Here is a 51178-nt window from a genome sequence, read left to right on the forward strand (position 1 = left end):
GATGCCGCCGCCGACGGAGCCGCAGGGGCGGGCGCCGACGGCTTGGGGGCCGGTGCCGGGGCCGCGGCGGCCTCCGCGGGGACGGCCTCGCCCGCGGCCCCCAGGTACCCGATGGTGCCGCCGACGGGGACGTCCGCGCCGTCCTTGACGGTGATCGCCAGCAGGACTCCGTCCGCCGGGCTCTCCGCGTCCACCGTCAGCTTGTCCGTGGCGACGACGAAGAGGAGCTCCCCCTTCCTGACCGTGTCGCCGACCTTCTTCTTCCATTCCTTCACCGAGCCGCTGGTCATGGTGAGACCCAGCTTCGGCATCGTGATCGCAGTGGCCATGTCGAACCCCTTACAGGATCTTCCGGACGGCGTCGTAGATCGTGTCCGCGGTCACCTTGTAGGCCTGCTCCAGCGGGCGGGCGAAGGGGACGGGGGTGAACGGCGCGCCCACGCGGGCGATGGGAGCGTCCAGATACTCCAGCCCTTCCTCGCAGACCGTCGCGACGACCTCCGCCGCGAAGCCGCCCTGTTTGACGGCCTCCTGGGCGACGCAGAGCCGGCCCGTCTTGGCGACGGACTTCAACACCGCCTCCTTGTCCCAGGGCGAGATCGTGCGCAGGTCGATGAGCTCGACGCTGACGCCCTCGGCGGCCAGACGGTCCGCGGCCTTGGCCGCATGGTGCAGCATCATGGAGTAGGAGACGATCGTCACGTCCGTGCCCTCGCGGTCGATCCGGGCCTTGCCGATCTCCACCAGGTGCTCGCCCTCGGGCACGTCGCCCTTCATGGGGAAGAGCCCCTTGTGCTCGAAGTAGAGGACGGGGTTCTCGTCGCGGATGGCGGCCTTCAGAAGCCCCTTGGCGTCGGCGGGGTTGGAGGGGATGACGACCTTCAGGCCCGGGATGTGGGCGAACCACGCCTCGACGCTCTGCGAATGCTGCGCCGCCGCCTGGTTGATGATGCCGTCCGGCGCGCGCAGCACCAGCGGCACCGATTTCTGCGCGCCGAACATGTAGTAGACCTTCGCCATCTGGTTGAAGACCTCGTCCATGCACACGCCGATGAAGTCCGCGAAGTGCATGTCCGCCACCGGGCGCATCCCGGCAAGGGCCGCGCCCACCGCGGAGCCGATGATGGCGGTCTCGGAGATGGGGGTGTCGCGAACCCGGTCCGTCCCGAACTTCTCGGGAAGGCCGCGGAACTGGCCGAAGATGCCGCCCTGCCGGGCGATGTCCTCGCCCATGACGAACACGCGCTCGTCGCGGCTCATCTCCTCGTCCATGGCCTCCAGCGTCGCCTGGGAAAACGTGATGTTCTTCACAGTCATGGTATCCAGCACCTCGAATCAGGCATAAATTCCGGTCATCAGCTCGGAGGCGTCCGGTTCCGGGGACTCCTGAGCGAACTTGAGCGCGGCGGCGATCAGGCCGTCCACCTTATCCTCGATGGCCTTGAGCTCCTTGGCGGTGTAGACCTTCGCCGCCAGCACCTTCTTCTTGAAGGCCTCGATGGGGTCGCGCTCGTCGATGTTCTTCTGAACCTCCTCGCGCGTCCGATACTGCTCGGGGTCGCCGACGAAGTGGCCCTTCACGCGGTAGGTCTTGCACTCCAGGAACGCGGGGCCGTTCCCGGCCCGGACGTGCTCCACCAGCTTCTTCGCCGCCTCGTAGACGGAGAAGACGTCGTTGCCGTCCACGATGATGGCCGGCATGTCGTGGCCGTAGGCCCTGCGGGAGATGTCCGCCACGGAGGTCGCCGTCAGGTAGGGCGTGGTGGAGGCGTACTCGTTCATCTCGCAGACGAAGAGGAGCGGCAGCTTCCAGACCGAGGCGAAGTTGGCCGCCTCGTGGAACGTCCCGCGGTTGCTGGCGCCGTCGCCGAAGAACACGGCGGAGATGTCCTTGCGCTTCTGCATCTTCTGCGCCAGGGCCGCTCCGGCCGCCAGGTTGTACCCGCCGCCGACGACCCCGTTGGCCCCCAGCATCCCGACGCTGAAGTCGGCGATGTGCATGGAGCCGCCCTTGCCCTTGCAGCAGCCCGTGCTCTTGCCGTAGATCTCGGCCATCATCCGGTTCAGGTCCGCGCCCTTGGCCACCGTGTGCCCGTGGCCCCGGTGCGTGCTCTCGATATAGTCCTTGTCGGTCAGGTTCGCCATGACGCCCGTGGCGACGGCCTCCTCGCCGATATAGAGGTGGACGAACCCCGGGATGTTCCCGGCCAGGAAGTTCTCCTCCACCGTGCGTTCGAACTTGCGGATCTTGAGCATCGTCTCGTAGAAGAAATCGAGACGGCCCCTGTCGTAGTCCTTCAGGGGCACCTGCGCGGACATTCTGGTGATGTTCGGTGCATCCATCCTTGAACAACCTCCCCAAACTGAGTTTCAGAACACCTGAAACGCGTATCGAAAAAACGAAAAACGATCCGGATCCCGCTTGGATAACTGGATATCTATTCGATCGAGAAGACGGGCATGTCCGTCTCCTCGTCCACCGCCCGCGACAGGGCCACGCCGTCCAAGGCGTCGATCGCGACCTCGACCGTAACCGCCACCGGCCCGCCCAGGACATGTCCGCCGAAAACCCGGCCCTCGGGGTCGGTGAAGGCCGCGTGCAGGTGGACCACCGCCTCGCCGTCCTCCCTCATCTCCCCGATCGTCCCGGCGCCGCTCAGCAGCTCGACGGGGCCGTCCAGGACGATGGGGGCGCAATACCTCAGGCCCGACAGGGCTTTGGAATCGGGCACGGGGTAGACGTAGCGCATCCACCGCAGGCTGCCCAGAAGCGTGGTGATCGCACCCGACCGGATGCCCCGCTCCACGCAGAACGTCCGGATGCCCTCCATGAGGTCCGTCCCCGGCCTGAGCCGGAGGATGAACGTGCGCACCCGGGCCTCGCGGCCCTCGAAGGGAAGTCTCTCCACAACGCCACCCCTTTCCCGGGATCGTATCGTACGGATGCCGCCGGACGGCGGCCCCTCAGTATTTCAGGCTCTGCGCGGCCCCCTCGAACTGTTCCCGGACGAAGTCCTCGCCCTCCATGGGGTCGACGGCACTGAGCAGGCGCGACTTGCCGAAGTTGATGTGGGCGTGCACCGCCGTGAGGGCGGCGGCGACGTCCGCGGCCCGCACCGCCTCCATGATGGCGAGATGGCCCTGAAACGAGAGGCGCACGCTCTCGGCGTCCCGAAGGACCCTGAGCCCCACGCTCCTGAACCGCTCGGAGATGGATCGGACGACCGCGGAGATCAAGGAGTTTCCGTAGAGCCCGACGAAGTAGTTGTGAAAGGCGGCGTCGTGCACCAGGTACTCCTCCACGTCGCCCGAGAGGCTGCACGGCCTCTGGAGCTCGATGAGCGCCTCCGCCTCGGCCAGCTGCGCTTCGTCGAGCGGCAGGCATGCCGCCATGACGTACCCCTCCACCGCCGCACGCAACTCCAGAATCTCCCGCAGCGCCGTCGTGGTGAACCCCTGGAAACGGACGCCCTGCTTGGGATAGACCGTCACGAACCCCTCGTTCTGAAGCACCTGAAGGGCCTCGCGGACGGGCGTCCGGCTCATGGCGAGCGCGCGGGCGATCTCGTTCTCCGACAGCATCGCCCCGGGCAAAAACTTGCGGTTCAGGAACATCTCCTTGATCTTTTTGTAGGCCAGCTCTTTCTTCGAACCCGACTTCACGAAAGGCCTCCACAAAAATCAAAATTTGATATAATGTTAATGTGATTATACAGCTTCTTGTATACAAGACAAGATGTCCCCCCTCAGCAAGGGGAGCCCCTCCGATGGAGGAGGGCGGCGGCGCCCTCCCTCGGCGCGGTTTCTCGAAGCATCCCAGCAGCTTTGCATTCCATAATGGAACCTTTCCCGGCGCGGCCATCCGCACCGGGGTCAAATCAAGGAGGGTGTAAGCAGTGAAAAAGTTTGGGGTTCTCGCGATATCCGTTCTTCTGTGTCTGTCCCTTGCCGTTCCCGCCTCGGCGGCCTACAAGGCCGAGTACAAGCTGGACATCGTCCCCAGCATCACGACGGGATGGGGCATGGGGGCCCAGTATTTTGCGGACCTGGTCAAGGAGCGCAGCGAGGGGAAGATCAACATCAAGGTCTATCCCAACGCGCAGCTGACCACCGGCAAGCAGACCAACGCCTTCATGCTTCTGCGCAACGGCACCATCGATTTCGCCTGCCAGTCCACCATCAACTACTCCCCTCAGATCCCCGAGCTGAACCTCTTTGCCCTGCCGTTCTTCTTCGCGGCGCAGCCCGACCGCTACAAGGCGCTCGACGCCGTCACGAACGGCAAGGCCGGTGAGCTGGTCGCCAAGGCCATCGAGGCCAAGGGCGGAAAGTTCATCTGCTTCGGCGAGAACGGGTTCCGCGAGCTGACGAACAGCAAGCGCTCCATCGCGTCCCCCGAGGACCTGGACGGCCTGAAGATCCGCGTGGTCGGCAGCCCCCTGTTCCTGGACACCTTCAAGGCCCTCGGCGCCAACCCCGTGACCATGGTCTGGAGCGACACGATGTCCGCCATTCAGCAGGGCGTCGTGGACGGGCAGGAGAACCCCATCAACACCTTCTTCCCCGTCAAGATCCACGAGTACCACAAATTCGTGACCAACTGGCACTACGTTGCGGACCCCACGATGTTCGTCGCCAACCCCAAGGTCTGGGCCTCCTTCTCCCCCGAGGATCAGGAGCTCCTGACCAAGGCCGCCAAGGAGGCCGCAGCCTACCAGATCGCCCTGGCCCGCGTGGGGCTGGACGAGAAGGACGGCGGCAGGCACCTGGAGTTCCTGAAGAACATCGACCGCGTGCCGGAGATCACGGACTGGGCCGCGAAGCTGAGCGAGGTCGGCATGACCGCCACGGACCTGACGCCCGAGCAGATGAAGGTCTTCATGGACAAGACGCAGTCCGTCCGCGACGCCTGGCGCTCCAAGATCGGCGAGGAGCTCGTCAAGGCCGCGGAGGAGGACATGGCTGCGGCCGCAAAATAGCACACAGCGACGTACCCGTATAATTCCATTTCGAAATCATTCGTAGACGAGGCGGCTTTTGCGAGCCGTAGCGAAGACGTACAAAGAGGTACGTCGAGCAAGGCGAGTAAAAACAACGAAGTATACGAGTGACTTGGAATTGGAATAAGGGGAGAGGCCGCAGGGCCTCTCCCTTTTAACGCAAACCTCGACCTTTCAAGGGGGCTTTTTCGTGCTGAAAAAACTTTGCGACCATTTCGAGGAGCTGCTGGGGGCCCTCATCCTGTCGGTCATGCTGGTCGTGACCTTCGTCAACGTCGTCACCCGCTACCTCATCACCTATCCTCTGGCCTTCACGGAGGAGATCACCATCAGCATGTTCGTCTGGATCGTGCTTCTGGGGACCTCCATGGCCTTTCGCCGCAACGCGCACCTGGCGATGACCTTCTTCTACGACCTCATGCCGCGGGGGCTGAAAAAGTTCTGTTTCCTCCTCTCCACCGCCGCGTGCATCGCGTTCTTCGCCCTTCTGGGCTGGCTTGGGGCCCTTCAGGTGCTCGACGAATGGGCGCTCGGCGTCACCTCCGACGCCCTGGCCATCCCCGCCTGCATCTATTCCTCGGCGATCCCGATGTTCTCGGCTCTCATCATCGTCCGCATCCTGCAGTCCGCCCGGGTCACCCTGCGGGAAAAAACGTTCTGAGGAGGCCCACATGATCGACTCCATCTTCAAGGACCCCGTATTCTGGACCCTGGCGCTCTTCATCGTTCCCCTCATCGCCCGCATTCCCATCGCCGTCTCACTGGGCATGGCGACCATCTCGGTCGTCTGGTTCTGGGACATGGGCTATCAGATGCTCTCCTACAGCTTCTACGCGGGCATCGCCAAGGTACCCCTTCTGGCCATCCCCTTCTTCATCCTGGCGGGCATCATCATGGAGAAGGTCGGCATCGCCGCGCGCATCGTCAAGCTGATCAAGGAGCTGGTCGGCGACGTCACGGGCGGCCTGGCGATCGCCACGGTCATCGTCGCGGCATTCTGGGGCGCGGTCAGCGGCTCGGGCCCGGCCACCGTCGCGGCGCTCGGCCTGATCCTCATCCCCAGCATGGCCCAGGCGGGCTACGACAAGGCGTTCGCCACCGCGGTCGTCTCGGTCGCCTCGGGGCTCGCCATCATCATCCCGCCCAGCATCTCCTTCATCGTCTACGGGGACATCATGGAGCAGTCCGTGGGGACGCTCTTTGCGGCGGGCATCGTCCCGGGCGTCATCGTCGCCGGCTTCCTCTGCCTGGCCGTCTACCTCTACAGCCGGCTCCGCGGCTTCCGGGGCGAGCCCCGCGAGAGCCTGGGCGCGCTCCTCCGGGCGTTCTTCGACGCCTTCTGGGGGCTCCTGACCCCGGTCATCATCCTGGGCGGCATCTACGGGGGCGTCTTCACCCCCACCGAGGCCGCCGCCGTCGCCGTGTTCTACGGCCTCTTCGTCGGCCTGGTCGTCTACCGCACCCTCACCCTGCGCGTGCTCTACGAGATCCTCAGCGAGACCGTGGTCAGCACCGCCGTCGTCATGCTGGTGGTCGCCTGCGCCGGCCTCTACTCCTGGCTGGGCGCGACCGTGGGGATCATCGACAAGATCGCGGGCCTGCTGCTGGGCGTCTCCGACAACCCCACGGTGATCCTGCTGATGATCAACGTCATCCTGCTCTTCGCGGGGATGCTGCTGGACGCCAACTCCATCATGTACATCTTCCTGCCGATCCTGATCCCGATCATCCGGACGCTCGGCTGGGACCCCATCTGGTTCGGGGTCATGATGACCATCAACCTGGCGATCGGCCAGGTGACGCCACCCGTCGCGGTGAACCTGTTCGTCGGCGCCCGGATCAGCGGCCTGACCATGGAGCAGATCGCACGGCCCGCCATCGGCCTGATCGCCGCGGCCATCGCGGCTCTGGCCCTGCTGACGGCGTTCCCGATCCTGACGACGTTCCTGCCACGCCTGATGGGCCTGATGTAGGGGAACGGGGGCCTTTGCCGCTCCCACATCGAGACGGATCGGCGGCATTTCTCCGGAAAAGCGCCAAAGCATCGGGACGGCCCCTCAAGGCCGCCCCGATGCTTTATGTAAGTTTCGCAACGGCCGTCGCTTGGCTATGGCAGGAACGATGAGCTACAATATCGCTATAACGAGGAAATTCGCGCAATGGGTCTCTTGACAGGAGGAGGACGACATGAACACCAAAATTCCCGCCAGGCTCAAAAAGGAGCCCTTGCTCGAAGCGATATGGGAGATGCGCTTCTCCGGCAGCACGTCTCCGGTTGCCGACTTGCTTCCCGGAATACTTTTCAAATCGTTTTCCGGCAAATACGGAAGGGCGGGCAAACTGCCTGCCGCGGATATGCCTGCTCCCGTCGTTGAACAGGACCCCAATCTATGGTATCTCCCAAAAATGAGACTGGAAGGAGCCAATCAGTCCATCCAAATAGGAGATCGCGTCGTCTCCTTGAGTTGCCGTCGGCCTTATTCAGGATGGGCTCGGTTTTCCGCCGACATTCGAGAGCTTACCCAAGCACTGAAGGAAACCGGCTTGATCGAACGAATAGAAAGATTCTCTCTGAAATATATCGACTTGATCGACTTGAAAAAAAACGCCGATCTTCAACACCTTGATCTGAAATTGATGTTGGGGAAATACGACCTGGCGGCCAAACCCGTTCAATTGCGAACGGAGATCAGAGAAAACGATTTGATCCATCTTGTTCAGATCATCTCGCCCGCAGAGGTGGATTTTCCGGGAACGGAAGGACGGCTTAAAGGCGTTCTTGTGGACATTGACAGCATCAAAACCGTAACGGGCGGTGAATCATGGGACTCGCTGGATCAAAGACTCGATGAGCTCCACGCTTCATGCAAGAGGATGTTTTTCAGCATCTTGAAGCCGGAAACCGTCGAAAGCCTGGAACCGGAATACGAGGTTTGACAAGATGGTTGGAACGATGACTCTGACGAATGAGATCTCAGGCCGCATGACCAGCAGCATCCTGTACCCGGTAAACTGGGAAAGCGGGCTGAACTGCGAGCTCCGGTCCTATGACCGTACCGACGGGATGGCGCTCCCTTTGGGGATAACCCTCATCTTCTCAGTGAGTAAGGAAAGAAGCACTTACCAGTCTACGGTGATTTCTCAAGAGGAAACCAGGTTCATTCCTCGGACGCCTTTGGGAGAGAAGCTTTGCGCCCTACGGGCAAAGGCCATCCTCGCAGGAATGAGAGTGCTGTCCGAGGAAGAAATACTTGAAGAGATCAAACGGCGCCGGGGAGAGCTGGAAGAAAAATGAAAAGGACCTACATTGACGCGAATGTCCTCATCGCGGCGTTTCAAGGCGAAGAGCAAATCGCTCGACAAGCCATGGAGGTTCTTGACGACCCGACGCGTTTGTTGGTGGTGAGCGATTATTTGCGGCTCGAGGTTCTGCCGAAGCCGACATTCCATAAACAGCGGGAAGAAATTGAGTTCATGCAGGCGATTTTTGAAGGAGCCGCTGAAAATGTAATCACCTCTTCAAAGTTAACGGAATTCGCTCTTGATATGGCTTCAAAATATGACATGACGCCCGTTGACGCCCTGCATATAGGTGCGGCGATGATCGCTGGCGTGGACGAATTTGTAACGATGGAAAAGCCTACGAAGCCGATATGCCGAGTTGAGGAAGTCAAGGTCGTCTCCATATATTCCAAAGGGGCGTCGACTTGACCCAGGAAATCTTCCAGCGACGCTCCCCCCGGAAAACACAATAAAGCATCAAAAAAGTCCGTCCCGGACAGTTTCGCCGGGACGGACTTTTTTTGACCAGGGAACCGCACTCGCCTCTTTCATGCTTGTGTCTCTTCACACGGACAGGGCGGTCCCAAAAGGCCTCTCTTACGACTATCGAGAAACTATACCTTCCTCCGCAGGAAGGCCGCAGCAAGGGCCAGGGCAAGCACGCCCAGCCCCGCGTCGCATCCGCCGCCGCCTCCGCTCCTGCCCCTACCGTCGGGGTCCGGGATGTTGGGGCCCGAGTCGCCGGGTTTCCGCGGCATATCCTTGACCTTCTTGTTCACCGGGAGCGTCTTGACCGTCCCGTCGGCCTTCGTCACCAGCACCTCCTTGACGGCGGCGCCGGCCGCGACCTGGGCCCTCGTGACGTTGCAGGTCAGCACCAGCGTGTAGCTCTTCAGCGCGGCCGCCTCCACCGCCAGCACCCTCCTGCCCGCACCGTCCAGGAGTTCGCATTTTGGGGCCGGCATGCCGATGACGTCCGCTGACACGGCCTTGGGCAGGCCGTCGTAAAACAGCCGCGTCCGGAGCTTCAGGGTCATGTTCCCCAGCTTGTCCTCCGAGACGATCTCCGCGGTCCACCCCGCATTGTCGATCCTGGGCTCGGCGGGTCCAGGGGGAGGGGTGATATCGGCCGACCCCGAGGTCAGAGTAAACTCCACCTCTCCATAGAGCGTGTTCGTCGCGCTCTTGGCCCGGACCTTCAGCGTCGCGCTCCTGAAGGTGCTCTTGACGTCCAGGCTGACGACGGCGCTCTTGGCCTGTTTGGAGACAAGCTCGAGGTCGGAGGACGCGATCACGCCGGCGGGATCCTGGCTCACGACACTGACGCTCCAGGTCGAGGGGTCCACGTCGCCCGAGGCCAGCACCGTGCCATTGTACGTGCTTCCGGGGACGGCCTTCAGGACGGCAGGCGCGATCAGATCGGGTTGAACAAGATCGATCTTGGCCGTGAGGACCAGCTCCTTCAGACCATTCCCGTCGTTGATCTCCTCGACCTTCGCCTCCGCGTCGTCGGCCGGGTCCCCCACGATCTTACCCGTGGTGTGCAAATCCACGGCGTCGGTGATCTTCAGGAGCGTGACCTTGTCACCGGCCTTCAGGGGGTTGGGCCAGGTCGTGGGGCGCGCGAACTTCAGCGTATGGGACGCATCGACGTCGACCTTCTTCACCGTCAGGAGCGGCGTAGCGACGGACGGCACGCTCGGGACCTTCAAAGTCGCGTTGTCCGTAATCGTCAGTTCGGTCGTCCCATAAGTCCCGCAAACCATATCCAGAGAGGCGACAGCAAGCGTCGCCTGGCTCCCCGCCAGCACGCTCGCCTTCTTCACGGCAAGCGTGGCGTTCCCGTCCAGCCCGAGGTGCCAGCCTGCGGCAAGACCTGCGCCATCCTCCACCTCGAGGGTCCCGGGACCGGTCACCTTCAGCTTGGGCTTGCCGGCCCCGGCCTTGAGGTTCAGGCTGGAGACCTTCAGCGTCTTCCCCGCGGGAATCGAGACCGAAACCCCGTCCCCAGTGGAGCTCTCGATATCCAGGGTCCCGACGACGGCGTCGGACGCCTCCCATTTCGCCTTGGCGTCGTTGGCAGTGCCCCGATCGAAGACAAGCGTTTTGACCGTCACGCCGTCGGCAAGAGCCAGCGTGTGCGTATGCGCGCTCGCGCCCTTGAACGTGACCTTTCCGTCGACGCTCTTCTGCAGGGTCGCCTTACGGTTCGCAGTGCCTGCGGAGAAATCAAAGACAAGCTCGCCACCCCCCTCCACGGTCGCTCCGATCGTTTGATCCGCATCAGCTTTGACGGAGAGCGTCTTGCCCGAGGCGATTTTGACCCTAATCGAATAGTTGGGTGCGTTCAGACCCTTGACGGTGATATCGCCCTTCAGGTCGAGGGTGGCCGTTCCTCCAAGCGAGATGGTGCCGTCCGTCCCGTTTCCGATCTGGATACCGTCCTTGATCGTCAGGGTGCCCGTGTTCAAGATCCCTATCTCTTTGAGTCCGGCTTTCTGCGTTGCATTCAGGGTCAGGTCGCCCTTAGTGATATTCAAGGACGTCAAATTGTCATGAAAGGCGTTCGCCGTCCCCAGGATGATGCTGCCCCAAGTGATCGTCCTATGCGGAGACCCGCTACCGGCGAAGGCAGGCAGCTTTCCCAGCTTGAGCTCCAGGGTACCACCATGATCGATCTGCAGACCGTCGGCGACCAACACGTCCTTCTCCAGGATCAGCTTGCCCTTGCCCTCCAGGACCAAATCGGCGTTAGCCCCCGTAAGCCCATGCCCCTTCACAGTGAGGGAAGTAGCGTCCGCGATCTTAATGGTATTGGTCGTTTCAAAAGCGAAATCCGCTGCGTCGGCCACCGTCTCAATGACGGCGTTCCCGGACGAAACCTCAATGGCCTTGGCCTTGATGGCATGTCCTGCCTTAACCTTCAGCGTGACGCCTGCCAGTTTCAAATTGTCCAGGGGATTAGGCAAATCGCTCCCACCTGACACCTCCACCTCGGCATCGTTATTAAACGTTGCTGTATCATTCGGATCGCGTCCCGGGTAATTGGAACCTCCGTTCCAATTACCCGGTGTCTCCCATTTTCCACCATCTGAGGCCCCGCCAGTCCATGTGTACGTCGCCGCCACCGCAGCCCCCGCCGCGGCCCACACCAAAACCATGGCCAGGGCGGCCGTTCTCAAAAACCTGTTTCTCAAAGTCATCGTCCTCCTTCTCAAGGCTCGGCATCCACCTTTTTCCGAGTCCGAAATTCCGCGATGCAGACGCCGCATCCTTCCCAGCGCCGAGGCATCCTCCCTTCCGTGGGCCTGCTCCTCATGCGGCAGCGAAGCACGCTCACCAATTAAACTCGCAACACACGAAAATTCTACCGAAAAGTGCGGGTGCTGGCAAGGAAAGAGGAGAAATGCCTCCTGGAAGCCCTGATCCCGTCCGGGTTCGGTTGCATGGCCGTCGCGGACCCCCTCCCCTCCGCCGCATCGTTTCCGGTACCCGAATTGGCGGAAAAGCCGATGCGGCGCGTGAAGAGCAGCGGTATACTTCCGCCCGGAAGGACAGCCCCCGCACATGCCGCATGAAAAGCACATTTATAGGACAGGACATTGACGCACACTCCTCCCTGTGTCCCCCGAAGGGGGACCGCTCGAACCCCTTCAGGGGGTAACAGCAGGACAAGACGCGGGAAATGACAAATGGAACACACCCCGGGAATGGGAAGGAGGAACAAAATTCTCATGGCAACCGACAAAAAGCGGACGAACTCCGGAAAACTCGAAAACGGCGATGTCGTCAGGGTGCGCAGAAAATACGGGGTTCTCCACTACGATCACTACGGAATCTACGTGGAGGAGGACAACAGCGTCATTCACTACAACGAGCCTGACGAGGACTCTCGAAGCCGCAGGGACTTTTGCGGAAAGGTTCTCCAGACCTCCCTGGACGAGTTCCTGGATGGCGCCGAAAGCCTTACCGTCTGCCGCTACCCCGAAGAGGCACCGCGCTACCCTCTGTGTTTTGCGAGAAAAACTTTCGAGGTGAGGCGCGACGAAATAGATGACAAAGGAGAGCCCTCCAATGAGGCCGATCCGGATTCTCCCGGCGCGAAGGCGGTCGAAGAGGCAAAGCGCCGAAAGGGAGAAAGTCGCTATCACCTGGTGCGGAACAATTGCGAGCACTTTGCCGTCGAGTGCCGATACAACTATCACGCCGCCGGGCAGGTGCAGGCCTGGGCTACGGTGCTGGGCCTGTCGGCCGTTGCCGTAGCCGTCGGCTTGCCCCTGGCCTTATCCGGCCTTGGAAAGGGAAAAGGGAAGGGGAGCCTTAGACAGTCCTGACGCAACTGAAGGGGAGCACATCGCTCCCTCCCGGATGAATGCTAAACAGCCCGAGCGGCAGCAAGAAAAAACGGCATTCCGAACATCGCTTGAAGGCCATCGCCGACACGAAGGGAGAGAGGGCTGTTCTACACCTCTCTCTTATACATACGGTCCGGCCTCTTTTGAATAACGGAGCCCCCTCCCCGAGGGCCCGAGACGGCAAATGAGCGCGGAGCGTCCCTCCTCCGCCGGAGAGGGGACGCTCCGCAGCCCTGCCTTACGCTATGACTTGGTGCTGGCGACGGCGATGTAGTTCAGGCGCTCCCGGTGCGCCCCGAAGAAGCCGGACATCCGCCTGAAGAATTCCCGATTCTCCGCCTTCCGTCCGTTCAGGAACACCCGGATCGCGCCCCAGAGCCCCTCGTCGTAGACCATTCCCCTGAAGGTCATCAGCGAAACGGGGCCGTGCCGAACCTGAAGACGGTCGAAGCCGCAGCCCTCGAAGACCTCCCGCCACCCCTCCTCCGTCAGAGGGTACACCCTCAGGTTGATCGCCCGGCTCAGCCCCTGGACGAGCTCCGGAGAGTCCTCCAGCAGCAGGACGTCGTGCGTCAGCAGCATCCCGCCCTTCTTCAGCACGCGGAAATACTCCGAGACGGCCCTGGCCCGATTTTCGGGCGTCAGCATCGTCAGCATGGCCTCGTTGATCACGACGTCGAACCGTTCGTCGGGGAACGGCAGCGCCGTCGCGTCGCCCTCGACGAACGTGACGCGGTCGCCCGCCCCCGAGGCGGCGAGGTTGCGTCTTGCCTTTGCCAGGGCCTCGGGGTCCAGGTCCAGCGCCGTGACGCGACAACCGTATTGTTTGACGAGCTCCGCGGTCGTCGTGCCCATGTTGCAGGCGACCTCCAGAACCTCCGTCCCGCTGCGAAGGCAGGCCTTTTCGAGCAGCCAGTCGGTGGCCTCCCGTCCGCCGGGACGCAGCCGGCGCTTGCCGAGACGGGCCAGAAACGCGTGTCCCACCTCCATTGCCACAACGTTCACCTCCTCTTGAAAGTCGAGCCGGCAGGGTGTTCGCGCTCCTCGGTCCTCCAGGAGATCAGCGCCAGGACGCTCCTCCCCCTGATGCGGACGCCCCCGTTCTCCTCCCGCGCGCCCAGGAGCGACCGGAGTTCGACGCCCCGGTCCGAGGCCGCCCTGCCCAGGCTCATCGCGTAGCGGTCGAGGGCCTCGTCCATGGCGAGCGTGCGGTCCTCGTTCCGCTCCAAAAACGCCGTCCGGGGGAGAAAGCCGTCCAGCCACAGCCGGTTGAAGATCGCCCAGGCGACGTCCCTGCCGTTATGGGGGTCGCCGCTCCGGTCCAGCCCCAGCTCCCCGGCCACGGACTCCATCAGGGAGTCCTCCATCGAGACGTACTGAGCGACGACGCAGGCTCCCCGGCTGGCCGCCGTCATCTTCGCCAGGCCCGAGGGGGTCCGAGCGGCCGTGCACATGCAGGCGAACACCAGATCGAAACGTCCCTTCAGATCGCCGAGCGCCTCCAGCTCCCAGTCGTGCTTCCGCGTCCTCAGGTTGGAGGCGCCTTCCGCCTCGGCCCGCGAGGCGCACAGCTCCAGCATCCTGGAGGAGATGTCCGTGGCGGTCACTTCCCGCGCCACCGCCGCGAAGGGAAGGGCGTAGCGCCCGTAGGCGCACCCCACGTCCAGGACGGAGGCCTCGGGACCCAGCATCCCCCCATCGGCCAGGTAACGGACCACGCGCTCCGTCAGGCCCGTGCCGTAGGTCCGCTTGCTGGCCAGAAAGGGTTCGGCCCTCGCATCCCAGAACGCCTCCGACTCGGAGACGCCCTGACCCCGGCGGTTCAGAATCGCATCGAAGAGTTCCGTATCCATCGAAAAATCCTCCTCCCGAAAATCCCGGCCCATCAGAAGAAGTCCCGCCGCATCTCGGCGCCGGGGTTCAGAAGCCCCTCGACCTCCCCGTCCGTCAGCTCCATGCCGTAGAACCTGCGGTAGTATTCCTTCACCTTCAGCGGCATGTCCACGTCCCCGAAACGATCGGGGTAGACCGCCTTCGCGAACCACCACAGGGCCAGAGGCGTGTCGGTGGAGGGCGGCCACCAGCGGTGCATTCCCAGCGGGAACTTGTGGCAGTCCCGATTCCTCACGGCGGGAACGTGGCTCCAGTCGTGTCCGGGCCCGGCCGTGTTGTCGTAGAGATTTTGGGGGACCATCGCCGTGAAGGTGGTCAGGAACACCTTGTCGGGCGCCCAGTGGTAGATCTGCTCCATGTTGACGTTCTTCTTCCCGACGTCCAGCCCCACGTTGACGGCTCCCACCGCGTCGCACCAGTACTCCCCGAAGGTCTTTCGCCCCGAGACGCCGATCGCCGTATCGTTGTAGTTGCTCAGGATCAGGACCTTCGCCCGCTTCTCCGGGGGAATGTCCCGGACCCGCCGGGCTATTTCCGCCTCGACCTCCTTGCCGTAGGCGACGATATCCCTGGCCTTGTTTTCCCCTCCCAACACCTGCTCCATGAGGTCCAGCCACATCTCCAGCGTGCGCAGCGTGCTGGCCGAGCCGCCGATGTTGGGGTGGATGAAGGCCACCGCGGGGATCCCCGCCTTCTTGTACGTCTCCGTATGGACGGCGCCCGAGTAGAACACGACGTCCGGCCTCAGGTTCAGCAGCTCCTCGACGTTCAGGGCCCCTCCCCTGTAGAAGTCCCCGGACGCGGAGAGCAGCCCGGGCGCGTACTTCCCCAGCACCGAACGGCGCGCCGTGTTGATCAGATCCGGCGGTATGCCCACCAGGTTTCCGACATCGCCTCCCTGGTACACGGCCACCACCGAGGCCAGCGGCAGCGGCCCCACCACCACGACCCTTTCGATCCTCTCAGGAAGTTCGACGTCCAGCCCAAGGTGATCCCGCACCGTCCGCGCCTCGGCCGCACCCAGCCACGCCGCCGCGGCGAAAACCGCAACGGCGGCCGCAAGCCCCGCACGGAGCCTTTTGACCCTCTCCATCCTCAACCGACCTCCAGTCTTCTTTCAAAAAATCCGACACCGCACGAACGCGGACAAGACGGCGCCCGCACCCCTAAAGTTAGACTAAGCCAACTTCATGATGGATATTCTGACACGAAAGACAAAAACAATCCGTTGCGTCCGCAACGGATTGTTGAGAGAGGTGAGATCTCGTCCAAAATTGTGCCGCACAAAGCGCCGGGAGAAAGAAAAGATCCTTGTGGCGAAATGGCCTGTTTTTATCGGGGGAGAAAACGACGCATCCGGATCGCCCTAGTGCCGCTTCCCCTGTCCTCGCGAAAGATTTCAGGTCCGCCGCGCATGGTCGGAGACGGATCGATTCGGGGCTCTCCGATCGGCGTTACCGATAGCAAATCCAGGCTCAATCCTGCGGCGCCGCTTTCCGGACCAACCGCTTCCCCAGCTCACGGGCGTTCCGAAGGTCGCGCGGGAACTGCTCCTCGCGCTGCCTGGCCTTGTCCTTTTCATTGAACATGGGGACGTCGTAGCGGGAGTAGTCGCTGAACTGATAGGTGTCGTAGGCGCAGAGCGTCTCGCTGTAGCCGAAGGTGCGCTCGAGGGCATCGGCATTGGCCCCCAGCAGGAGGGGATAATCGAGCTGATCCGCCAGTTTCTCCGGACAATTCATGGTGTAGATCATCGCAGTGGGTACGGTCTTCGCCAACAACCTCATCTCGCCGACCTTGTAGGCGAGCAAGGGGTACATCAGACGCTCCAGAAACGCACGCGCCGAGGCCGTGGGATATCCGAAATAGACCGGACTGCCGACAACGATGACATCCGCCTCACGCGCCTTCTCCAGCGTCGGCGTCAGCGCGTCGCGAAAGGCGCAGAGGCCTTCGGTCCTGCCGTTCCTTACCTTGCAGGCGAAGCAGCTCACACAGCCCTTGAAGGCGGAATCGTAAAGATGCGCCAAATCGGGAACGGCCCCGGCCTCCGCGGCCCCCTCCATCGCGCTTTCCAGCATCTTGTGGGTGTTCCAGTTTTTACGCGGGCTTCCATTGACGAACAACGCTTTCATTCTTCTTACCCCCGAATGTTGAATTTCCCTTTGATATCCCCCTCGGATCAGTGTATGATCAAAAAAAGAAAGAGACAAGTACGCAGTTTTTTCTTTCTTAAAATTTTGGAGGCGGTCATGAAGGCATCGAAGAACATAAAAACTCAGAACTACACGGACCGCTGTCCGTTGCTCTACGTGATGGAGCTGATAGGCTCCAAGTGGAAGCTGCCGATCCTCTGGTGCCTGAACGACGAGGACGGCCTGCATTACAACGAGCTGAAACGCCGCGTTCACGGGGTGACCAACACCATGCTGACAAAATGCCTCCGAGAGCTGGAGGAGAGAGGCCTGGTCTCCCGTCATTCGCGCGGAAGCGTGCCGCCCTCCGTGACCTATCATCTGAGGGAAGACGGACGAAGCCTCATGCCCGCTTTGGAAGGGTTGTGCAGATGGGGGATGGACTATCTGAAAAAGCACGAGGAGGGCGGCGGTACGTGTGAGGACAAAGGATGAGCCCGCCGGAGGCGGGGACGGATTTTCATCGCCCGCGGGCAACCGCGCTCAGGTGGCCTCGAGGCTTTTGACGTACTGGCGGGGCGTGCGGCCCCGTTTTTTCCTGAAGAGCTGGATGAACCACGACAGGTCGGCGAAACCGCATTCCTGGCACGCCCGCGTGACGGACCCCGTTTTCGCCAGCACCCGGCAGGCGTTGGAGATCCGGACGTCGTTCAGATAGTCGTTCCAGGTCGTGCCCGCATGGCGGCGGAACCAGCTGCAGAAGTAGTTCTTCGAGAGCCCCGCCACCGCCGCGGCGTCGGCCACGGAGACCTTCTCGCGAAAGTTGGCGGAGGCCCAGGTCACCACCGCCTTCAGCCTGTCGGAGCCCTCCCCCCTCCTCCCGACGGAGGGATTTTCCTCCCGGTCGGCGCAGCGCTGCAGGATCCCCGCCAGCCGCAGCAGCGCCCCCATCCGGGCGAAGAGGTCGCCGTCCCTCTCGATCAGCTCCATCACGCAGCCCCGCACCCCATCGAAATCCGGACAAACCCCGCAGAGCCCGTCGAGGCGGGCGCCCGTACGGCTCAGAAAGAAGGGGATGTCCATGAAGGCGCGCAGCTCCTCCAGGGAGACGTGAACGACGTAGACCCTTCCTTCCCCCTGCTTCAGCGTGACGGAGTGGACGGCATAGGGAGGGATCGCGACCACGGCGTCGCCGCAAACGGGGATGGTGCGTTCCTCGATGGTGACCGTTCCCGAAATATCACAACACAAAAGCACCTCTAGGGCGCTCGAGTAATGGAGGGGGGCGACGTCGTCGTTCCTCAGCTCCTTATACCGGACGGTATAAGGACAATCCGTATCGAAAAAGAGGCTCTCCTGAAAGGAGAGAGGCGTGTTCTTCCCGTAGAGGATCCTTCTGCTCATGCAAATCAGCTTAACAGAGCGGGCGTAATATCACAACAGTTTTTCGTAAAATCGAGGCTTGTGTTTCTCCCCCGCAGACGGTAAGGTTTTATTGCAGTTCCATTCCGGAACACCGTTTTCCCGGATCTACCCCTAAGGACGAGAGGTGTTGTTTTCATGACGACAAAGGAGTTCATCATTCGGCACAAGATCATAGCCATCTACCGGAAGATCTACGGAGACACGCTGAAGCGCCTGGCCGAGGCCCTCCAGGCGGGAGGGATCCGCATGATGGAGGTCACCTTCGACCAGCAGGACCCGGACTGCGTCGCCAAGACCGCCGAGTCCATCCGGATGCTTGCGGATACCTTCGGGGACTCGATGCAGTTCGGGGCCGGCACGGTCCTCACGACCGAACAGGTCCGGGCCGCCCGGGAGGCCGGGGGGCGGTTCGTCATCTCCCCCAACACGGACCCGGAGATCATCCGCCGAACCAAGGAGCTCGGGCTGGTCTCCATCCCCGGCGCCATGACCCCCAGCGAGATCATGACGGCCCACAACAGCGGCGCGGATTTCGTGAAGCTCTTCCCGTCGGGTGCCCTGGGCTTCCGCTACATCAAGGACATCCTCGCCCCCATCAGCCACGTGAAGCTCATCGCCACCGGAGGGGTGAGCGAGGACGACCTGGGACAGTACCTGGCGCTCGGCTTCGCCGGCGCCGGGGTGGGCGGGCGCCTGGCCGACAAGAAGCTGATCGCCGAGGGCAACTTCGCGGAGCTCACGGAGCGCGCCAGGAATTTCGTGGCCATCGCCCAAGGGGCCTGAGGCGCTTCCATGGCCGGCAAGAAGTTCATCGCATTCGGCGAGGTCCTGCTTCGTCTCTCGCCCGACGGGTTCCTGCGCTTCGCCCAGGCGGAGCGCTTCAACGTGAACTACACCGGAGCGGAGGCTAACATGGCGGTCGCCCTGGCCCACATGGGGATGCCGACGGAGGTCGTGACCCGCCTGCCGGACAACGAGATCGGGCGCTGCGCCCTGCGCATGTTCCGCAAGTTCGGCGCGGGGACCGGCCACATCGCCTTCGGTGGCGAGCGTCTGGGGATCTACTACCTGGAGCGCGGGGCCTCCCAGCGCGCCTCCCAGGTGATCTACGACCGCAGGCACTCCGCGTTCTCCGAGGTGCGGTACGAGGACTTCGACTGGGACGCGATCTTCGCCGACGCGGGGTGGTTCCACTTCACCGGCATCACCGCCGCGCTTGGCCCGGAGCTGCCGGACATCTGCCGGAGGGCCTGCGAGACGGCGAAGCGGCACGGCGTCACGGTGAGCTGCGACCTGAACTACCGCAAGAACCTCTGGACGACCGAGCAGGCCCAGGCGGCCATGAAGCCCCTGATGCGCCACGTCGACGTCCTGATCGGGAACGAGGAGGACTCGGAGAAGGTCCTGGGCATCGGAGCGGCGGGGACGGACGTCACGGCCGGGGTGCTGAACATGGACGGCTACCGCGACCTGGCCCAAAGGCTGACGGAGCTCTACGGCTTCAAAAAGGTGGCCTTCACGCTCCGCGAATCCCTTTCGGCGTCCGTCAACAACTGGTCCGGACTGCTCTATGAGGACGGCAGGCTCCACACCTCGCGCAAGTACACCATGCAGATCGTCGACCGGGTCGGCGGCGGCGACTCGTTCGCCTCGGGCCTCATCTACGGGATTCTGAACGGCTTCGACCCGCAAAAGGCCCTGGAGTTCGCCGTCGGCGCGTCCTGCCTGAAGCACTCCATCGAGCTGGACTTCAACCTGTCCACGGTCAAGGAGGTCCTGAACCTCATCGGCGGCGACGGCTCCGGGCGCGTGGTGCGCTGAGCGGAGGCGCCGAGCGCGACGTTCCGGCAATGAAAACAAAATCGTTTTCAAAACCATTTCAAGGAGGTTTTCGAGTATGAAAAAGGCAATGCTCTCGTTCCTGTGCGTCTGCGTGCTCTTCGCGGCGGCCGGCCTTGGGGAGGCCGCGGATTTCCCCGGAAAGAAGCCCATCACCATCGTCGTCCCCTATTCGGCGGGCGGCGCCTCCGACACGACGGCCAGGATCTTCGCGGCCGAGATGGAGAAGGTCCTGGGCACGAGCTTCATCGTGACCAACATCACGGGGGCATCCGGCGCCATCGGCCTGGAGCACGCCCGAAGCCGCAAGCCCGACGGCTACACCCTGGCCTACATGCCCGTGGAGTCCACCATGCTGCGCGCCCTGGGATTCACCGACCTCTCCTGCGCCGACTTCAAGTTCATCTGCCGGGTCATGACCATCCCCGCAACGGTGACGGTCCGCGCCGACAGCGAGTGGAAGACCTTCGAGGACCTTCTGGCCTACGCCAAGGCTCAGCCGGAGAAGATCCAGACGGGGAACTCCGGGACCGGCTCCATCTGGCACGTCGCCGCCGCCTCCCTGGAGGAGGCCAGCGGAGCCAAGTTCACCCACGTCCCCTTCGAGGGAGCCGCCCCCGCCGTTGCGGCCCTGGTGGGCAAGAACATACAGATGGTCACCGTCAGCCCTTCCGAAGTCAAGTCCAACGTGGATTCCGGCGAGCTCAAGATCCTGGCTGTCCTCGGCGAGGCCCGCAGCTCGGTCTTCCCCGACGTGAAGACCGCACGCGAGCTGGGCGTCGACCTGGCGCTCCAGGCCTGGGGCGGCTTTGCCGTGCCCAAGGGGACCCCGGAGGACGTGGTGAAGATCCTCGAGGACGCCGCCAAGACGGCCGCCAACTCCGAAGCCCTGAAGAAGCTGCTGAAGGAGCGCGGCTTCGACCACGCCTACCTCTCCGGGGACGAGATGGACAAGAGGGCGGCCGCCGAGCTGGAGCACTTCGGCAACCTGATCCCGAAGCTGGGCATCGCCAACTGACCGCAGGCAGGCTCGACGCCCACCCAATTCCATCCCAAGGAGCGGGCCATGCGCAATAACGACGTCATATCCGGCCTGTTCGCAACGCTCTTCGGCGCCGCCCTCTTCGTTGCGACATGGCTCGAACCGAAACTCACCTTCATAGCCAAGACCTCGGACGGGGTTCCGGGAGCGGGGTTTTTCCCCTACCTCATGAGCGGCTCGGTCGCGCTTCTGGGCACGGCCCTGACGGTAAAGGGGCTCGGGCGGCGGGATACCGCCGCCGCGCCCATCCCCCGGGAGAACCTGAGGCTGCTGTTCGGGACCCTGGCGGGCCTGATCGGCTTCCTGGTCCTCTGGCCCCTGACGGGGCATTTCTACCCGCTCGCCCTGCTGCTCTGTCTTTTTCTGAACCGACTTTTGAAGCGCTCGTGGCTTTTTGCCGTCGTCTACTCCCTGGGGCTCTGTCTGCTGGCCTACCTGGTGTTCACCCTGGGGTTTTCCGTCCAGTTCAACGCATGACGCGGAAGGGAGGATAAACGTATGGGAACGGAAGTCTGGCTCTCCGCTTTGGACTCCGTCCTGCAGCCCTCGGTCCTCTTCTTCCTCTGCGCCGGCGTGCTGATCGGGACGGCTATCGGGGCCCTTCCCGGGCTCTCGGCCACCATGGGAATCGCCATCATGACCCCCGTCACCTTCTGGTTCGCCCCCGCGGACGGGTTCGCCATGCTCATGGGGCTCTGGAACGCCGCCATCTTCGCGGGCGGGATCTCGGCCATTCTGATCAACACCCCCGGGACCCCCGCGTCCATCACCCAGTCCTTCGACGGCTACCCGCTCTACCGCCAGGGCAAGGGCGGCCTGGCTCTGGGGGTCAATGTGGTCTTCTCGGCAATCGGGGGCATCTTCAGCATCCTGTGCCTCATGCTCTTCGCCGAGCCCATAGCGCGCTTCACCGTCTCCTTCGGCCCCACGGAGTACTTCATGCTCGCCCTCTTCGGGCTTGGGATGATGGTCGCGGTCAGCGGCGCCTCCCAGCTCAAGGGGCTGATCCTCGGAGCGGCGGGAATCCTGCTCTCCTGCGTGGGGCTCGACCCCATCCTCGGGATGAGGCGTTTCACCATGGGTCAGGTCTCCCTTCTGGGCGGGATCTCCTTCATCCCCGTCATGATCGGGATGTTCGGCATCGGGGAGGTGCTCTTCCAGATCTACAGCCGGGACGCGAGGCAGGAGGCGGAGGAGAACGAGAGGCGGAAGGAGAACCTGAGGATCGGCAAGGTGCTGCCCCCGGCCCGGGATATCCTGAGGCTCTCCCCCCTCTGCCTTCTGGCCGCGGCGGTCTCCACCCTCGTCGGGGCAATCCCGGCGGCGGGCGGCGACATCGCCTCCATCATCTGTTGGGGCAACGCCAAGAAGCTGAGCCGCCACCCGGAGGAGTACGGAAAGGGCTCCATCGAGGGCCTGGCGGTCAGCTCCACGGCGAACAACGGGGTGCTGGGAGGGGCCATGACCACCATGATGACCCTGGGCATACCGGGCGACTCCGTGACAGCCATCCTGATCGGCTCCCTCACCATGTACGGGATGCAGCCGGGAATCAAGATGTTCACGGAAAACGCGACCTTCTCGGCGACCATCATGCTGCTGATGCTCCTGGCGAACGTCGTCTTCCTCGTCCTGGGGCTGGCGACCGCGAAGGTGTCGGCAAAGTTTCTGTCCGTCACGCAGCCGACCGTCTGGGTGGCGGTCTCCCTGCTCTGCATCATCGGCTCCTTCGCCCTCAACAACAGCTATTTCGACGTCATCGTGATGTTCTCGGCCGGGGTCGCCGGGTTCCTGTTCAAGGTCTACGACTTCCCGACCGGTCCGTTCGTCCTGGGCCTGCTCCTCGGAAAGATGCTGGAGGCCAACCTGCGCCGCGCCCTGGTGATGTCGCACGGAAGCCTCATGATCTTCCTGGAGCGGCCCGTGACCTGCGTCTTTCTGGTCCTGATCCTCGCCACCTTCCTGTGGCCGCTGGTCCGGAGAAAAAGGCAGCCCCGACCGCTCGACAAACCGCAGCCCTGACCCATCCCTGCCAGCGCGCAGGACGCCCCCGGCGAAGTTCGCCGGGGGCGTCCTCAAATCGAAGGCCCTCCATACGACCCAACGGCCCGAAAGCGTTTCAGTCCTCCCTGCCGTAGTCCTCCAAGATCTCCTTCAAGACGTTCCTCTCGATCCTGTCCAGGCTCCTGAAGGGCCTTCTGCATCGGTCCGTCGCGATGACGCCCTGCATCGCCAGGAGCGCCTTCACCGCGGGAATGGCGGGAATCCCCAAAAGCCGCCGGTCGGTCTCGACCACCCGGCGCTGGAGTTCCCGAGCCAGCTCGACGTCCCCCTCCCTCCAGCTCTCGTAGAGCCTGACGAAACGTCTGCCGAACACCATCGCAGGGCCGGAGACCATGCCCGTTCCCCCCGTGAGCAGGCATTGGAGAAAAAGGCTGTCGCACCCGATGAGGACCTCCGTCCCCGCTTTGCAGGCAAGCAGGTAGTCCTCCACCCTCATCAGGTCCGGGACGCTGAACTTGATGCCCCGGACGTTGGCATGGCGGTCCATGACCTTCCTCAGGAGCCCCGGGGAGATGTCGTTTCCCGAACAGCCCGGAATGTTGTAGAGATAGGCGGGAAAGCCTTCCGGAGCCGCCGCCAGGACGTCGTCGTAGAATCGGAGCAGGCTCTCGCCGTCCATGGGAAAGAAGAAGGGGGTCATGACCCCGACGCCGTCGGCCCCAACAGCTGCGGCATGCCGGACATGAGCGCAGGTCTCCTCCGTGGTGGCCGCGGTGCTCTGGACATAGACGGACATGCGTCCGCCCCTTTGCCGGTTTCGGTCCACGACGACCTCCGCGGCCCGCTGCCGCTCCTCGGGGCTCAGGAGCAGCCCCTCGCCGTTGGTGCCGTTGGGGTAGAGGCCGTTCACCCCGCAGGCGTCGAGATGATCGCAGAGACGGCGCAGAGACGCCTCGTCCAGTTCGCCGTTTCCATCCAGGGGTGTGATCGTCGCGCAGACGACGCCGTGCAGCCTTTTCATGATGAACCCGCCTTTACGCATGGATTGGATACCCTCTATCGCCGTTCCATTGTAAACCCGACGGCCTCCGCCGTCGACAGGGATGCGGAGACTCCATCGACGAAACGGCCCCGCCCAAGGGACGGGGTCGTTCGCGTACAAACGGTTTCCTGCCGTATCGTCACGGCAGCTATAGTCACTGTTATGGCGCCGGCTCGACAAAGACAGCACGAAAGAACGCCATAAATTGCCAGGCGTATAGTCCCACGACTTCCACATGAATGAGTTCAGGCGAAACTTATCCCCAGCGTCCGAGCAATACTTGACCAACTTTCCTGGATAAACCTCTTTTTTAAGAAAAATTATTCCCCTTTGATTCCTTGTTGCCTGACTGGAATTTCAAGGACGTGCCATTTTCACCTCCCGGCAAAAGCGTAACCTTTCAAAAGAAGATCCTGAAACCAGCTACTTTCAATCTCTTCTTTATCTTTGATAACAATGCTGTGATTCCACCTCTTGGCACTCACCTGACTGACATTGTGTATCCTGTCGTCCTTGATTTCTTCATCGAGCATAAGGGAAAGGTATAATATGCCGTCTCTGGTCTTCTCATAGGTCCACATCCATAAAAATTTTCTTTTGACCTTGTAGGAAAGTTGAGATTTGTGCTCTTTACCGATATTCGGCAATTCTTTCAGATAGCTCTCTATTCTTTGACAGTAGGCCTCTGTTAAAGGTTTGTCCTCAAAATGGCCAATCATTTTGTTGCTCATTTTATCTTCCTCATTTGATGGATTGTCAAGCTAAACGCAACGGATAAGGAGGAGAAAGAAAGCCTGTGGGGCGGATGTTACACACCTGCGCCGAAGGCTGCGTGAAGGAACGCCATAGAGGAACAGAGCGGGGCGCAGGCGGCACGCCATCAACAAAAAGGCCCCGCCCAAGGGACGGGGTCGTTCGTCCATATCCTCCGCTCGACGAGGCCGATACACCGAACGCCTCAGGGTGCGCAAAAAAGCCGTTCGCCTGCGCCCCAGTAGGCGCCGAACAACGAGCTAAGCCGGCCGCCTGCGCCTCGGCAGGCGCCGAACAACGAGCTGAGCCGGCCGCCTGCGCCTCGGCTGGCGCTGAACAACGAGCTAAGCCGGCCATCTGCGCCTCGGCAGGCGCTGAACAACGAGCTAAGCCGGCCGCCTGCGCCTCGACAGCGCAAACTGTTGCGCCGTCGAGATAGCGAACGGCACGCCATCCGCAGCCTAACGGCTGCGGAGAGGCGGCCGCCTGCTACATGATCGCGTACAGATTCCCGTCCGCGCTGCCCAGGTAGAGCACGCCGCCCGCAAAGGCCGGGGAGCCGTTGATACCCCCGCCCGTCGCAAAGGTGAAGCGCTCCCGGCCCGAGGCCGCATCGAGGACGAAGAGGGTCCCCTGCCCGCCACCGGCAAAGACCAACCCCTCGCCGAAGACCGGCTGGGCCGCCACGCTGCCGCCCTGCGTGTCGAAACTCCACAGGACGCTGCCATTTTTCTCGGCGAGCGCGGCGATCTTGCCGTTCGCCGTCCCCACGAAGACCTTGCCGCCGCCGATGAAGGGCGCCGTCGTCACGGGGTCGCCCACGTTGGCCTTCCACTGCGGCACCACGCCCTTGATCCGGACGCTCTGGACGGAGCCGTCCCAGCTGGAGAAGAAAACGTTGCCGCCGTTGACGGACGGGGTGTTGATGGCGCCGCCCGCGCCGCCGCCCCACAAACGCTTGCCGTTCTTGGGACTGATGGCGCTGAAGACGCCCCTCTGCTCGCCCAGCAGGACGAGCCCCGAGGCGAAGGCCGGCGCACTGCGCAGCTCCAGGCCGGAATCGTAGGTCCAGAGAACCTTGCCGTTGGCCGCGGAGATGGCGTAGAGCTTGCCGTCGCCCTTAACGAAGAAGGCCTTGTTCTCCCCCACCGCCGTCCCGTCGACCACCGTCTCGGCAGCGTAGCTCTCCTCCGGCGGGACGTACTGCCAGGCGACTTTCCCGCTCTTCACGGCCAGGCAGGTGATCGTCCCGTCCGCCTGGGCGAAGATCACCTTGTCGCCCATGATCGAGGGCCGGCCGACCACCGAATTCGTCCCCTTGTAGGACCAGGCGAGCCGACCCGACGCCGCCTGGACGGCATAGAGGTTGCCCACGCTGTCCCCCGCCAGGACCAGGCCCCCGGCCACCGCCACGGAACTGGTGATCGGGGCGTCGGCCTTGAAGGTCCAGCCCAGCCTGCCGCTCCAGGCCCAGGCCGCGCCTCCCGAGAACAGGATCGTGCACGCGAGAATCACAAGCACTGCAACAGAAAAAGTACGCTTCATTCTCTGTTTCCCCCCTTGAAATAAATAACGGGCATGGTGCATGCCCTTGAAACCCAAAGTATAGCGTTTATTTTTTTATTAAAACAGAAAAGGAGGACCGTGACCATGTTATAGTTACTGAAAGTGAAATTTTGCCGAAAGTATTTCATGGGAAAGAACGGAGATTTTTCATGCACGTGAAGCTCGACGAGACGAGGCGCTGGTTCGAGGACTACGCGCGCGGGTTCGACCTGTCGGACCCCATGCTGGAGATGAAGTACGTCCACAGCCACGACGTGATGCGGACGGGAGAGACGCTGACGCGGGCCCTGGGCTGGGCGCCCGCCGAGGCGGAGGTCGGAATCGCCGCCTGCCTGCTGCACGACACGGGACGGTTCAGCCAATATCGGGACTTTCGTACCTACCACGACGGCGGGTCCGTCGATCACGGCGACCGCGGACACGCGGTGCTGACCGCGGAGTTCCCCCGGGACCTCGCCGACGGCGAGGGGCGAAGCGCCATCCTGGAGGCGGTGCGCTGGCACAACAAGAGGGAGCTGCCGGAGCGGCTGGACGAACGGATCCTTCCCTTCTGCCGGCTGGTGCGGGACGCCGACAAGCTGGACGTCTTCAGGCTGGTCCAGCGCTGCATGGCCGAGGGACGCGAGGCGGAGCTGCTGCCGCGCCACAGGGTGGACGCGCCGCTCTCGCCGGAGCTTCTGGACGAGGTGGAGAACACGGGGAGGGGCTCGTACAAAAACGCGCACTCCATGCTCGACTATCTGCTGATCCAGATGACCTGGACGCTCGACCTCAACTACGCGCCCTCCCGGGCCCTTCTGAGGGAGAGCGGCATCCTGGACCGGATTCGGGAGCGCTTTCCCCCCGGAGAGGTCCGGGTGCAGAGGCTCCTGGACCGCCTGACCCGGGCCTCGGCATAGAGACTGAAACTCAAGAGGACCTCCAGGAGCGGATCTCATTCCGCTCCTTTTTTTGATCTGCCCCTTTTTCATTCATTTGCTGTATCTTTCGAAAAAAAATGATATAATGGCCTTGCTCATTTCAGGTCAAGTGTCCCATTTTTATGTCGGGGGCTTTTGCATGGATGCGATGGGTCGTCTTACTCGCCTTATGGAACTTTTGATGGAGGACGGTGGAGAACTGGGCATTCGTGAGATCGCCCAGCGGACGTCCATCCCCAAGAGCACGGTTCAGCGGATGCTGGAAGCACTCGAGGAGTGCGGCTGGCTGGTGCAGGACGCGAGGACGCAGCGTTATCGTGTCGCCCTGCGGCTGCTCCTATTCGCGAACGAATGGCGTTTGCATCAGGAGCTGGTGCGGCAGGCCCAAGGGGTGATGCTGGACCTGTGCCGTGCGACGCAGCAGACGGTTCTTCTGCTGGTTCTTGAGGGACAGCAGGGAATCTGCCTCAACCGGGTGGAGCCCGAGAGGACCATCCGGCTGGTCGCCGAGACGGGCAAGCGTTTTCCCCTTCACGCCGCGGCCTGCGGCAAGGTCCTTTTGGCTTACTCGCCTCCGGACCTGCAACAGCGGATCCTCTCCACCCCCCTGGAGGCCTATACGGCGAGGACCATCACGGATCCTTGCAACTTGAGGGAGGAGATCGCCCGCATACGGGCCTGCGGTCTCGCCTACAGCGTGGAGGAGATGACCGTCGGGGCCGCGGAGGCCGCAATTCCCCTTTTTTTCAGAAAATCCGATCGCTTTGTGGCGGCTTTGAGTATCGCAGGGCCCTCCTTCGACCTCGAGGGCCGATTCGAGGAGTTCGCGCGTCTCCTCAAGGACGCCCGAGAAAAAATTCTTGGGACAAAAGAGGTGGAATGACATGCTGGAGGCAAAGGGACTCTCCGTCCATTTCGGCGGGCTCAAGGCCGTCGAAAAGGTGGATCTGGAGGTACGGCAGGGGGAGATCCTCTCCCTGATCGGGCCCAACGGAGCGGGCAAGACGACATTTTTCAACCTCGTCAGCGGCTTCCTGCGGCCCCATGAGGGCAGCGTCGTCTTCAAGGGGCAGGACATCACGCATCTTCCGCCGCACCGGATAGCCGCCCTGGGGCTGGTCCGGACCTTTCAGAAGACAAATATCTTTGCGGATATCGACGTCGCCGAAAGCGTCAAGATAGGATTCTCCTCCCACCGTACCGCGGGCTTCCTCGACATTCTGCTGCACGGAAAACGGAGCCGCAGGGAGCAGATGGACGTAAAAGAACGAACCGCGGAGCTTCTTAGGTTCTCCGGACTTCTCGGCCTGAGGAGGGACCTCGTCAAGAACATCCCCTACGGCAAGCAACGTATGCTTGCCGTTGCCCTCGCCCTTGCGGCCGGTCCCGAGCTGCTTCTGCTTGACGAACCGGCAACCGGACTCAATCCCGTGGAGACGAGTGAGCTGAGAGATATGATTTTAAGGATCCGCTCCGAGCTGGGCATCACCATCTTCATGATCGAGCACAACATGAACCTGGTCGCGTCCATCTCGGACCGCGTGGTCGTGCTGAACCACGGAGAGAAACTGGCCGAGGGTCTTCCCCCGGAGGTCGCTCGAAATCCTCTGGTCATCGAGGCCTACCTGGGACGGGGGTATGCCCATGCTTCTTGAGGTCGAGGGTCTTAATGCTCACTACGGCCGCTCTCAGGTGCTGCACGAGGTTTCCCTGAAGGCGGAGAAGGGCTCCATCGTCACCCTGATCGGGGCCAACGGGGCCGGGAAGACCACCTTGATGATGTGTCTGTCCGGGGTGCTCCGTCCGACGGCGGGGACCATCCTCTTCGACGGCTGCAATCTGGAGGGCAGGGCTCCGGACTGGATCGTCGCTCGCGGCCTGTCCCAATGTCCCGAGGGACGCCGCGTCTGGCCCGGCATGACCGTCCTGGAGAACCTCGAGATGGGCGCCGTCTCCGTCCGGGATTCCTCGGCGATCAAAGAACGCCTGGAGTGGTCCTTCGAACATTTCCCCATTCTCGCCGAGCGACAGGGGCAATTGGCGGGGAGCCTGAGCGGCGGCGAACAGCAGATGCTGGCCATCGCACGGGCTCTGATGCCCCGGCCCAAGCTCCTGCTGCTGGACGAACCGTCTCTGGGCCTGGCCCCCATCATCGTGGAAAAGGTCATGGACATCATACGGACGATACGGGACGACGGCACGACGGTCATCCTGGTAGAGCAAAATGCCTTTATGGCGCTGTCCATTGCGGACTACGCCTATGTCCTGGAGACGGGACGGGTCGCCCTTTCGGGAACGGGAGCCTCGCTCCTGAAGGACGAGGAGGTCCGCCGCTCCTATCTGGGAGTGTGACGGGCTTCGCTGCGGAATTCCGGTACGGGTTTTGTTCCATCAACTGAGGAGGTGTGCGAGGTGAAGAAAGTTTTTGGGCTGCATGCGACAATGCTGGCGGTACTCTCTCTCTTTTTGGCCTCTGCGGGATGGGCCGGAGAGCCCATTCGCGTCGGGGTGGTCCTTCCGACCTCCGGCCCCATCGCCTATGACGGCGGGCTGGCTCTGAACGGCATCAAGATGGCGGTGGACGAGATCAACTCCGCGGGGGGCGTCCTGGGTTCTCCCATCGAGCTCTTCGTCGAGGACAGTGCCGGAGTCCCCGCCACTGCGGTGGCCGCCATGGAAAAGCTGGTCGGAATGCAGAAAGTCGTGGCCGTGATCGGCGACTTCGGCAGTTCCTGCACGCTCGCGATGATGGACGTGGCGCAGCGGGCCCAAATCCCTCTCATCACGCCCGTCTCCCTCGCCCCCAAGATCACGGAGATGGGGAACATCTGGATGTTCCGCGGCTGCGACAACTCCGCCATGATCGCCAAGGCCTTCACGAAGTGGGCCGTGCAGGAAAAGAAGATCGACAAGTGGGCTTACATCGCCATCAACACGGACTACGGCCGTGGATCCGTCGACGCGTTCAACAAGGATCTGGAGAAGCTGGGGGCCAAGGTCGTGTTCACGGAGTACTTCAACCAGGGGGAGACCGACTATTATCCGATCGTCACCCGGCTCGCTGCCAGTGACGCCAACGGCCTCTGCCTCTTCGGCGAGACGGTGGACCTCTCACGGGTCGTCGCCCAGTACCACGAGATGGGGCTCGAGGACAAGATGCTCATCATGGACCCGACCAGCGGGACCTTCAACGCCAAGTTCCTGGAGCTCGCCAAGGAGAACGCGGATGGCATCGTGGGGGCCACGCGCTTTGCCGCGGCCATCCCCACCCCCGAGGCGCAAAAGTTTGTCTCCGACTACAGGGGCCGCTACGGCTTCGATCCCGAAAAGTACGCTCAGGCAGGCTACGACTGTACCCGAATGATCGCCCAGTCCATCGACAAGGCTCAAGCCGCGGACCCCGCAAAGATCCGCGACGCCCTGGCCGGGATCCAGTATGAGGGACCGCAGGGAAAGGCCCATTTCGACGACAAGAACCAGCTGATCATCAGCGAGTACATCGTCATGTTCCGGGACGGCAAACTGGAGATCGTCGCAGGGCCGATCTCGACGGAGGATTAGAGGACGGGGACGCAACGACCCTCCGGAAAAGAGGATTTTTCTCATGATGACGGTTTTTTTTCAGCAGATGCTGAACGGCGTCATTCAGGGCTGCATCTATGCCCTGATCGCCCTGGGGCTCTCCCTGATCTTCGGTATCCTGGAGATGGCCAACTTCGCCCATGGTGAATTCTACATGCTTGGGGCGTTCATGGCTCTTTTCTCCGTGCAGTTTCTTCACGTCCCCTTCTTCGTCGCCATGCTCATCGCCATGGGGGGCATGACGCTGTTCGGCATCCTGATCGAGCGCAGCGTCTTCCGTCCCATCGTAGGCAAGCCGCTGATCAACAGCATGTTGCTCTCGTTCGGCCTGTCGACGGCATTGGCGAATGCGGCCCTCTTCTTCTTCGGTGCGGACCCGCAGAAGATCGAGTCGGGCCTGGCCCGAATCCGCTTTCGGACGTTCGGGCTCCACATCACCGGGGAGCGCCTTGCGATCCTCGTCCTGAGCATCGTGCTGGTCCTTTTGCTCGCCTGGTTCATCCAGTACACGAGGACGGGCAAATCGATGCGGGCCATCGCCCAGGACAGGGTGGCGGCACAGCTCGCCGGGATCAACGTGGGCCGCATCTACGCCATCACCTTCGCGGTCGCGGGAGCCCTCGCCGCCGCAGCCGGAACCATGGTCGGCGCCATGTTCTTCGTCTCTCCCGAGATGGGGCTCTCCGTGGTCCTGAAGTCCTTCGTGATCGTCATCCTGGGAGGCTTCGGCAACATCAGGGGCGTCATCTTCGCCGCCATCCTCATCGGACTTCTGGAAAGCCTGGGGGGCGGCTACATCAGCTACGCCTATAAAGACGCCTATCCCTTCCTGCTGCTGGTCGTGCTCTTCATCCTCAGGCCGCAGGGGCTGACGGGAGGTGGACGGTCATGAGGACTCCCCTGCCGCGTACGGCGGCCTTTCTGGCACTGATCGCCGCCCTCTGCGCCCTGCCTCGTCTGTTCGCGATGGATTATTACCTGCACATCTTCGTGATGTCCGAAATCTATGCGGTCCTGTCGCTCTCCCTCGCCCTGATCGTGGGCTTCTCCGGCCAGGTTTCCATGGGCCACGCCGCCTTCTACGGCATGGGCGCCTACACCGCGGCCCTCGCCAGTACGCGCCTCGGGCTATCCTTCTGGTGGACGTTCTGGCTGGGCGGCCTTTTCGCAGGGGTGATCTCGTACCTCCTGGGCATCCTGGTGCTGCGCCTCAGAGGCCATGTTCTGGCCATCACGACGGCCTTCTTCGGACTGCTGGTCACCGTGGTCCTGAACAACTGGATCCCCGTAACCAACGGCCCCATGGGAATCGCAGGGATACCGCGCCCCACTCCCCTCACCCTGCCGGGCGTTACCCTTGTCTTCGAATCGCGCACTCACTATTACTACCTGGGGCTGGTGATGGTCCTCGGCGTCGTGTGCTTTCTCCGGCGCATAGTCAACTCGCGTCTGGGAGACTCCATGATCGCCGTACGGGAGAACGAGGAGCTGGCCCTGTCGATCGGGGTCGACTCCATGCGGACCAAGGTTCTGGCCTTCACGATAGGCGGAACGCTCGCCGGCATGGCGGGGGCCTTCTACGCCCATTACATCCTCTTCGTCAGCCCGGTGACCTTCACCATCAACGAGTCCATCAACCTGCTGGTCATGATCATCTTCGGCGGCATGAACACTCTGGCAGGTCCCATCTTCGGAGCCGTCTGCCTGACCATCCTCCCCGAATTCCTTCGGGTGGCGGGCTCGCTTCGCCTCGTCATCTACGGCATCGCACTGATGTTCTTCATCATCCGCCTTCCGTCGGGAGTCTGGGGGTCGTTGAAACCCCTGCTGATCTCCCGTCTCTCCAAGCCGGACGAAGAGCTGCCGGCGTAACCGTACGTCCGTTTCCCAAAAGTGCGGGGCGCCCCCGGTCCGGGGGCGCCCCGTATCTCGCCGATACCGCGTGCGCTACGCGATCGTGACCTCCTTGGTCAGATACACGTCCTGCACGGCGTTGATGATCTGGACGCCCTCCTTCATCGGGCGCTGGAAAGCCTTGCGGCCCAGGATCAGCCCCATGCCGCCCGCGCGCTTGTTGACCACCGCGGTGCGCACGGCCTCCGCCATGTCGGTCTCGCCGCCCGACGCCCCGCCGGAGTTGATCAGTCCCGCCCGGCCGGCGTAGCAGCTCAGAACCTGATAGCGCGTCAGGTCGATGGGGTGGTCCGTCGTCAGCTTCTCGTAGACGAGCTTCGAGGTCTTCCCGAAGGACAGCGTCGTGTAGCCGCCGTTGTTCTCGGGCAGCTTCTGCTTGATGATGTCCGCCTCGATCGTGACGCCCAGGTGGTTGGCCTGGCCCGTCAGGTCCGCGGAGACGTGGAAATCCTTCTCCTTGGTCTTGAACGCGGAGTTGCGCAGGTAACACCAGAGGATGGTCGCCATCCCCAGCTCGTGGGCATGGTGGAACGCCTCGGAGACCTCCTGGATCTGGCGCGTGGACTCGTCGCTGCCGAAGTAGATCGTCGCGCCCACGGCGACGGCGCCCATGTTCCAGGCCTGCTCCACGGACGCGAACGGAACCTGGTCCGCCTTGTTGGGATAGGAGAGCAGCTCGTTGTGGTTGAGCTTCAGAACGAACGGGATCTTGTGCGCGTAGCGGCGCGCGACCGCCCCCAGAACGCCCAGCGTGCTGGCCACGGCGCTGCACCCCGCCTCGATGGCGAGCTTCACGATGTTCTCGGGGTCGAAGTAGATCGGGTTCGGGGCGAACGAGGCCCCTGCGGAGTGCTCGATCCCCTGATCCACGGGCAGGATGGAGATGTACCCCGTGTTCGCCAGACGCCCATGCCCAAACAGCGCCTGCAGCGAGCGCAGGACGGGGACCGGACGGTCCGAGACCGACCAGACGCGGTCCACGAAGTCAGGCCCCGGAAGGGACAACATCCCGGCGTCCACCGTCTTGCACGCGTGCCCCAGCAGAAACTCCGCGTCCTTGCCCAAAAGCTTTTCGATCTTTTCCATTTCCCTGCTCATAACCCTACCTCCTTCGAAACAAGCCCGATCTTCTCTCCCCGGAGGAGCAAAGCGCCCTTCCGAAGGAGCGTCCCGTCACGACTCCATCCCGAAGATACCACATTATCCGGATGGCGTCATGCCGCAATCACATGAAAGTCCTGCGCGCCTCGATCAGGATCAGGACCCCTGAGACCACCAGGGTGCTCCCCATCATGAGGGCGACGGACACGCCGCCCACGAAGGGGGAGGCGGCCATGGCGAAGGCGCAGAGCACCAGAAGCAGGCCGTTCAGGAGCATCCACCACCATCTCCTGAGCCCCAGGGACCGGAGCCGGAAGGAGGTCGCGACGCGGACCAGGCCGGTGAAGCAGAGCCAGGCGGCCACGAGCATGGGGATCATAAAGGCGGTGAGCCCGATGCGCGTCAGCATCACGACGCCGATCACCAGGTCCAGCAGCCCCTGGAGCATCATCCAGCGCGGACACATGGGGTCCCCGCGCAGGGAGAAACAGGGGACCAGGTGGTTGAGCCCCGCGACGACGAAGCCGATCCCCAGGAAAAAAGCCAGAGACATCAGAGCCTCCACGGGATAGGTCATCGCCCAGAGCCCCAGCACGACAAGGAGCCCGCCGGTGAAGTAGAGCGTCCAGCGCATCGTCTTCATGGAGTCCAAATTCCCCACATCCTCTCGTTCGGTTTGCGGCCCCCTCCGCGCCTCGGGAACCCCGGCCGGAAAAGCCGCATTTCTATTCTACACTCCCCGCCCGCCGGTGCCGCGAATGGAGAGAGAAAATCCGCCGTTCTCCGCATGACATGCGCTATAATCTTGCCGTGCCGCCGCACTTCGGCAAATTCGTTCGAGAGGGGTTTTGTGCATGTCGGTGATCATGAGCTTCTTCGTCGTGCTCCTCATCCTGGCCATCGGAGACATCGTCTCCACGAAAACGAAGGCCTTCGTCCCGTCCGTCTTCGTCGCCGCTCTGCTGTTCGTCCTGGGGTTCTGGTACGGCTGGTTCCCGCTGGACGTCGTGGAGAAGGCGGGCATGACCGGACCCATCGTCTCGATATCCATGTACGTGATCATCGTCCACATGGGCACGCTGATGAGCATCCGCGAGCTCTGCGCCGAGTGGAAGACCATCGCCATCGCCGCAGCCGCCCTGGCCGGCATGGTGGGCATCCTCGTCACGGTGGGGCGTATGCTCATCGGCTGGGACGCCGTCGCCATCGGCACGCCGCCCCTCTCCGGAGGACTGGTCGCCGCGATCATGATGGCCGAGGCCGCCACCAAGAAGGGGCTGCCGGCTCTCGCGGTGCTGGGGACCGTCATCTACGTCGTCCAGGGCTTCGTCGGCTATCCTCTGACCGCGCTCTGCCTGAAGTTCGAGGGCAAACGCCTGCTCCACCTCCGAAAGACCGACCCCGAGGCGCTGCCCCACGCGACCGCATCCGCCGGCGCGACGCAGCGCAAGGGCCTTCTGCCCCCGCTGCCCGACAAGTATCAGACGACCTTCACGCACCTGGCGACGATCGCCCTGGTGGCGTGCGTCTCCGACTACGCCGCGGCCGCCTTCAAAAGCTGGCTGATCGGCATGAACCCCGCTTACGGGGCCTACGCGCTGCACCCGCTGGTGGTCTGCCTGATCTTCGGCGCAATCGCCGCGGAACTGGGGATCGTCGAGCGCCGTCCGTTGATCAAGGCAGGGTCCTTCGGCTTCATGCTGACGGCGATCATGGGCTTCATCATGGGCATGCTGAACAAGGCCACGCCCGAGATGATGACCGAGATCCTGTTCCCTCTGGCCGTCGTCGTGGTCGTCGGAGTCTCGGGCCTCCTGATCGGCGCGTTCCTGATGGGCAAGCTGCTGGGCTACACCGGCCCGATGGCCATGGCGCTCTCCCTCACCGCGCTCTACGGCTTCCCGCCCAACTACATCCTGACGGACGAGGCCTCGAAGGCCCTGGCGGAGAACAAGGAGGAGTACGACTTCCTAATGGACCAGATGCTGCCCAAGATGCTGGTGGGCGGGTTCGTCACGGTGACGATCACCTCCGTCATCCTGGCCGGGATCTTCATCAATTTGTTGTAGCTCCAAGCTTCCGCACATGAAAACGGGCCTCACGCTTCCAGCGTGGGGCCCGTTTTCATGTGCTTCGCATAACAAAAAACACTAAAAAATCAAAATTAAAACCATACAGAATTAACCATCGAATTGTTTTCCTTTCCTTACTTCTTACTGATGTGATACTTGGTTTCATGTCACGCTGAAGGTTCCTCAACCTGACTGTTTCAGGAGAAACCAAAAAAACTTGTCTGAAATTATCTTCAAACATCTTGACTATTTATTTTAAAAAGTGCATTATGCTTAAAGCCTTACCTGTTAAAAACATGTCGAGCCATTCACGGTCATGTTTTAGGCAACCTAAAACTTGTCTGTTTTTTGGGGGGGTGAAGGAGGGCATTCGCTTGAGCAAATATCGATCTTTTAAAGAAAAGATTCTGCTTGAGATGAGCAACCTACAGGCATACACAAAAATGCCTTCACGCCCTGCGCTCAGCCGAAAATACAATCTTTCCCGTGCAACTGTAGATAAGGCTTTTCGAGAACTCGTTGCCGATGGCCTCCTCTATACGGTCAAAGGAAGCGGTACTTTTATTGCTCCTGATGCCTCTGGCGGCAAGCTAAGCAATAAAGGGGGGGTTGCTAACTGGGGAGTAATCGTTCCCAATATCATGTATGACATCTGTCCCGTTTTTCTGCGCGGTATTGAAGATTACACGCAGCAATACGATATCAACATCATCATTTGCAATACGGACAACGATGTCCTCAAAGAACGGGACCACCTGATGCGTTTGGCAAGATCAGGCATCGCAGGGGTGATTATTATCCCTGCAATTTCAGGACTCAATGAGCCCTCTGGCTTTCAGGAGCTCAAAACCCGGCGGATTCCCTTCGTCTTCTGCAATCGCGGGCTGGACTCGATGGGAGAGACGCCTTTGATCACCTCCAATGACTTTTATGGTGGGTATATCGCCACTAAGCATCTTATTGAAAGAGGTTATCGCAACATCGGTTTTATTTCCCGATACCGTTACCGCACCAGCATGAATCGCTTTTACGGCTACGCAGCCGCCCTGCAGGAATCCTGCTTGCCGATCAATCGTTCCATCATCAGCACACAGAACAATGGGACGGATAGCACTCTTATGGATATTATCGTCAAGATGCTCACAGCCGATGAGCCGCCGGATGCTTTTTTCTGCCATAACGATGAAATTGCCTGTTGCACCTATAATGCAGTGCTTGCCGTCGGCAAAAGGGTCTCGAAAGATGTGGGCATTGTCGGATACGACAACACAACCGTTTGCGAGACATTGGACACAAAACTTACCTCGGTCTCGTTTAAAAGCTATGAAATTGGCAGTAAAGCAGCACAGATTTTACAAAATATGATCCTTGGGCGGCCACTTGCCGGCGCGAATGTTTTTATGTTCCAACCGGAGTTGGTCGATCGGTCCAGTAGTTTGGGGCCAGGCACCCTTCCCGTCTGACGGCGTAATTTGCGTTGGCGTGTGTAGGCTTATTATGGCGATGTTATGACAAGGAGGCGTTCGGAATGAAAAAAGTGCTGGTTCTTATCCTGATTGTCGTTTTTGCATTTGTGCTTGGGAACGGCAACGAGCAGTTCGCCAATAAGGCTTTTGCCGATACTCCGTCGAGCAACCTGACAAAAGTGCTTGAAAAAGGTGTTCTTGTCGTGGGCTGCTCCCCTGTCATCGAAGGCGTTTGCTTTCAGGATCCTCAGTCCGGTGAGTTCATTGGAATGATCCCCGATCTGATCAACGGCTACGCAAACTCGCTGGGCATCAAAATTCGCTGGGAACCACTGGAATGGTCGACATTGATCGCTGCGGCCAACACTGGTAAAGTGGATATGATCGCCGCTCATATGACGATGACGATTCAGCGCACCGCAAACATAACCTTCTCCGCTCCATGGATCACAGACTGTTCCATGGCTTGCGTTCGTACCGATTCTCCATTCAAAACCCTGGCGGACTTGAACCATCCCGACGTGAAAATCGGATCCGGAGAAGGCAGCTCCTACAACGAGCTCATTCCGCAGCTCTTCCCCAAGGCCCAGCTCGTCATCCTTCCCACCACGGCCTGGCAGGACGCGCTCAAGACGGGGCGTATCGACGCGATGTACGACGACAGCATCTCTTTTCCCGGCCCTATCGCCCGCAGTAAGGGAAAGCTGCGCCTGATCAACGAACGCCAAGGAGCATTTCTGTATGGCTTTGGCGTTCCGCTTGGTGACACCATCTTTAAGGATTCCCTGGACGTATACCTGGCTACCATCAAAACTGACGGGACCTATGGCAACATCTACAAAAAATGGTTTGGTCTCGATTGGAGCCCCAATGCCTATGGATCCAGCTTTTAGCTCATTCGGGCTGAGGTCAAATTTTTGCAGGCCTTTCAAGCCCTCACCCCCTCGATAACTCGGAGCTATAGCCGCTTGGGGAATCCAGGGCAATCCCTGCCCTCAGGCCGAACCTGAGGGCAGCGGAATGCTTTTTTTTCGCGCAAGGCAAAACGGCACGAGGTCCACGGATACATTGCCGCTTGCAGCGTGATTGACGCCAATGAGACCGCCGTCCCGGGGAAAGCGTGTATCGAGGCCGACGAATGGATGGGGAAACGATCTCTACGATCGAGCTCGTGTCGGGACGGAGGAACATCCTTTTGGCTTGGTGGCCGATCTCCGGATGGTCAATGTCGTATTTCAAGGTCACCTTATCTTCGGCGTTTGGCCGACAGGTAAGCTATCCTGCTCGGGGAGGAAAAACGCTTCGATGTCGTTCAAACTTTACGTTTTGGAAGCAACACTCCCACAGTTCATAGCCGGTACACTGGTTACGCTGCAATACACACTCGTTGCAGTCGTCCTCGCCATCATATGGGGAATCCTGATTGGCTCGCTCACCTACAAACGGATTCCTGTCCTGAGCCGCCTCTGTCGCTGGTATGTGACATTCTTTCGTGAAACACCACTCCTGGTGCAAATATACGTCATTTTTTACGGGCTTCCCCAGTTGAACCTGCTGCTCTCGGCCGCGACCTGCGGCGTCATGGCGCTTGTACTCAATGACGGAGCGTTTATCGCCGAAATCATCCGCGGCGGGCTGCAAAGCATTGAGACCGGGCAGTTGGATGCGGCCGCCAGCTTGGGGTTCAGCCCCTTGCAGACCTGGCAGTACTTTCTTCTTCCTCAAGCCTGGAAAAAAGTGACCGAGTCGATCATCGGCATGATTTCCATCATCCTCAAAGACACATCTCTACTCGCCCTGATCACGATTGTCGAGCTGACCGCCGTGGCACAAAAGGTCAATGCGCAGCGTTTCGAACCGACCACAGCATTCCTCACGGCAGGAACTCTGTATTTATTGATGTTTCTTTGCCTCGAAGGGATCAAAAAGCTTGTCATGAGGAGGCGGCGGTATGAGCCTACAGGATCATGAGACCGCAATTGTAGCCCTACTTCGCTTCGGCCTACCGCAAACGCTGAAGCTGATTGGCGTCTGTGTGATCCTTGCACTTGCCATCGGCATCGCCTTGGGGATCATCCGCAGTTTCCGCATTCCGGTCGTCGATCATATTCTTGGGGCCTATGCCATGATTTGCCGCGGCGTTCCCGTCATGGTCATCCTTCTGTTCGTATATTCCTCTCTGTTCCTCGGCACTCCCTACTGGACCGCCGTAGCCACATTGACCTTCTCCGAAAGCGCCTATGTCATGGAGATCGTCAAAGGCGGGCTGTGGTCCATCGACAAGGGGCAATGGGAGGCCGCAGACTCTCTTGCATTGCCCAAAACCTATACCCTGTTTAAAATCATCATCCCGCAGGTGTTTCTGATTACCCTACCCGCCCTGTTCGGCCAACTCGTCCTGCTGGTCAAAGGAACGTCTGTCGCATCGACAGTAGGTGTCATCGAACTGACGAAGCAGGGACAATTTTTGCTTTCGAGCTACTCTCAACCCATCGTGATCTATGGCTATGTGCTGCTTATCTTTTTTATCCTGTGTCATACGCTGACCTCGATCAGCGACAGGCTCGAAAAAAATATACGGCGCAAGATTCTTGGAGAAGGCCATGAATGACAAAAACGGCAACGTGATCCTCAAACTGGAGCACCTGGTAAAAAAATTCGGCAACCACTTGGTTCTGGACGATGTTTCTCTTGATGTGTGCGAGCACGACATCATCGTGCTGTGCGGACCCAGTGGAGGAGGCAAGAGCACACTGATCCGTACCATCAACGGGCTTGAAAACCTGGACAGCGGTTCCATTATCTATCGCGGTACCCCCGTTACGCCCAAGACCGTCCACAAAATACGGCGTCATATTGGCATGGTTTTTCAGCAATTCAATCTTTTTAAAAATTTAACGGTTCACGATAACTTGGCCATTGCCCCGGTCAAGGTACTCAAACGGGACAAGAAAACCGTACGACAAAAAATGGAGGAGTATCTGGATATTTTCGGCATCGAAGATAAAATCGGCCATTATCCTCATCAACTGTCCGGCGGACAGAAGCAACGCGTCGCCATTGTCCGTTCGCTGCTTATGGATCCGGACATCATGCTCTTCGACGAACCCACCAGCGCCCTTGACCCCGAGATGATCAAGGAAGTCCTCGACGCCATGCGTCGTCTCTCATCCATGGGGATGACCATGATCGTCGTCACGCACGAGATGGGCTTCGCCAAGGAAGTGGCCAATCGCGTGTGCTTCCTGGACAATGCCCGGATTCAGGTCAACGAGGAAACGGAGGTATTTTTCAACAACAGCACCAATCCCAGACTCCAACAATTCCTTTCAATGATCCTGGATCACTGAAAGGCACTGTCGATTCAAAAACCGTTTTCTCTCTGCCAAGGAGGAAATCACGATGATTACGAGCCCGCTGCTTACTGCAGATGTATTGACCAAGCCGATGATCAATGTCGTATCGTTTCTCAAGCGGATGCGCCTCGAAAGCGATTCGGAACTGATAGACCTCTCGGTCGGCAATCCGGATCTGCCCCCCCATGCATCCGTCATCGACGAACTCATCAAGTGCTCCCAACGCGAGGATATCCATGGGTATGGCAACTTTGATGGTCAGCCGGTGCTGCTTGAAAATATTCAGCGTTATTACCGCAAGCGTTACCAAGCGGAAGTCGCGAAAAATCAGATTCATGTCATCCGAGGAGTGCGGAACCTGCTGTTTTCTATAGCCTATATCTTTGTGGCTCCGGGGGAAACCGTCCTCATCCCGAGCATCGGCTATCAATCCTATTACCTGGCCACCTTGTTCAATCATGCCGAACCCTACCTTGTTCCTATGCAGCCGGAAGCCAATTACGTTCCGGAAGTTTGGACGCTTCCCGAAGACGTGCTTGCACGCGCAAAACTTTTATACCTCAACTACCCCAACAATCCCACCGGGAGCCAGATCACCAGGGAACAGCTCACCCGTATCGTGGAGGTCTGTCGCAAGTACGGCATCCTGCTCTGTTACGACAACGCCTACAATGAAATCGTTTTTGACGGTCTTTCGCCTATCAGTCTTTTTGAAATCCCCGGTGCATGGGAAATCGGAATCGAGATCACGTCCATGTCCAAGCTGACGAGTCTTGCCGGCTGGCGTATCGCTTTTTGCGTCGCCAACGAATCCATCATCAACTATATCTGGAACTACAATGCTGTAACCGACAGTGCCGTATACGACGGCTTTCAGATTGCCGGGGCAAAGGCCTTGGCCCACGTGATCGAGCATGACGACGGCAAGCGCCTTGCGTCCATCTATCGAAAGCGGCGCGACATCGTTATGTCAGGCTTTGATACTGCTGGCATCACCTACTACAAGCCTCAAGGCGGGTTTTATATGTGGTTGAATGTGCCGGAGGGGAAGACCGATATGGATTTTGCCGCAGAGATCTGCCGCAAAGCCCAAGTGCTTTTGACCCCCGGCTCCTACTATGGAGAGAGCGGCGCTCATAATGTCCGCCTATCCCTCACCGCCAGCGAGGATCGGCTTCAGACCGCAGCGGATCGCATTGCCGGTTTGATTTAGGGCGGATTTTTCAAGGGAGAACAATCCAACATGACAGATAAAAATCGTTTTCGGGGTGTTATTCCTGCATTGATCACTTGTTTCGACAGCAAGGGGTCTTTTGACGAAAAACGTATGCGCCTGGTCGTACGCGACCTCCTGGCACAAAACGTGCAAGGATTGTATCTGACGGGCAGCACGGGTGAAGCCTTCCTGATGACGCTGGAAGAGCGCAAGCGGGTCGTAGAGGTCGTCGCCGATGAAACCGCCGGCCGTGTCCCTCTGATCGTTCACGTGGGAGCCATCTCAACCCGGCACAGCACCGAACTGGCCTTACACGCCAAAGATGTGGGCGTCGACGCGATCTCGTCTGTTCCACCATTTTACTGGAAATTTTCTGAGAAAGAGATTTTCTCCTATTACGAGACACTCTGCAGTTCCGTCGACCTGCCCGTGGTCGTGTACAACGTCCCCTTGGCAGGGCTCATGAGCCTCTCGTTTATCGAGCAGCTTTACAAGATCCCCAACGTCTGCGGCGTCAAATACACGGCTACGACACATTATGAGATTGCACTGCTCAAGAATACTTTGGGGCCGGATTTTTTGGTGTTCTCCGGCTGCGACGAGATGGCCATCTCCGGTCTGCTGTTCGGTGCAGACGGCCTCATAGGCTCTTTCTACAACCTCATGCCCGAGGTCTTCCTGGACATCTATCGTCTGCAGAGACAAGGCGACCTGCAGGCAGCGACACGACGCCAGCGCGAGGCCGATCTCATCATTCTAAAGGCTCTTGAATACAGCTATTATGCGGTGATCAAGCTCGGCATGAAATGGTCCGGCGTCGATGCCGGTTATTGCCGCGCCCCTTTCACCAATTACACCGACAAAGAAGAGATGTTCCTCCGGCAAACCTTCCGACTGTTGCGGGATACGAACCGTATTGTTGGCGTTCGTTTCCTGGACGCGCTATAGTGACAAAACTTTATGCCATGACGACAACTTTCGATAAAATTCGCGGCGGGTTGATTGTATCCTGCCAGGCCTTGCCCAATGAGCCCCTGCACTCGTCCTTTATTATGTCTCGCATGGCCCTCGCCGCTGAACGTGGCGGTGCCGTTGGTATTCGAGCGAACTCCGTCACAGATATCCTGGCCATCCGAGAGATAGTGAAGCTCCCCATCATAGGTATCATCAAAACCGTGTTCAAGGACAGTCCCGTATGCATCACCCCGACACAAGCACAGGTCAGTGCACTTGTAAAGACAGGTGTCGAGATCATCGCGATGGATGCCACGGACCGCATCCGTCCCGATGGACATACATTGAAAACTCTGTTTCCTGCGCTTCGATCAGCCTATCCGGAACAACTTTTTATGGCGGATTGCTCCTCCTTCGCAGATGCCGCCGAGGCTGAAAAGCTTGGCTTTGATTGTGTGGGAACTACGCTGGCCGGCTATACCGATGCCACCCGTGGCAGTCCTATCCCGGACTTCACACTGCTCCATCAGCTATGCCAGAAACTTTCGGTGCCGGTGATCGCCGAAGGCGGTATCCGCACACCTGAAGAACTTCGTCAAGCCATCGACATGGGTGCCTGGTGCGCCGTCGTCGGCGGCGCTATTACCAGGCCCATGGAGATCACACAGCGCTTCGTTGCGGCACTTAGAGGCAATCGATGTCCATCTTGACCCTGGATATCGGCGCAACGGCAGTAAAATATGGTCTTTTTGACCCCAATGGCATTCTGTTTAAGCAAGGAGATTTTCCCACGCAAGCCCAAAACGGCGCACATTCACTTTTTGTACGACTCACCGCCTGGATCCAAAATTTGCCTGAGACGATATCCGCCATTGGAGTAAGCACATGCGGTCAGGTAGATCCATCGACAGGAAACATCATGTATGCGACAGACAACCTGCCAGGATACACGGGGATGCAGGTTCGGTCCTATCTGGAAGAGACGTTCTCTGTTCCCGTAGCAGTCGAGAACGATGCCAACGCCGCAGCAATCGGTGAGGCGTATTTTGGTTCTGCCAGAGGAATGCCCGATTTTCTTTGCATTACGTATGGCACCGGCATAGGAGGCGCCATCATATCGGATAACAGCATTTATCGTGGAAAGAACGGCTCCGCCGGCGAGTTTGGACATATCATCACTCATGCAGGCGGCCTTCCCTGTACCTGCGGAGGAAAGGGTTGCTATGAAACATACGCTTCCGTGAACGCTCTCTGCCGTCGCGTACGCGCTGTCACGGGGCAAACGCTCAGCAGCCACGAGATCATGATGCGCATTCAGGAAGACTCCATTGCAAATGCTTTGAAAGACTGGGTTTACGAGGTCGCCATTGGTCTTTCCAGTCTTATTCATGCCCTCAATCCTTACTGTATCATACTCGGCGGGGGTATTATGGAAAACCCTCGGCTGCTTCACCTCCTTCGAAAAGAAACCTTGGAACTTGTCATGCCTAACTTTCGAGGCACACTTATCTTTGGAGCGGCCCTTGGCAATCAGGCGGCCCTTTACGGTATGTTCCACTTTTTGAGGGATTCCGTCACAAAAGGCGATCCGTAATCAACTCTCCTCCGCCTCGGGGTGGATGACGCAGCTGATGCGCAGGCCCAGGCGTTCGTTCAGCAGGGCCTCCAGGCGGTGCGTCATGGCATGGACGTCCCGCAGCCGCATCTCCGGGTCGCACTGCACGTGGAAGTCCGCGTAGATCAGGTCCCCCGAACGCCGGGAGCGAACCTTGTGCACGCCCCGGACGTCGGGGTCCGTCCGCACGACCTCCGCGATCCGCTGCGGGTCGATCGCGATGTGGTCCGTCAGCTCGTCCGAGGCCTCCCGGAAGATCGCGTAGGCCGCCTTGAATATGACCAGCGCGATGACCAGAGAGACCGCAGAGTCCACCCAGAGCGGCGCCCCCAGAAAGGTGATCAGGGCCAGGGAGACCAGCACGCCGCAGGTGACGTAGACGTCGGACAGGGTGTGCCGCGCATCCGACCGCAGGATGGCCGAGGAAAGCCGCTTCCCGGCCCGATCCTCCAGCCGGGCGACGACGACGTTGAAGACCAGCGTCGCCGCCACCACCGCGAACTCGCCGCGCGAGGGCACGCGAAAATCGGGCTCGAAAAGGTTGCGGACGCTCTGCACCAGGATCGTGATACCCAGGTAGACCAGCAGCGCCACGATCGCGAGGCTCGCCAGGGTCTCGTATCGGGAGTGCCCGTAGGCGTGCCCCTCGTCGCAGGGCCGCCCGGCGGCCTCCACCCCGACGAGCCCGATGACGTTCGAAAAGCCGTCGGTGAGCGAATGGTAGCCGTCCGCCAGCACGGACTGCAGGTTCGTCATCAGCCCGACGGCGATCTTCGCCACCGAGACCAGCAGGTTGCAGAACAGCACCGCCAGGAGAACCCGCTGGACCCGCCCCCTCTTCTCGCTTGCCTCGCCCCTGCTCATCGGTCAGCGCGCCAGCGTATCCAGGGCAAGAGCGGCGAGGCCGGCGACCCCCATGGAGAACCCCGACTCGTCGGCGTAAAAGTCCGGGGAGTGCAGGGGATGGGCCGTTCGCCCCTCCGCCCCGACCCCGAGCCGGAAGTGCGCGCCGGGCACGTGCTCCAGGAAGAGCGCGAAGTCCTCGCCCCCCATGGAGGGCTCGGGCAGAGTCCTGACGCGGTCGGGCCCGAACAGATCCTTAAAGGTCCCGACCATGCGGTCGAACAGCGCGTCGTCGTTCACCACCGGCGGCAGGCCTTCCGAGGTCTCCAGGACCGCCGAGCCGCGCAGCGTCGCCGCCGTCCCCTCGACGATCCGGCGGGCGGACTCCAGGATGCGGGTCCCCACGTCCTTCGCGAGGGCGCGCACCGTGCCGTCGATCACGACCTCCTCGGGGATGATGTTCCCGGCCGTGCCGCCGTGGATCTGCCCCAGGGTCAGGACCCCGGTCTCGAGCGGGGGGAGCTCACGGGCCACCACCGACTGGAGCGAGCAGACGATGTGCCCGGCGATCAGGATCGGGTCGATGCAGCGGTGCGGATGGGCCGCATGGCCCTGCCGGCCCGTGATGCGGATGCGGATGGACTGCGCCCCGGCCAGGACGGCCCCGCGGCGGATGCCGACGGTCCCCGCCGGCAGGTCGGGCCAGACGTGCAGCGCGAAGACGGCGTCCATTTTGGGTTCGTCCAGGGCCCCGTCGGCGATCATCCGCGCCGCACCGCCCGCCCCCTCCTCGCCGGGCTGAAAGATCAGCTTGACCGTCCCCGAGAACGCGTCCCGCATGCCGTGCAGCAGCTCGGCGGCGCCCAGCAGGCAGGCCGTATGGACGTCGTGCCCGCAGGCATGCGCCCGTCCGGGAACGGTCGAGCGGAACGGCAGATCGCCGCGCTCCTCCACCGGCAACGCGTCCATGTCCGCCCTCAGCCCCACGCACCGGTCCCCCGGACGCCCCTCGATGCGGGCGACGACCCCCGTCCCGGCGCAGCGGCGAACGTCCGCAACGCCGATCTCCGCGAGCGCCCGCTCCACGAAGGCGGCCGTCCCCTCGGTCTCCATGCCCAGTTCGGGGTGCGCGTGGATGTGCCTGCGCCACGCCTTCACCTTTTCCTCGAGCCGACGCGCCCGTTCCAATACCTCCGCCATCGAAATCCCTCCTCCGCGGGAGAGCCGGTGCGAACACACCGCCCCCCGCAAGCTCTCTAAAGTATAACGCCGGCCGGGGGTATTCTGCCCCGGCCGGCGCACAACTCTTTATGGAATCCGGATCCTCTCAGCGCTCCAGAACGACCCGGTACCCTCCGTCGCGCGGCTCCTTCCTCACGCGCCAGCCCTTGTTCTCCGCGAACCGGGCGACGTTGTCGCGCGAGGTCGCCGTGTCCACCAGAACCTCGACACAGCCCGACTCCAGGCCGGACAGCGCCTTTTTCGTCTCCATCACGGGCTGCGGACAGGAGAGCCCGGAGGCGTTCACCGTAATGCGCTCGCTCATGACCAACACCTCCTCAGGCCTAGGCCGAGCGGGTCCGACAGGCGAACCCGACGGCCAGACAGAACACGAGCCCGACGATCGTCGCCGGGATCCCCGCGGGCCCGACGCCCGCCCCGCTGCTCGCCGTGGAGAAGTTGTGGGCCAGCGCCGCGCCGGTCAGCATCCCCAGGACGAACACGGCGGCGTCCCCGTCGCCCTCGCCCGTCATGATGAGCTGGCGGCCCGGGCAGCCGCCCGCCAGCGTGAAGGCCAGGCCGGAGAGCACCATGCCCATGAAGTTCCAGAGCGACTGGGTATGGGCCACGGGCTGCTTCTCGAAGCCGGGATGGAAGTAGCCCAGCGCGTAGCTCGCGGCGAAGGCGGCCAGGGTGAAGGCGACGATGCCCTTGAACAGGTGCCCGTCCCCCATCATGAGGAGGTCCCGCAGGGCCCCGACGGTGCAGAAGCGGCTGCGCTGCGCCAGCCAGCCCACGAGAAGCCCCGCCGCCAGCGAGACGAGCAGGGGCGCGTGCTGCGCTCCCGGCCCCTTCTCGGAGAAGAAGATGGGGCCCGTCCCCTCCGGCCCGAACAGGGGCTTGAGGACGACCAGGGCCAGCAGCACCAGGGCGATGAACGGCATGACCAGGCCCGACGCCCTCGGGCTGCGCTCGGCGGCGCCGAGGCTGAAGCCGTTCCAGAGGAAGGCGATGCCCATCAGGACCCCGACGATCAGGCCCCCGATGCCGTAAAGGGCGTTCCAGTCCCCGCCCGCGAGGCGCAGATAGGCCCTCCAGGGGCACCCCAGAAAGACCAGCGCGCCGAACATGGCGCACACGCCGAGAAAGAAGCGCACCACGGGCGAGGAGCCGCTGCGCGGCGCGTACTCGCCGAAGGCGAGGGCCGAGAGGAACGAGCCCAGGATGAACGCCGGGATCTCCGGCCTCAGGTACTGCACCACGGCCGCGCGGTGCAGGCCCAGCGCGCCCGCGATGTCCCGCGTGAAGCAGGCCACGCAGAACCCCATGTTGCCGGGGTTGCCCAGCCTGACGAGCAGGACGGCGACGAGCCCCAGAATTCCGCCCGTCACCCAGGGCCCGTGGCGGGACGTCAACAACCTATCCATGTCGAAATCGACCTCCATTCAAATCAAAAGGGAAGCGGCGGCGGCAGGACTCGCCCCCAAAAGGCAGGGCCGCCGCACACGAAAAGGACGCAGGGGCAAACGGTCGAGCGGAGAGCGACGCCCTCCGTCAAGGCCGCGTCAGACGGCATCCGAACATCAGGTCATGCGGGCCACCTCCCCTGCACAGCTTCGCTCCATTCCCGTTCGAAACGGCCATTCCCGACAGGACCGGCAAACGCGCCTCAATTGTATCAGGTCTTAGACGCGCCGGGGGCGGAGCCCGGCGCGGCCCGCGTTATTTTTACCGAGCTTCGGCCCCGCAGGATTCCCTTGTCCCCGGCGGATCCGGCGTTAAAATGGATGTGCGAAGGGTCAGCCCGTTCCTCAGCTCCAAAGGACCTTTCGCGGTTCTCTCTTCATCGGTAGATAACTCACAGTTCCGTTTCGAAAGGGGTTTTTTCAATGGAAGTTTTTTCTATGAAGAAGGTCGTAAGGAATTTCAAAGTCATGGCGGTCCTGCTGGCTGCGGCGGCATTCTCTTTCTCCGCCGGGGCGGGGTATGCCGCGCAGGTGACGCCCGAGGCCGGGAAGGCCAAGGCTGAGCCGCAGCTGGCGTTCTCCACCATCACACACCAGGAGGAGGCCTTCGAGGCCTCCATCCAGGTGCCGATCCTTCGCGGCACGGGCAACGCCGAGCTGGAAAAGCGGCTGAACGAACGGTTCCTCGAGGACGCCGTCGCCGTCTACAGGAGCTTCGTTCTCAGGATGGGCGAGATGAAGAACATGGGGGCCGGCTACTTTTCCATAGCGACCGCCAGCAGGATTGCGGCGCACGGGAACGGCCTCTTGTCCCTGGAGCATCGGGTCACCGAGACGATGGCCTCGTCCGGGACCCTCGTCCGTTTCGACAACATCGACCTCGGGACCGGCCGGGAGATCGCGCTTTCGGACCTGTTCAAGGACGACCGCTACACCAAGCCCCTCACCAAGATCGTCAAGTCCCTCATGAAAGAGGAGATGAAAAAGGACAAGGCGACGGCCTACTTCCTGGAGGAGGTCCCCGAGGTCCGGAAGGATCAGCCCTTCTACATCGAGGACGGCAAGCTCGTCCTGGTCTTCGACCAGGGGACCGTGGCGCCCTATTCCATGGGAGCCCGCTCCTTCGTCATCCCCACGAAGCCGATCAAGGGCCTGCTGGCCCCCTCGCAGAGCTACCTGAAATAGCGTACATCAAAGCCAGGGAGGGGCCCCGGCTGCGGGACCCCTCCTTACTTTCTTTCCATGCGGCAGCCCCGGCAAGGAAGCCGGATCTGCCCCGATTTTCCGCAAAACGGCTACAGCCCGCCCTTGTAGACCTTCAGGCCCGCATAGAGCAGCCCGACGACCGCCAGCCCAATGAGCAGCACCTTCACCAGGGCGGGAATGGCCTGGACGACAAGGGAAACCACCACCAGGGCGATGGCCCCCAGCACGACCAAAGTCATGATCGACATTCCGCAAACATCCCCCTTCGTTTGAGATCGCTCGATGCATCGGATCCATTTTAGCCCGACCGGGCTCCCCTCGAAAGCGTACTCCTGCGGTCCTCTCTATCCCTCGGCCGCCACCGCCGGCGTCCGGGCCGTGCGCAGGCCGCGCCACAGGGCCACCAAAAGGATCGGCGCGACGATCAGGGGGGCCGACATCATACCGACCCAGGCGTAGCCCTTGGCGATCAGGGGGATCAGCCCGTAGCTGGCGACGCACCAGGAGGCCGCGACGTAGACGGCCGAGGCGGCGACGTCCACCCTACGGGACGCGGGCGCTCCGGTGCGCTTGCTCCACCATGTGGTGATGCGGCGGGCGCTCCCGTAGATCAGGCCGACGCCGGTCGAGACCACGGCCAGCAGGATGATCCCGGAGACCAGCATCACGCCGAGCGCCCCTCCGCCTCCGTGCTGAGTGATGTACGTGATCGGGGCCTTCTCCGAGAGGATGACGGGATAGTGCAGCAGCGCCCCCACGCTGGCGAGGGTCAGCATTCCGGCGTTGACGCAGAAGCCCAGGGCCGTGGTCCGGTTGACCTCGCGCAAGGTCCTGAGCCCGTCCGCCACCGCCGTATAGGCCCCGACCAGCGAGCACTGGAGCGCCGCGTACTTGACGCTCTGCCACAGGGCGGCCCAGAACCCTCCGTTGGCCGAGGGCATCTCCCGAACCACCTGCAGGAGCCGCGGGAAATTGACGACCAGGTTGGCGCTGTAGATGATCAGCATCCCCGCGATGATCAGCAGGGACATGACCGTGGCGGCCCGACGCACCGTCCCGGAGCCCCAGATGGTGAGGGAGAGGATCAGGAGGGCCAGCCCCACGGTGCCCGCGTGGTAGGGCACGTGCGGCAGCATGTGGTTCAGCACCGTCCCGCCCGTCGCGAAGGCGACCCCCGTGGCGAGCAGAAGGATGATCAGGTACATGGCCTCGATCAGCATGGAGAAGACCGGCTCCAGGAAGCCCAGGGGTTCGAAGTAGCGGACGCTCCAGCTATGGTAGTCGTACGCCCCGTGCCGGACCGCGAACTGCCAGGCGCACCAGAGCACCAGCGCGATGATCCCCACCGACAGGATCGGCGTGAAGAGCGCGTACCACCCGTACTTCACGTAAAAATCGACCAGCTGCCTGCCGCTGGCGAACCCTCCGCCGAAATGGGTCGCAAACCACACGAACGCGACGGACCAACACGTACCCCACCTGGAACCCGAATCTCCCGACATCCCGATACCCCTTCCGTTCTCGGCGCGTCCCGGGCAATACCCCGCGCGCCCAAAATCTCCTGCAAATGCAAAAGGCCGGCACCCTTTCGGGTCCCGGCCTTGGAGTTCCTGCGACAACGGCGCCTAAACGCCGACCGCTCCCAAGGAGGACCCGCGAACAGAGTGCCGAATAATGATGACGAGGGCAAGAACACGGCAAACACCATGGAACATCGTTGCGAGAACCTCCTTTCGGGGACGCGGCTGCGCCCGCTTAATGGTGAAGTATTTTAAAGACCCGAAACAGTTCTGTCAAGCCCCGCCTCCGCTCAGTGTCGCCGGACTGTGATAATGTCATCCCTTAGCGGGACCGAGAGAATGTCCCCCCCTCAGGACAGGAGCCTCTTGGATAATGGAGGCATGAGGAAT

The 51178-nt window shown here is 61.5% G+C and carries 53 protein-coding genes; 31 read left to right on the top strand and 22 right to left on the bottom strand.

Going from position 1 to position 51178, the window contains the following annotated elements; genetic code table 11:
• From EII26_RS09080 to EII26_RS09100, 5 genes are all read right to left on the bottom strand, one after another.
• A partial coding sequence (locus tag EII26_RS09080; protein ID WP_342447310.1) for a lipoyl domain-containing protein occupies positions 1-329 on the bottom strand: 329 nt, incomplete at its 3' end.
• 10 nt (positions 330-339) lie between these two features.
• The gene (locus tag EII26_RS09085; protein WP_124888842.1) at positions 340-1317 is read right to left on the bottom strand and encodes an alpha-ketoacid dehydrogenase subunit beta; all 978 of its coding nucleotides are present in this window, start codon (positions 1315-1317) and stop codon (positions 340-342) included.
• An 18-nt stretch (positions 1318-1335) separates the two neighbouring features.
• Positions 1336-2343, bottom strand: coding sequence for a thiamine pyrophosphate-dependent dehydrogenase E1 component subunit alpha (locus EII26_RS09090; protein WP_274703310.1), 1008 nt, complete (start codon positions 2341-2343; stop codon positions 1336-1338).
• A 95-nt stretch (positions 2344-2438) separates the two neighbouring features.
• The gene (locus EII26_RS09095) at positions 2439-2909 is read right to left on the bottom strand and encodes a PPC domain-containing DNA-binding protein (protein ID WP_124888843.1); all 471 of its coding nucleotides are present in this window, start codon (positions 2907-2909) and stop codon (positions 2439-2441) included.
• Positions 2910-2964: 55 nt separating this feature from the next.
• Positions 2965-3663, bottom strand: coding sequence for a GntR family transcriptional regulator (locus EII26_RS09100; protein ID WP_124888844.1), 699 nt, complete (start codon positions 3661-3663; stop codon positions 2965-2967).
• Positions 3664-3896: 233 nt separating this feature from the next.
• Between EII26_RS09100 and EII26_RS09105 the strand changes: the two genes are divergently transcribed.
• From EII26_RS09105 to EII26_RS09130, 6 genes are all read left to right on the top strand, one after another.
• Positions 3897-4979 carry a DctP family TRAP transporter solute-binding subunit gene (locus EII26_RS09105; RefSeq protein WP_199735158.1) on the top strand — a complete coding sequence of 361 codons (1083 nt, stop codon included), beginning with the start codon at positions 3897-3899 and terminating at the stop codon, positions 4977-4979.
• A gap of 211 nt (positions 4980-5190) precedes the next feature.
• On the top strand, positions 5191-5661 hold the full coding sequence (locus EII26_RS09110) for a TRAP transporter small permease (protein ID WP_124888845.1): 471 nt from the start codon (positions 5191-5193) through the stop codon (positions 5659-5661).
• 10 nt (positions 5662-5671) lie between these two features.
• Positions 5672-6973, top strand: a complete 1302-nt coding sequence (locus EII26_RS09115) for a TRAP transporter large permease (protein WP_124888846.1) — start codon at positions 5672-5674, stop codon at positions 6971-6973.
• Between the two features lie 214 nt (positions 6974-7187).
• A complete protein-coding gene (locus EII26_RS09120) occupies positions 7188-7937 on the top strand; it encodes a TIGR04255 family protein (protein WP_124888847.1) in 750 nt (249 codons plus the stop codon).
• Between the two features lie 16 nt (positions 7938-7953).
• Positions 7954-8295, top strand: a complete 342-nt coding sequence (locus EII26_RS09125; protein ID WP_124888848.1) for a hypothetical protein — start codon at positions 7954-7956, stop codon at positions 8293-8295.
• Positions 8292-8711: a type II toxin-antitoxin system VapC family toxin gene (locus tag EII26_RS09130; protein ID WP_124888849.1), complete on the top strand. Its 420-nt coding sequence runs from the start codon at positions 8292-8294 to the stop codon at positions 8709-8711. Before EII26_RS09125 ends, EII26_RS09130 begins: the two co-directional genes overlap by 4 nt.
• 185 nt (positions 8712-8896) lie before the next feature.
• On the opposite strand, the gene EII26_RS09135 is transcribed toward EII26_RS09130, so the two are convergent.
• Positions 8897-11251: a hypothetical protein gene (locus tag EII26_RS09135; protein ID WP_124888850.1), complete on the bottom strand. Its 2355-nt coding sequence runs from the start codon at positions 11249-11251 to the stop codon at positions 8897-8899.
• 765 nt (positions 11252-12016) lie between these two features.
• Here EII26_RS09135 and EII26_RS09140 point away from each other — a divergent pair.
• Positions 12017-12616: a lecithin retinol acyltransferase family protein gene (locus tag EII26_RS09140; protein ID WP_158612235.1), complete on the top strand. Its 600-nt coding sequence runs from the start codon at positions 12017-12019 to the stop codon at positions 12614-12616.
• Positions 12617-12880: 264 nt separating this feature from the next.
• On the opposite strand, the gene EII26_RS09145 is transcribed toward EII26_RS09140, so the two are convergent.
• The 4 genes from EII26_RS09145 to EII26_RS09160 form a co-directional block, all read right to left on the bottom strand.
• On the bottom strand, positions 12881-13627 hold the full coding sequence (locus EII26_RS09145) for a class I SAM-dependent methyltransferase (protein WP_124888890.1): 747 nt from the start codon (positions 13625-13627) through the stop codon (positions 12881-12883).
• A gap of 11 nt (positions 13628-13638) precedes the next feature.
• On the bottom strand, positions 13639-14490 hold the full coding sequence (locus tag EII26_RS09150; protein WP_158612236.1) for a class I SAM-dependent methyltransferase: 852 nt from the start codon (positions 14488-14490) through the stop codon (positions 13639-13641).
• 32 nt (positions 14491-14522) lie between these two features.
• Complete coding sequence (locus tag EII26_RS09155; RefSeq protein WP_124888853.1) at positions 14523-15623, bottom strand: ABC transporter substrate-binding protein; 1101 nt, start codon at positions 15621-15623, stop codon at positions 14523-14525.
• A gap of 382 nt (positions 15624-16005) precedes the next feature.
• The gene (locus EII26_RS09160) at positions 16006-16665 is read right to left on the bottom strand and encodes a flavodoxin family protein (protein WP_124888854.1); all 660 of its coding nucleotides are present in this window, start codon (positions 16663-16665) and stop codon (positions 16006-16008) included.
• A gap of 117 nt (positions 16666-16782) precedes the next feature.
• Here EII26_RS09160 and EII26_RS09165 point away from each other — a divergent pair, with 117 nt between their 5' ends.
• Complete coding sequence (locus EII26_RS09165; RefSeq protein WP_124888855.1) at positions 16783-17160, top strand: winged helix-turn-helix transcriptional regulator; 378 nt, start codon at positions 16783-16785, stop codon at positions 17158-17160.
• Positions 17161-17208: 48 nt separating this feature from the next.
• Here the strand turns inward: EII26_RS09165 and EII26_RS09170 are convergent, their stop codons facing one another.
• Positions 17209-18069 carry a helix-turn-helix domain-containing protein gene (locus tag EII26_RS09170; RefSeq protein ID WP_124888856.1) on the bottom strand — a complete coding sequence of 287 codons (861 nt, stop codon included), beginning with the start codon at positions 18067-18069 and terminating at the stop codon, positions 17209-17211.
• Between the two features lie 156 nt (positions 18070-18225).
• On the opposite strand from EII26_RS09170, the gene EII26_RS09175 reads away from it, so the two are divergent.
• The 5 genes from EII26_RS09175 to EII26_RS09195 all read left to right on the top strand — a co-directional run bounded on the left by EII26_RS09175 (position 18226) and on the right by EII26_RS09195 (position 22993).
• Positions 18226-18873: a bifunctional 4-hydroxy-2-oxoglutarate aldolase/2-dehydro-3-deoxy-phosphogluconate aldolase gene (locus tag EII26_RS09175; protein ID WP_124888857.1), complete on the top strand. Its 648-nt coding sequence runs from the start codon at positions 18226-18228 to the stop codon at positions 18871-18873.
• Between the two features lie 9 nt (positions 18874-18882).
• Positions 18883-19911, top strand: a complete 1029-nt coding sequence (locus EII26_RS09180; protein WP_124888858.1) for a sugar kinase — start codon at positions 18883-18885, stop codon at positions 19909-19911.
• Positions 19912-19987: 76 nt separating this feature from the next.
• A complete protein-coding gene (locus EII26_RS09185; RefSeq protein ID WP_124888859.1) occupies positions 19988-20947 on the top strand; it encodes a Bug family tripartite tricarboxylate transporter substrate binding protein in 960 nt (319 codons plus the stop codon).
• A gap of 48 nt (positions 20948-20995) precedes the next feature.
• Complete coding sequence (locus tag EII26_RS09190) at positions 20996-21448, top strand: tripartite tricarboxylate transporter TctB family protein (RefSeq protein WP_124888860.1); 453 nt, start codon at positions 20996-20998, stop codon at positions 21446-21448.
• Between the two features lie 21 nt (positions 21449-21469).
• Positions 21470-22993 (top strand): tripartite tricarboxylate transporter permease, encoded by a 1524-nt coding sequence (locus tag EII26_RS09195; protein WP_124888861.1) that lies wholly within the window; start codon positions 21470-21472, stop codon positions 22991-22993.
• 97 nt (positions 22994-23090) lie between these two features.
• On the opposite strand, the gene EII26_RS09200 is transcribed toward EII26_RS09195, so the two are convergent.
• The 3 genes from EII26_RS09200 to EII26_RS09210 all read right to left on the bottom strand — a co-directional run bounded on the left by EII26_RS09200 (position 23091) and on the right by EII26_RS09210 (position 26285).
• On the bottom strand, positions 23091-23996 hold the full coding sequence (locus EII26_RS09200) for a dihydrodipicolinate synthase family protein (protein WP_124888862.1): 906 nt from the start codon (positions 23994-23996) through the stop codon (positions 23091-23093).
• A gap of 395 nt (positions 23997-24391) precedes the next feature.
• Positions 24392-24748: a DUF5655 domain-containing protein gene (locus EII26_RS09205; protein ID WP_124888863.1), complete on the bottom strand. Its 357-nt coding sequence runs from the start codon at positions 24746-24748 to the stop codon at positions 24392-24394.
• 511 nt (positions 24749-25259) lie between these two features.
• The gene (locus EII26_RS09210) at positions 25260-26285 is read right to left on the bottom strand and encodes an outer membrane protein assembly factor BamB family protein (protein WP_158612237.1); all 1026 of its coding nucleotides are present in this window, start codon (positions 26283-26285) and stop codon (positions 25260-25262) included.
• 200 nt (positions 26286-26485) lie between these two features.
• Here EII26_RS09210 and EII26_RS09215 point away from each other — a divergent pair, with 200 nt between their 5' ends.
• The 7 genes from EII26_RS09215 (at position 26486) to EII26_RS09245 (ending at position 32710) form a co-directional block, all read left to right on the top strand.
• Positions 26486-27235 (top strand): HD domain-containing protein, encoded by a 750-nt coding sequence (locus EII26_RS09215; protein ID WP_124888865.1) that lies wholly within the window; start codon positions 26486-26488, stop codon positions 27233-27235.
• A gap of 130 nt (positions 27236-27365) precedes the next feature.
• Positions 27366-28139 carry an IclR family transcriptional regulator gene (locus EII26_RS09220; protein ID WP_158612238.1) on the top strand — a complete coding sequence of 258 codons (774 nt, stop codon included), beginning with the start codon at positions 27366-27368 and terminating at the stop codon, positions 28137-28139.
• A gap of 1 nt (position 28140) precedes the next feature.
• Complete coding sequence (locus EII26_RS09225; RefSeq protein ID WP_124888867.1) at positions 28141-28911, top strand: ABC transporter ATP-binding protein; 771 nt, start codon at positions 28141-28143, stop codon at positions 28909-28911.
• Entirely contained in the window at positions 28895-29608 is a 714-nt protein-coding gene (locus EII26_RS09230) for an ABC transporter ATP-binding protein (RefSeq protein WP_124888868.1), read from the top strand. The genes EII26_RS09225 and EII26_RS09230 overlap by 17 nt, the downstream gene beginning before the upstream one ends.
• Positions 29609-29668: 60 nt before the next feature.
• A complete protein-coding gene (locus EII26_RS09235) occupies positions 29669-30817 on the top strand; it encodes an ABC transporter substrate-binding protein (protein WP_124888869.1) in 1149 nt (382 codons plus the stop codon).
• A 43-nt stretch (positions 30818-30860) separates the two neighbouring features.
• On the top strand, positions 30861-31730 hold the full coding sequence (locus EII26_RS09240; protein WP_124888870.1) for a branched-chain amino acid ABC transporter permease: 870 nt from the start codon (positions 30861-30863) through the stop codon (positions 31728-31730).
• A complete protein-coding gene (locus EII26_RS09245) occupies positions 31727-32710 on the top strand; it encodes a branched-chain amino acid ABC transporter permease (protein ID WP_124888871.1) in 984 nt (327 codons plus the stop codon). The genes EII26_RS09240 and EII26_RS09245 overlap by 4 nt, the downstream gene beginning before the upstream one ends.
• Before the next feature lie 75 nt (positions 32711-32785).
• On the opposite strand, the gene EII26_RS09250 is transcribed toward EII26_RS09245, so the two are convergent.
• Entirely contained in the window at positions 32786-33850 is a 1065-nt protein-coding gene (locus tag EII26_RS09250) for a class I fructose-bisphosphate aldolase (protein WP_124888872.1), read from the bottom strand.
• 127 nt (positions 33851-33977) lie between these two features.
• Positions 33978-34496, bottom strand: a complete 519-nt coding sequence (locus tag EII26_RS09255) for an HdeD family acid-resistance protein (protein ID WP_158612239.1) — start codon at positions 34494-34496, stop codon at positions 33978-33980.
• Positions 34497-34707: 211 nt separating this feature from the next.
• Here EII26_RS09255 and EII26_RS09260 point away from each other — a divergent pair, with 211 nt between their 5' ends.
• The 10 genes from EII26_RS09260 (at position 34708) to EII26_RS09305 (ending at position 44511) form a co-directional block, all read left to right on the top strand.
• Positions 34708-35922 carry a hypothetical protein gene (locus tag EII26_RS09260; RefSeq protein WP_124888874.1) on the top strand — a complete coding sequence of 405 codons (1215 nt, stop codon included), beginning with the start codon at positions 34708-34710 and terminating at the stop codon, positions 35920-35922.
• 377 nt (positions 35923-36299) lie between these two features.
• Positions 36300-37388, top strand: coding sequence for a GntR family transcriptional regulator (locus tag EII26_RS09265; RefSeq protein WP_158612240.1), 1089 nt, complete (start codon positions 36300-36302; stop codon positions 37386-37388).
• A 65-nt stretch (positions 37389-37453) separates the two neighbouring features.
• Positions 37454-38284: a substrate-binding periplasmic protein gene (locus EII26_RS09270; RefSeq protein WP_124888876.1), complete on the top strand. Its 831-nt coding sequence runs from the start codon at positions 37454-37456 to the stop codon at positions 38282-38284.
• 412 nt (positions 38285-38696) lie between these two features.
• On the top strand, positions 38697-39362 hold the full coding sequence (locus tag EII26_RS09275) for an amino acid ABC transporter permease (RefSeq protein WP_158612241.1): 666 nt from the start codon (positions 38697-38699) through the stop codon (positions 39360-39362).
• A complete protein-coding gene (locus EII26_RS09280; protein ID WP_124888878.1) occupies positions 39343-40002 on the top strand; it encodes an amino acid ABC transporter permease in 660 nt (219 codons plus the stop codon). Before EII26_RS09275 ends, EII26_RS09280 begins: the two co-directional genes overlap by 20 nt.
• Positions 39995-40741: an amino acid ABC transporter ATP-binding protein gene (locus tag EII26_RS09285; RefSeq protein ID WP_124888891.1), complete on the top strand. Its 747-nt coding sequence runs from the start codon at positions 39995-39997 to the stop codon at positions 40739-40741. The genes EII26_RS09280 and EII26_RS09285 overlap by 8 nt, the downstream gene beginning before the upstream one ends.
• Before the next feature lie 52 nt (positions 40742-40793).
• The gene (locus tag EII26_RS09290; protein WP_124888879.1) at positions 40794-41960 is read left to right on the top strand and encodes an aminotransferase class I/II-fold pyridoxal phosphate-dependent enzyme; all 1167 of its coding nucleotides are present in this window, start codon (positions 40794-40796) and stop codon (positions 41958-41960) included.
• A gap of 30 nt (positions 41961-41990) precedes the next feature.
• Complete coding sequence (locus tag EII26_RS09295; RefSeq protein WP_124888880.1) at positions 41991-42911, top strand: dihydrodipicolinate synthase family protein; 921 nt, start codon at positions 41991-41993, stop codon at positions 42909-42911.
• Positions 42911-43627 carry an N-acetylmannosamine-6-phosphate 2-epimerase gene (locus EII26_RS09300; protein ID WP_233572689.1) on the top strand — a complete coding sequence of 239 codons (717 nt, stop codon included), beginning with the start codon at positions 42911-42913 and terminating at the stop codon, positions 43625-43627. The genes EII26_RS09295 and EII26_RS09300 overlap by 1 nt, the downstream gene beginning before the upstream one ends.
• Complete coding sequence (locus tag EII26_RS09305; RefSeq protein WP_233572690.1) at positions 43624-44511, top strand: ROK family protein; 888 nt, start codon at positions 43624-43626, stop codon at positions 44509-44511. Before EII26_RS09300 ends, EII26_RS09305 begins: the two co-directional genes overlap by 4 nt.
• Here EII26_RS09305 and EII26_RS09310 read toward each other — a convergent pair whose 3' ends face one another.
• The 4 genes from EII26_RS09310 to yedE form a co-directional block, all read right to left on the bottom strand.
• Entirely contained in the window at positions 44512-45396 is an 885-nt protein-coding gene (locus tag EII26_RS09310; RefSeq protein ID WP_124888882.1) for a cation diffusion facilitator family transporter, read from the bottom strand.
• A gap of 3 nt (positions 45397-45399) precedes the next feature.
• Entirely contained in the window at positions 45400-46575 is a 1176-nt protein-coding gene (locus EII26_RS09315; RefSeq protein ID WP_124888883.1) for a M20 metallopeptidase family protein, read from the bottom strand.
• Positions 46576-46702: 127 nt separating this feature from the next.
• Entirely contained in the window at positions 46703-46921 is a 219-nt protein-coding gene (locus EII26_RS09320; protein WP_124888884.1) for a sulfurtransferase TusA family protein, read from the bottom strand.
• A gap of 19 nt (positions 46922-46940) precedes the next feature.
• A complete protein-coding gene (gene yedE, locus EII26_RS09325; RefSeq protein ID WP_124888885.1) occupies positions 46941-48023 on the bottom strand; it encodes a YedE family putative selenium transporter in 1083 nt (360 codons plus the stop codon).
• A gap of 477 nt (positions 48024-48500) precedes the next feature.
• On the opposite strand from yedE, the gene EII26_RS09330 reads away from it, so the two are divergent.
• Positions 48501-49247 carry an RsiV family protein gene (locus EII26_RS09330; RefSeq protein ID WP_158612242.1) on the top strand — a complete coding sequence of 249 codons (747 nt, stop codon included), beginning with the start codon at positions 48501-48503 and terminating at the stop codon, positions 49245-49247.
• A gap of 110 nt (positions 49248-49357) precedes the next feature.
• On the opposite strand, the gene EII26_RS13135 is transcribed toward EII26_RS09330, so the two are convergent.
• Together EII26_RS13135 and EII26_RS09335 are read right to left on the bottom strand one after the other, a co-directional pair.
• Positions 49358-49507, bottom strand: a complete 150-nt coding sequence (locus tag EII26_RS13135; protein ID WP_158612243.1) for a hypothetical protein — start codon at positions 49505-49507, stop codon at positions 49358-49360.
• Positions 49508-49612: 105 nt separating this feature from the next.
• Positions 49613-50770, bottom strand: coding sequence for a YkvI family membrane protein (locus EII26_RS09335; RefSeq protein WP_124888887.1), 1158 nt, complete (start codon positions 50768-50770; stop codon positions 49613-49615).
• Positions 50771-51178 lie beyond the last annotated feature (408 nt).

The organism is Fretibacterium sp. OH1220_COT-178, from assembly GCF_003860125.1.
Classification (GTDB): domain Bacteria; phylum Synergistota; class Synergistia; order Synergistales; family Aminobacteriaceae; genus CAJPSE01.

Excerpts from the sequence above, each read along its gene's own strand:
- EII26_RS09315 (WP_124888883.1), bottom strand. The coding sequence starts at position 46,575 with ATGGCGGAGGTATTGGAACGGGCGCGTCGGCTCGAGGAAAAGGTGAAG.
- EII26_RS09225 (WP_124888867.1), top strand. The coding sequence starts at position 28,141 with ATGCTGGAGGCAAAGGGACTCTCCGTCCATTTCGGCGGGCTCAAGGCC.
- EII26_RS09255 (WP_158612239.1), bottom strand. The coding sequence starts at position 34,496 with ATGAAGACGATGCGCTGGACGCTCTACTTCACCGGCGGGCTCCTTGTC.
- EII26_RS09260 (WP_124888874.1), top strand. The coding sequence starts at position 34,708 with ATGTCGGTGATCATGAGCTTCTTCGTCGTGCTCCTCATCCTGGCCATC.
- EII26_RS09190 (WP_124888860.1), top strand. The coding sequence starts at position 20,996 with ATGCGCAATAACGACGTCATATCCGGCCTGTTCGCAACGCTCTTCGGC.
- EII26_RS09180 (WP_124888858.1), top strand. The coding sequence starts at position 18,883 with ATGGCCGGCAAGAAGTTCATCGCATTCGGCGAGGTCCTGCTTCGTCTC.
- EII26_RS09310 (WP_124888882.1), bottom strand. The coding sequence starts at position 45,396 with ATGAGCAGGGGCGAGGCAAGCGAGAAGAGGGGGCGGGTCCAGCGGGTT.
- EII26_RS09275 (WP_158612241.1), top strand. The coding sequence starts at position 38,697 with ATGTCGTTCAAACTTTACGTTTTGGAAGCAACACTCCCACAGTTCATA.
- EII26_RS09295 (WP_124888880.1), top strand. The coding sequence starts at position 41,991 with ATGACAGATAAAAATCGTTTTCGGGGTGTTATTCCTGCATTGATCACT.
- EII26_RS09170 (WP_124888856.1), bottom strand. The coding sequence starts at position 18,069 with ATGAGCAGAAGGATCCTCTACGGGAAGAACACGCCTCTCTCCTTTCAG.
- EII26_RS09155 (WP_124888853.1), bottom strand. The coding sequence starts at position 15,623 with ATGGAGAGGGTCAAAAGGCTCCGTGCGGGGCTTGCGGCCGCCGTTGCG.
- EII26_RS09245 (WP_124888871.1), top strand. The coding sequence starts at position 31,727 with ATGAGGACTCCCCTGCCGCGTACGGCGGCCTTTCTGGCACTGATCGCC.
- EII26_RS09230 (WP_124888868.1), top strand. The coding sequence starts at position 28,895 with ATGCCCATGCTTCTTGAGGTCGAGGGTCTTAATGCTCACTACGGCCGC.
- EII26_RS09335 (WP_124888887.1), bottom strand. The coding sequence starts at position 50,770 with ATGTCGGGAGATTCGGGTTCCAGGTGGGGTACGTGTTGGTCCGTCGCG.
- EII26_RS09285 (WP_124888891.1), top strand. The coding sequence starts at position 39,995 with ATGAATGACAAAAACGGCAACGTGATCCTCAAACTGGAGCACCTGGTA.
- EII26_RS09165 (WP_124888855.1), top strand. The coding sequence starts at position 16,783 with ATGAAGGCATCGAAGAACATAAAAACTCAGAACTACACGGACCGCTGT.
- EII26_RS09195 (WP_124888861.1), top strand. The coding sequence starts at position 21,470 with ATGGGAACGGAAGTCTGGCTCTCCGCTTTGGACTCCGTCCTGCAGCCC.
- EII26_RS09125 (WP_124888848.1), top strand. The coding sequence starts at position 7,954 with ATGACTCTGACGAATGAGATCTCAGGCCGCATGACCAGCAGCATCCTG.
- EII26_RS09200 (WP_124888862.1), bottom strand. The coding sequence starts at position 23,996 with ATGAAAAGGCTGCACGGCGTCGTCTGCGCGACGATCACACCCCTGGAT.
- EII26_RS09140 (WP_158612235.1), top strand. The coding sequence starts at position 12,017 with ATGGCAACCGACAAAAAGCGGACGAACTCCGGAAAACTCGAAAACGGC.
- EII26_RS09290 (WP_124888879.1), top strand. The coding sequence starts at position 40,794 with ATGATTACGAGCCCGCTGCTTACTGCAGATGTATTGACCAAGCCGATG.
- yedE (WP_124888885.1), bottom strand. The coding sequence starts at position 48,023 with ATGGATAGGTTGTTGACGTCCCGCCACGGGCCCTGGGTGACGGGCGGA.
- EII26_RS09320 (WP_124888884.1), bottom strand. The coding sequence starts at position 46,921 with ATGAGCGAGCGCATTACGGTGAACGCCTCCGGGCTCTCCTGTCCGCAG.
- EII26_RS09270 (WP_124888876.1), top strand. The coding sequence starts at position 37,454 with ATGAAAAAAGTGCTGGTTCTTATCCTGATTGTCGTTTTTGCATTTGTG.
- EII26_RS09115 (WP_124888846.1), top strand. The coding sequence starts at position 5,672 with ATGATCGACTCCATCTTCAAGGACCCCGTATTCTGGACCCTGGCGCTC.
- EII26_RS09150 (WP_158612236.1), bottom strand. The coding sequence starts at position 14,490 with ATGGATACGGAACTCTTCGATGCGATTCTGAACCGCCGGGGTCAGGGC.
- EII26_RS09120 (WP_124888847.1), top strand. The coding sequence starts at position 7,188 with ATGAACACCAAAATTCCCGCCAGGCTCAAAAAGGAGCCCTTGCTCGAA.
- EII26_RS09175 (WP_124888857.1), top strand. The coding sequence starts at position 18,226 with ATGACGACAAAGGAGTTCATCATTCGGCACAAGATCATAGCCATCTAC.
- EII26_RS09085 (WP_124888842.1), bottom strand. The coding sequence starts at position 1,317 with ATGACTGTGAAGAACATCACGTTTTCCCAGGCGACGCTGGAGGCCATG.
- EII26_RS09185 (WP_124888859.1), top strand. The coding sequence starts at position 19,988 with ATGAAAAAGGCAATGCTCTCGTTCCTGTGCGTCTGCGTGCTCTTCGCG.
- EII26_RS09250 (WP_124888872.1), bottom strand. The coding sequence starts at position 33,850 with ATGAGCAGGGAAATGGAAAAGATCGAAAAGCTTTTGGGCAAGGACGCG.
- EII26_RS09280 (WP_124888878.1), top strand. The coding sequence starts at position 39,343 with ATGAGCCTACAGGATCATGAGACCGCAATTGTAGCCCTACTTCGCTTC.
- EII26_RS09205 (WP_124888863.1), bottom strand. The coding sequence starts at position 24,748 with ATGAGCAACAAAATGATTGGCCATTTTGAGGACAAACCTTTAACAGAG.
- EII26_RS09090 (WP_274703310.1), bottom strand. The coding sequence starts at position 2,343 with ATGGATGCACCGAACATCACCAGAATGTCCGCGCAGGTGCCCCTGAAG.
- EII26_RS09215 (WP_124888865.1), top strand. The coding sequence starts at position 26,486 with ATGCACGTGAAGCTCGACGAGACGAGGCGCTGGTTCGAGGACTACGCG.
- EII26_RS09330 (WP_158612242.1), top strand. The coding sequence starts at position 48,501 with ATGAAGAAGGTCGTAAGGAATTTCAAAGTCATGGCGGTCCTGCTGGCT.
- EII26_RS09240 (WP_124888870.1), top strand. The coding sequence starts at position 30,861 with ATGATGACGGTTTTTTTTCAGCAGATGCTGAACGGCGTCATTCAGGGC.
- EII26_RS13135 (WP_158612243.1), bottom strand. The coding sequence starts at position 49,507 with ATGACTTTGGTCGTGCTGGGGGCCATCGCCCTGGTGGTGGTTTCCCTT.
- EII26_RS09130 (WP_124888849.1), top strand. The coding sequence starts at position 8,292 with ATGAAAAGGACCTACATTGACGCGAATGTCCTCATCGCGGCGTTTCAA.
- EII26_RS09160 (WP_124888854.1), bottom strand. The coding sequence starts at position 16,665 with ATGAAAGCGTTGTTCGTCAATGGAAGCCCGCGTAAAAACTGGAACACC.
- EII26_RS09145 (WP_124888890.1), bottom strand. The coding sequence starts at position 13,627 with ATGGAGGTGGGACACGCGTTTCTGGCCCGTCTCGGCAAGCGCCGGCTG.